Here is a 57,671-nt window from a genome sequence, read left to right on the forward strand (position 1 = left end):
TCGTGCAGTAATTATGGTTGAACGCGAAACCCAAAAAGGTATTATTATAGGTCATAAAGGATCAGCCATTAAACGTGTAGGTACTGAAGCTAGAAAAGATCTACAACAGTTTTTTGATAAAAAAGTATTTTTAGACTTGTATGTTAAAGTAAATAAAAACTGGCGTTCAAATGAAAGACAATTAAAACGATTTGGTTATAAAGATTAACCTTTTACTTCTTTTAATAGTTTCTTTGTAAAGTCTTTCAATTCGTCCATTTGCTTTTTACCTGTAGCTTTACCTATGGTTCCTACAAAATACAACAGTACCCAAACTATAGGTAAAACAACCAACATTACTATAGGCAATATTGACGATTTATTTAACGACCAATTACTGTAAGCAATAATTCCGAAAATTAGAAAAGCAGTAGCCACAAAAAAATGAAGAAACATAAAGAGTGTCCATACTTGAGGCTTCGGGCCAAACAATCCTTTTACTTTAGAAGTTAAATCAGTTACATCTTCAATTTCAATATGCAATTGTGGTGACCAAAAATGATTTTCTTTATCGGGAACATCAATTACTAAATGATTGTCCACGAGTTTGGTTCTGTACTTTGATACTTCAGATAAATTCTTTTTAATCTCACCCAATAAAACTTCTGAATTCATCTCAAATTCAATTTGGAATCTCGGTTTTAGAAAAACCTGATTATATAATTTATCATCCATATCTAATATATTATTTGCCTACAATTTAGTAAAAACATTATACTATATGAAATTCTTATAAAGTTCATACTGTAAATTGTATCTTTGCACAAATTTTTGCAAAATGAGTAGTATTGTTGCCATAGTTGGTAGACCCAATGTAGGAAAATCCACTTTATTTAATAGGTTAGTACAACGCCGTGAGGCTATTGTAGATTCTGTTAGTGGTGTTACAAGAGATCGTCATTACGGTAAATCTGAGTGGAACGGAAAGGAATTTTCTGTAATCGATACTGGAGGATATGTAGTAGGATCAGATGATATATTTGAAGGAGAAATACGTAAGCAAGTTCAATTAGCTATTGATGAAGCTGATATTATTGTTTTTGTAGTTGATGTGGAACAAGGAATTACTCCTATGGATGAAGCTGTTGCAAAAATATTACGCCAAGTAAAAAAGCCTCTTTTTATGGCTGTAAATAAGGTTGATAATGCGATGCGTGATGCAGATGCTGTTGAATTTTACAATCTTGGTTTAGGAGATTACCATACAATTTCTTCAATAAACGGAAGCGGTACAGGAGATTTATTAGATGCTGTAGCTGAAGCTCTTCCTGAAGAAGAAGAAACTTCTGAAGATGAATTGCCACGTTTTGCAGTAGTTGGAAGACCTAATGCAGGAAAATCTTCTTTTATCAATGCTTTAATCGGTGAAGACAGAAACATTGTTACAAACATAGCTGGAACTACACGTGATTCTATTGACACAAAATACAACCGTTATGGTTTTGAATTCAATTTAGTAGATACTGCAGGTATTAGAAAAAAATCGAAAGTAAAAGAAGACTTAGAGTTTTATTCTGTAATGCGTGCTGTACGTGCCATTGAACATTGTGATGTTGCCATTTTGGTTGTTGATGCTACTCGTGATTTTGAAGGTCAAGTTGAAAAAATATTTTGGTTGGCTGAAAAAAACAGAAAAGGTATTGTTATACTAGTTAACAAATGGGACTTAATCGAAAAGGAAACGAATACTATGCGTGATTTTGAAGCGCATATTAGAAAGAAAATTGCTCCTTTTACAGATGTTCCAATCGTATTTATATCTGTATTAAACAAACAACGTATCTTTAAAGCTATCGAAAGTGCTGTTGAAGTTTATGAAAATAGAAAACGTCGAATCAAAACAAGTAAATTAAACGAAACCATGCTGGAAATTATGGAGCACAACCCTCCACCAGCAACGAAAGGAAAGTTTATAAAAATTAAATATTGTATGCAGCTACCTACGCATACGCCACAGTTTGCATTTTTTGCCAATTTACCTCAATATATTAGAGATCCTTATAAACGTTATTTAGAAAATCAATTACGAGAACACTATAACTTTAATGGTGTGCCTATTAGTATCTATTTTAGACAAAAATAGGTTTAACATAAATTAACTTTTTTAAAAGTAGTTTTTTCATTCCTTTGTACATAGCTCATAACTTGCTACAAAAACTATGAAAAAACTACTTTTTATTTTGGGCTTATTTCTTATTAGAAATATTTCGGCTCAATCATATCAATTTAAGATTACTGGAAAAATCAATTCTTTTAAAGAAAAGAAACCAATAGAAGCAGCTACTATTCATTTAGAAAGAGTTAAAGATTCCTCTGTAATTTCATACACTATTTCTAATGAAAAGGGTAACTTCTCTTTAGAAGGAAAATCATTTCATAAAGATTTAAAACTCTTCATTTCCTTTGTAGGAATGGACAACTACACCAAACTAATATCTTTAGATAAAAAAACAGATTTCAATCTAGGAATTATCAATTTAAAAGAGAATAGGAATTTATTAAATGAAGTCGTTATTAAGTCTAGAGCACCTATTACGATAAAAAAAGATACCGTAGAATTCAATGTAAAATCTTTTAAAACAAAAAAAGACGCCAATGTTGAAGATTTATTAAAAAAATTACCCGGTGTTGAAATTGATGAAGAAGGGAAAATAACTGTTAACGGTAAATCTGTAAATAAAATACTAGTAAATGGTAAACCTTTCTTTGGAAACGATCCTAGCATTACAACCAAAAACCTAACAAAAGATATTATTGAAAAAGTTCAGATTACCGATACAAAATCAAAATCTGAAGCGTTTTCTGGAGAAAAAGGTGACTCAGAAAACAAAACAATTAATCTTACTATAAAAAAAGAAAACAACAAAGGTTGGTTTGGTAGAATTTCTGCAGGGGGAGGAACAGATAAACGCTATGAAGCAGCTACAATGGTTAATCGCTTTGATAACAATCAACGATTTAGTGTTCTTGCTAGTTCAAACAACATTAACTCACCAGGTTTTAGTTTTGGTGAGATTCAAAAAATGTTTGGAGGCGGTGGTAGTACGTGGATTAACGGAAATGGAAGCTTTAGCATCAACGGAAGAAATTTTGGTGGTGGAAGTGGAATTATAAAATCAAAAACTGCTGGAGCTACTTATGCAGATGAATACGGAAAGGGGCTAGACATTAATGCAAATTATTTTTACTCAAGTAGTACTTCTAATAATGAATCAAAAAACAATAGAGAATACACTTTACCCGATAGAAACTATTTTACAACATCTTCTTCAAATTCAAATGATGAAAATCATAACCATAGTATAGACACTGAGCTAGATATAGAAATAGACTCTACTTTTCTCATAAATATTAAACCTTCGTTTGTTTATAATAAAAGAGAGGGGAATAATAGTATACAAGAAGAATCTTTAGACGAAAATAAAATACTAACTAATAGTTTTACTAGTAACTCATACTCAAAATCTACAGCTAATAATTTTAGGAATAAAATAGATATCACCAAAAAGTTAGGAAAAAATGGTTCATTCATTAAAGCCTATATTATTAATCAGGTAGATAAATCTGACTCTGAAGGTTTTAATAAATCAACAATCAATATTTTAGGAACTAATCCTAGTATAGAAAATAGAGATCAAAAAAGTACAACAACTAACAACTTAAATAGTTTAAAATCAAAAATTACATACAGACTTCCTTTAATCGCTAAAAAGTTCTTTTTAGATACGAAATATACTTTTACACAAGATGAAAGAGATAATAAAAGAGGAACCTTTGATTTTAATAACACAACTCAACAATACTCAGATTTTAATCAAGATTTAAGTTCAGATTTCACTTACAACGACATAGTTAAAACTCCTGCTGTAGAATTTGTATACAATACGAAAAAATGGCGTTTTAATATTGAAACAGGATTAGTAAATAGAACCTTAGAAAATAAAGATAAACTTAGACCTAACTTAAACTTAAAAAAGGAATTTAATAACTTATCATTAAGATCTAATTTCCGATATAGATTTGATTCTAAAGCCTCTTTGTCTTTTAACTATCGTATAAGCAATAGAGTTCCAAATATTAATCAATTACAACCGTTTTCTAATGTAAATAATCCATCAAATATTATTACAGGAAACCCTGAATTAAAACCTACACAAAACCACAGAATGTATATTAATTTCAACAAATTTAACTGGCAGGCTGGAACAGGGCTTTGGTTTTATATAAGTGGTAGCATGTTTAAAAACCAAATCGTTTCTAACACAACAATAGATGCTGATTTACGTAGAAACACCACTTATGAAAATGTTGATGGAGGTTACGATATTTGGAGTGGTGGTAATTATACTAAAAAAATAAAACTAGATTCTATTACTAGCTTAAAACTTAGAGCTGGAGCTAACATAAGTGCATATAAAAACTTTAATATTTTAAATAATGTAAAAGAAGGAGCAAGAACAACAGCACTAAGACCAAATCTTGGAATTACCTTAAATTGGAATAAACTTGTTTCTATAGAAACTAGATACGACATCTCTTTTTCAAAAACAAAATACGATATCAACACTAATCAAAATCAAAACTTTACTAGACACTCATTAAGAATATTAACAAGAACAAACTTCCCTAAAAAACTTGAGTGGAGAAATGACGTTAGATACACTTATAACCCGAATGTAATTGGCTTTAACAAAGCTGCTTGGTTTTGGAATGCAACTTTGGCATACTCAATTTTAAATGACAAAGGTTCTATTAGCTTAAAAGCTTATGATTTATTAAATCAAAACACAAATGCACAACGAAGAGCCATATCTAATTATGTAGAAGACTCACAAAGTACCGTTTTACAACAATATTTTATGTTAGGTTTTAGTTGGAAATTTAATAGCCTAGGTAAAAAAGGAAAAGTTAGAGAATATGATTTTCATTTCTAAAAAATAACTATAATTACAAGAGCCATTATTATTGAAATAATGGCTTTTTAATGTTTTATATAGCATTTTCGAAAGCAAAATAACCAAAAAACGACAAACTGTATACAATTTCGTAAATTTGCACATAGAAAGAAAGGAAACAAATGAAAATAAGGCAACCAAAAGATTTAAAGAACGTAGAACTACCAATGCAACTTCAAGTTAGCTTTGAAAAAATCTACCAAATGATTAGTGGTTTTGCTAGTGAAGAACAGAAAGACCATCCTTATCATGCTTCGGCAAACATTATGGTAAAGGAAATTCAAAAGTATCCAGAACTTATTACTGGATTTTCTGACTTGTCTTTATTAAAAAAGTATGAAGATATTATAGATCTTTTATTAGAAAATTTATTTCCTATTATTTTAACTAATAATGAGATAAAAGCCGCTACAATGCCTTTTACTTTCACTTCTTTTAAATTCACTGAGAGATTTGAAAACATTATTCAAAATGCAGGAGAGGATTACGATTTAAGAATTAGAGATTTTGAAGAAGGCACCATGTATATTATGGCTTGCACCCTAATTTTAGGATTAGTGTACAACACCCACATTGATTTAAAAAGACCTTTTTTCTTTGATATACCTGATAAAACAGCTGGAATTACAAAACATTATCGTGTTGCTTTTAACGGCGATTTCATGGAAATAACTCCAACTGAAAAAGCACCAAAACTTACAGAAGAAGATATCAAAATATTATTAGACAATTTTGATAATCCAGATGTATGGAGAGAAAAATTCCCTCCGAATTCATATATATTCAAAGGTTTTGGCATCATGAATTTATTTGATGTAACGGCTGACGAAACGATCTCTTCTATCAGAAACACCTTGTTAGAAAAACATGATGATAGTATTAATGAAAAACTTCAAAAAGACTTACGTGAATTTTTCAACATTAAAGATTTAACCACTGGCTTTTCACTTTTTGACACATCTCATTCTAAATTAGAATCAACACATATAAAAAAATCTGAAAGTCTTATTTTAAATGATGAATGCGCTATTAATTGCAATCATTTTTTCTGTGATTATATTTTGGAAAAAGTTTTTCATCAGACTGAGACTATTGCCATTTCTGATATTGAAAAATATGGTAAACAATCTAATCAGAATTTCTTCTACAAACGTTTAAAAGAAAAAAACATTGGTAGTCTTTTATTAATTCCAATAAAAGCTTCTAATAGCGATGATCTTGCTTTAATAGAAATAGCTTCTCCTAGACCTTATGAATTAAATTCTTTAAACCAACAAAAGTTAAAAGATTTAATTCCAGTTTTCGAAGCTGCTATTGAGCGTTCTGCTGATGAATATCAAAATGTTTTAGAAGCAACCATTCAGGAACATTACACTTCTATTCATCCTTCAGTAAAATGGCGTTTTTATGAAGCAGCAGAAAATTATCAAACAGATATTTTCAACAAGGAAGAAGATATAAAACTTGATCAAATTGTTTTTGACAACGTTTATCCTCTATATGGACAATCTGATATTAAAGGATCATCTATAGCTAGAAACAATGCAATAAAAGAAGATTTAACAACACAGCTTGATTTAGGGATTTTAGTATTAAAAGAAGCTTGCAAATCTGAACAACTACCTATTTACAACGAATTAATGTTCCGCATTAAAGAATACTCGCATGAGGTAGAAATTGGATTAAAAGCTGGAGATGAAATTGGTATTTTAGATTTTTTAAAACGAGAAATATATCCTGTTTTTAATCATATCAAAGAAATAAACAGTGAGTTACATTCCTTAGTGAACACTTATATGGATCGTTTAGACCCTAATTTACAGGTAGTGTATGAAAAACGTAAAGCTTACGAACATAGTGTGACTTTGTTAAACAATAAACTAGCTAAGTTTATAGACTCTAAACAAGAAGAAGCACAAAAAATGTTTCCTCACTATTTTGAACGCTATAAAACAGATGGGGTTGAATACAATATGTATATAGGACAGTCTTTAACAAAGACAAAAAAGTACGACGATTTATATTTATATAACTTAAGATTATGGCAATTACAAGTTATGTGCGAAATGGAAAACGTTGCAAATACGGCACGCAAATCTATGGAACACGACTTACAAGTAGCTTCGTTAATCCTAGTACATAGCAATCCGTTAGCTATTAAATTTAGAATGGATGAAAAACAATTTGACGTTGACGGCGCTTACAATATTCGTTATGAGATTATAAAAAAGCGTATTGATAAAGCACATATAAAAAACACAAATGAACGTTTAACTGTTCCTGGTAAAATAGCCATTGTATACTCTCAAGATAAAGATGCTGATGAGTACTTAAAATACATTAAGTATTTACAGTCTAAAAATCAATTAGGAGAAATTGAAAAATTAGATTTGGAAGATTTACAAGGTGTATCTGGCTTAAAAGCTTTACGTGCTGAAGTTATTTATCAAAAAGAATTTGACAGTCAAAAAACAATCACAATAGATCAATTAATGGATGAGTTTAAAGCATAAACTCATCCATTTTATTTTATGAAGCAGCAGCTGCTACTTCTTGTATTTGAAATGCTATTGCAAATGCCATTACACTTACAATAATACCAATCATAAATACGGTATACGTAGTTCTTAACAATTTATACTTTCTGTTTAAAACCAATCCTAAAAAGTATAAGTCTTTGGTAAGTGAACCATATAAATAATCGCGATCTTTCATCATTTCATCCATGGCCCATTCAAATTCAGGTAATTTCATTTGATGAAAATTTCCAAAGAATAATAAATTCACCTTTTTATTCGCTACGTCTTCTTTTGTAAACTTACCTTCAGTTACATTAGGCCTTGTTGCCATGACCGATAAAATAATAGACGCCACTGTAAATGCAATAAATACTAATGAAGGTATTATTAAATAATGATTTGATGGATTATCTAACTTAGGAATCAACGTAGATAATGCCATAGAAATAATAATAGCATTAACCGATAATAAAATATTAGCTTTCGTATCGGCAATATCACTTAAAGTTATATGATTTCTTAAAGCAACACGGAACATTGTTTCAATACCTCTTTCTGGTAACTCAACTTTATTCTTTTTAAAATCTAGCTCGTCTTTTTTCTGTTTAAGCTTAGTATTCTCTTGCTTTATTTTTTTCTGAGTTTTTAATAATTGAGCTAGGTTTTTACTTTCAGTTTTACTCCAATTTTTTGCAGCAAAATCTGTGTAAAAACGATGCTTGGTCATAAACTTAATATTTTCTTCATTCCATTCTACATCAGAAACAACATGATCCTTAGTTAACTCCCACTCTTTCCTCAATAAAGAAGTGTAATCACTAAAATTCTTACTTCCTAAATGAGCACAGTCCGCATCGCGAATTATTTTTTCTCCTTCGGTTTTAGGCTTAGTTCCCATTTTGGTTGCCATTATTAAACCTGAAACCTCAGCAATAATAGCTTCAGAAATATTTTTCTCTTTAAGAAAACTTTCAGCTATTTTCACACTTTCTTCCTCATGATTATCCATAGATACAGTATATCCAGTATCATGAAACCATGCTGCTAAAATTAAATTATTAGCAGAAGCTTCTTCAACTTTTAATCCTTCAATCAATTCTTTAGTTTTTTCAACTACGCGTTGTGTATGAAAAAGGTTATGATATACAAATGAAGGTTTCAACTTTTCATTCAAAAAGTTTACTACAAAATTCTCTGCTTCAATTAATAAATTTTCCATCAAAAAGGTTTTTGCTAAATTAAAAATAATATTTAACTCTAGTTAAACGTAAGTTTATTGAGTTTAGTACGACTACCTTATTGTTTAATACCTTAAGATATAGTACAAAATCGAGATTATAATTGATTGTGTACTATATTTTTTGTCCAAAATTTTCATATTTTTAATTAAAACAGAAAGGACTATAATATGCTAACTTGGAACAACATTATTCATTTTGCTGTAAACGGAAATCCAACTCCAAATAAAAGAGTTGAAAAAACTGAAGCAGAATGGCAACAATTATTAACCCCAGAACAATTTAGAATTACACGTTTAAAAGGAACTGAACGTCCTTTTTCTGGTGAATTGTGTTCTGTTTATGATGAAGGACAATACAACTGTATTTGCTGCAACACGCCTTTATTTGATTCAACAATTAAATTTAACTCAAGCTCGGGATGGCCTAGTTTTACACAGCCTATTAAAGAAAACGCTATACAATATCATCGAGATACTACACTTGGAATGGTACGAGTAGAAGTTTTATGTAATACTTGTGATGCTCATTTGGGGCATGTTTTCCCAGATGGTCCTGAACCAAGTGGATTACGTTATTGTATTAACTCAGAATCTATGCAACTAGAAACGGAGGGCAACAATGGAGAATAAAAACATAGAAATTGCCACGTTAGGTGGTGGTTGCTTTTGGTGTACTGAAGCAGTATTTCAAGAAGTAAAAGGAGTTGTAAAAGTTGTATCTGGTTATTCAGGAGGAAATGTACCTGGGCATCCAACCTACAGAGAAATTTGCTCTGGTTTAACAGGACATGCAGAGGTTATACAAATAACTTTTGATGCTGATATTATTTCATATCAAGAAATATTAATCATTTTTATGACAACGCATGATCCTACAACACTAAATAGACAAGGTGCAGACAGAGGAACTCAATATCGGTCGGTGATATATTATCATAATAATGAGCAAAAAAAAATCGCTGAAGTAGTTTCAAAAGAGGTTGCTCCTTTTTATGAAAACCCGATTGTTACAGAGATAAGCCCTTTAGCTACTTTTTACGAAGCAGAAAAGGAACATCAAGATTATTACGCTAGGAATCAATCACAAGGGTATTGCAGTTTTGTTATTACACCAAAATTGGCAAAACTCAGAAAATTACATGCAGATAAACTGAAATAGTATGATTAAATTATACGGAGCACAACGTTGTCATAAGACACAATACTATCAAAATTATTTAAAAACGCGTAACATAAGTTACGCGTTTTTCGATGTTGAAAAGAACGAGTTATATGCTGAAGAATTACGCAATTTATACGAAAACAGAAGGCTAAACTTCCCTACAATTACCATTGGTAAGAAAAGACTTAGAAATCCGACAGATAAAGAGTTAAACAAATGGTTACAAAAACTAAAATAGCATTTGGAGGAGGTTGTCATTGGTGCACAGAAGCCGTGTTTCAATCTTTAGTAGGCGTAAATAAAGTAGAACAAGGTTTTATTGCTTCTACCAATGAAGACAGTACATTTTCAGAAGCAGTTATTGTACACTTTAATCCAGAAGAAATTTCCTTAGAAACATTAATTGAAATTCATCTTCATACACATAAGAGCACATCACAACATTCAATGAGAAAAAAATACAGATCGGCAATTTATGTATTTTCAAAAGAACAAAAGTTAGATGCTACTCAAATCATAAAAAGTCTACAAAAAAGCTTTCATCAAAAAATAATTACACAGGTATTAGATTTTGTAGAATTTAAAGCTTCAGATGAAAGGTTAATAAACTACTACTATTCAAATGCTAAAAAACCTTTTTGTGAAAAATTTATCAACCCAAAATTAAAAACACTTTTAGCTAATTTTTCCAAACATGTAAATAGAAATAAGCTAAATCATGTAAGTCCATCATTATGAGAATAACAAAACTTAATATTACCAATAAAAAAGGTTACAAGCTACAAGCTTATTTAGAACTACCAGTAAATCAAAAACCTAATTACTATGCTATTTTTGCACACTGTTTTACTTGTAGTAGTACTTTAGGAGCTGTTAAAAACATTAGTCGTTCTCTAACAAAACACGGTTTTGGAGTCATACGTTTTGATTTTACAGGTTTAGGACGAAGCGAAGGAAACTTTTCTGAAAGTTACTTTTCAGCAAACGTTGATGATCTTATTGCTGTAAACAACTATATAACCGAGCATTTTGAAGCTCCATGTTTATTAATAGGACATTCATTAGGTGGTGCAGCCGCTATTGTTTCTGCTTCTAAATTAGAGAATATAAAAGCGGTAGCTACTATTGGAGCTCCTGCAGATGTAGCACATGTAAAACATTTATTTTCTCACGGAATTGAAAATATAGAAAATGAAGATTCAGTTGAAGTAAATATTGGGGGAAGACCTTTTAAAATTAATCAAGAGTTTGTTTCTGATTTCGATAAAATAAACTTAGCAGAGGTTACCAAATCACTTCGCAAACCTATATTAATTTTACACTCTCCTGTAGATACAATTGTAGGGGTTAATAATGCTCAGGAACTTTATTTAAACGCTCATCACCCTAAAAGCTTTATTAGCTTAGATAATGCTGATCATTTATTATCTGACCCAAAAGACAGTATCTATGCAGGTAATGTTATAGGTACATGGGTAGCTCGTTATTTTCCTCAAAAAGAAAATACAATGCTAGAAACTAAAGGAGAACAACTAGTTGGTCATCTAAATTTGGTGGAAGATAATTTTACAACAACAATTCAATCTAAGAATCATACTTTAATTGCAGACGAGCCTGCTTCTGTAGGAGGTGATGATTTTGGCCCTTCTCCTTACGAATATTTAAACGCTGGACTAATTGCCTGTACAGCTATGACTTTGAAATTATATGCAGAACGTAAAAAATGGGATTTACAAGAAGTCTTTGTTTATGTTACTCATTCTAGAAAACATAGTGATGATTTAGGAATTGAAATAGAAAAACCTAAATACCTAGATCATATTAGTAAAAAATTAAAATTTGTTGGCAATTTAGATGAACAACAAAAAGAACGATTAAAAGAAATTGCTTCTAAATGTCCAGTACATAAAACTTTAGCTAGCCAAGTAATTTTTAACACAACAATCATAGAAAATTAACAAATTATGAACCTAATAAACAATTTAAAAAGCTATTTTAAAACAAGAACAGAAGGAAATAACACCTTAAATGCTCCTGAAGGAGTATGCCCTAACTGCTGGGGAAAACAGGAGTGGGAAGGAGAATTTTACAAGAAGATTAAAGTAAATAATATTACACCAGAGCATAATACATATGATAATTTCATTCATGAAGTAGCCTCTAAACTTGATAAAATTACCTTAAAAGAAGATATCTTAATATGCGAAACTTGTAATGTAAGTTATAAAAATTAACACCAATGGACTATTCTGATTTTAGAGAATCTCAACAATTTTTCAATACTAAAGATGGGAAAATAGCCTATATCGATCAAGGAACTGGACCTACCTTGCTTCTACTCCATGGAATTCCAACATCTGGTTGGTTATATAGAAAAATGATTCCATTATTAGTAAAAAAAGGATACAGAGTTATAGCTCCTGATATGCTAGGCTTTGGAACAAGTGATTCACCCAAAAGCTATGAGGCTTACATTGAAAAAAAGCAAGCAAAGCGAATTTTAGCGTTAATGGATTTTCTAAAAATTAAAGAATGGACACATATTTTTCATGATGCAAGTGGTTTATGGACATGGGAATTATGCAAACTGAGCCCTGAAAGAATAAAAAGACTTGTAATTTTAAACACAATAATATATACCGAAGGCTTCAAGCCTCCTATGCGATTTGGAAAAAATCTTTTTACTAAAATAGTAATGTCGTTATACACCTTTAAAATAACGAACAATCTTCTCATCAAAAACCTTTTTAAAATGGGACTTGTAGAGAACACACTATCCAAAACAGATTTAGAAGGATATCAAAAACCATTGTTAGAAGGTAAAAATAAAGCTATGTATTATTTTTTTTCTAGAACATGTCATAACCTTCCTAACTATAAAGAAGTATTAAACAAACTACAAATACCTACCATGGTTATTTGGGGAAAGGAAGATGAGTTTTTAAAATGGACTCCACAAGAAATGTTAGTTTCAAAAGATTTAAAAATTAATCGTAAGAATATTCATCAAATAGACGCTAAACATTTTATACAAGAAGAAAAACCAGAAGAAATTAGTAATTTTATCCATTCATTTATTCAAGATAATGAAGCTTAAAAACCACGATACTTTTAATACTGAATTGCCTGCTGATAAGATATTAGAAAATTCACGCAGACAAGTTCTAGATGCTTGTTTTTCTTATGTAGCACCTAAAAAAACGACAAAACCACAATTATTACATGTTTCCGAAGAAATGCTAGAAGCAATTGGTCTAACTTCAGAAGATGCTTCCTCTAACAAATTTCTAAATATATTTACTGGAAATGAAGTTATAGAAAACACACATCCATATGCAATGTGTTATGGCGGACATCAATTTGGTAATTGGGCTGGACAGTTGGGAGATGGACGTGCTATTAATTTAACTGAAGTTGTACACAATAATAAGCGTTGGGCAATTCAATTAAAAGGAGCTGGAGAAACTCCATATTCAAGAACTGCCGATGGATTAGCTGTATTACGCTCGTCAATTAGAGAATATTTATGTAGCGAAGCAATGTTTCATTTAGGAGTTCCAACTACTAGAGCTTTATCTCTAAGTTTATCTGGCGATCAAGTTTTACGTGATGTATTATACAATGGAAATCCTGCTTATGAAAAAGGAGCTATTGTTTCACGTTTAGCGCCAAGTTTTATTCGTTTTGGAAATTTTGAAATTCTAGCTGCACGCAAACAGCATTTAATACTTCAAGAGTTAGTTGATTACACTATAAAACATTTTTACCCAGAGATTACATCAACAGGAAAACAAAAATATCTTGACTTTTTAACGCAAATTCGCAATCGTACAATAGACATGATTGTACATTGGCAACGTGTTGGTTTTGTTCACGGTGTAATGAACACAGACAACATGTCAATACTAGGGTTAACTATAGATTATGGACCTTATGGCTGGTTAGAAGGTTATGATTTAGGATGGACTCCTAATACTACAGACAGGCAACATAAAAGATATCGTTACGGAAATCAATCACATATTGGACTGTGGAATTTATTCAAACTAGCCAATGCCTTATATCCTATTATTGAAGAAGTAGATCCTTTGCAAAAAATATTAGATGAGTATTCTGATATTTATAATGAAAAACATCTTCAAATGATGAAGTCTAAAATTGGAGTATTTTCTGAACATAAAGACGATAAAGAATTAATTGGTCGTTTAGAGGAAACATTACAACTAACAGAAACTGATATGACTATTTTCTTTAGAAAACTAGCCAATGTTTCTATTGAAGATAATGTTGATGTTGCTTTCAAAAAAGTTGAAAACGCTTTTTATACACCCAATGAAATTACTCAAGAAATAAAAAATTATTGGGAAAACTGGTTTAATAGATATTTTAAAAGATTACAACAAGAAAACAGTTCTGACACTGAAAGAAAACAAAAAATGAATTCAGTAAATCCAAAATATGTTTTTAGAAACTATATGGCTCAATTAGCAATAGATGACGCTGATAAAGGCGATTATAAATTAATTGATGAATTCTACACATTATTTAAAAACCCTTATTCAGAACAACCAGAATTCGAAAAATGGTTTGCAAAACGACCTGAATGGGCACGTCATAAAGTTGGTTGTTCTATGCTAAGCTGTAGTTCGTAAAACACTAAATTAATATTATTACAAAAACACCTCTTTGAATTATGAGGTGTTTTTTTATGCTCCAATTTTACATCTGTAATATATATACAAGCATCAGTAAAATGTATACATACACACTATCAAACCATTATAATTTTACACCATAAATAACTGAAAGTTAAAATCGTAAAATTTAAAACCAATGAAAAAACTAATAGCTTTTATATTCCTATTAACTACAATTAATGGAATTTCACAAAACAGAAACTGGAGCACAAAAACATCAAAAGATGGAAAAACTGTTGTTAAATATGACATTATAAAAAACAATGGCAAAACACATATTTATTATACAGTAGAAACCAAAGGAGATATTTCAATAGAAAAGATTGAAAACTATTTTTCCGTTTCAGAAAACCATAAACAATTTTTAGAAAACACTACAAAAAGCGAACAAATAAAGAAAACATCCGATACCGAATGGACTACTTATTATTATTTTGATGCTCCTTGGCCAATGCCTAATAGTGATGCTGTCCTAAATTTTAAAACAACTAAAACAAATACTACAGTTGCTTTTACAGGAACTTCAGCTCCTAAAAGTTATAAAACGACAGATGTAAAACGCATGGAAACATATAACATCAAATACAGTTTTGAAAAAATTAATGACAATTCCACTAAAGTTATCATCTCGGCAGATTTTGTTCCTATTGGCTCAGTACCAAAATGGTTATTAAAAGGTTGGTTTCCTAAAGGACCCGCTGCAATTGCAAGTAGATTACTAAAAGAAGCTTCTAAACAGTAAAATGTATACATCAATCTGTAATATATATACACCTAACCTACTCATGTACAATAATTTTGCATTGTAAACAACAATTAAATAAAACATAAAAACATATATCATGAAAAAAGTAGCATTAATCACTGGAGCTAGTAGTGGAATTGGTAAAGAATTAGCTATAATTCATGCTCAAAAAAAAGGAAATCTAATTCTGGTTGCTAGAAGATTAGATAAATTAGAAGAACTTAAAATTGAATTAGAAGTAAAATTCGGCATCACCGTTATAACCATAGCTAAAGATTTAAGCATACCAAATGCAGCTAAAGAACTATATAATGAAATTCAAGAAATGAATGTTCAGGTTGAATTCTTAATAAACAATGCAGGTTTTGGTTTACGTGGTAAATTCCATGAATTGCCTTGGGAACGTCAACAACAAATGATAAACTTAAATATGGTTGCTTTAACAGAGTTAATGTATTTATTTTTACCAGCAATGGTAGCTCGCAATAGAGGTAAAATCTTAAACACTTCATCAACAGCTTCTTTTATGCCTGGGCCTTTACAAGCTATTTACTTTGCTACTAAATCATATGTTACTTTTTTAAGTAATGCTATTGCAGAAGAATTGCACGATACCAACGTTACTGTAACCAACTTAATGCCTGGCGCTACTGAAACTGAATTTGCAAAAACTTCTGGCATGGATGAAACAGGATTATTTGAAAAAACTGTAACTGCAAAATCTGTAGCTGAAGATGGTTATAAAGCAATGGAACAAGGGAAATTAGACGTTGTTTCTGGATTAACTTTTAGCCAAAAGTTAATGATGAAATCAATTCCTTTTACACCTAAAAAGACCATCTTAAAACAAATACGCAAAATGCAAGAAGTCTAAATAGTGTATATTGTATTATAAATTAAAACTTGATTAGCGTTTAAAGAGACATGAAAGAAATAATTCATATAAAATCTATTACTGAAATTAATAAAACCTTTGGTTCACCAGCTCCGAAACACCCATTAATTGCCATTATGTGGGCTAAAGATTTCCCAGATTTTAGTCAATTTTATGGTATTAAATACAACTCTGATTTATTTACAGTATCTCTAAAAGATGGTATTGAAGGTGTAATGGGATATGGACGTAACAATTATGACTTTCAAGAAGGAACAATGGTTTTCTCTAAACCTAATCAAGTAGTTTCAATAGAAGAAAAAAAAGTAGCCAAAGATGCTAAAGGATGGACCCTAATATTCCACCCAGACTTAATTAGAAAATCTGAATTAGGTAAAACGATAAATCAATATTCATTTTTTGATTACGAAGTACACGAAGCACTACACTTATCTGAAGAGGAAAAAGATATATTAACCGACTTAGTACAAAAAATTGAATTAGAAATTAATCAGAATATCGATAAGCATAGTCAGAAGTTAATTATATCTACCCTTGAACTTATTTTAGATTATTGTAATCGTTATTACGACCGTCAATTTTATGTTCGTACCAATCTTCATCAAGACCATGTAACAGAACTCGCAACATTACTTCGTGAATATTTTTCATCAGACAAACCTTCAAAACTAGGACTTCCATCGGTAAAGTATTGTGGAGAGCAATTAAATATGTCTCCAAACTATTTAAGTGATTTATTAAAAAAAGAGACAGGAAAAAGTGCTAAAGATCATATTTATGCTTTTGTAGTAAACAAAGCAAAAAACAAACTATTAGGCACAACAGATTCTGTTAGTGAAATTGCTTACGATTTAGGTTTTGAATACCCACAACATTTCAGCAAACTTTTTAAAAAACAAACAGGAACAAGCCCTGCAAAATACAGATTTCAAAATTAAAAATCATGAAAAGAGTAATTATTACGGGATCTACCGGTATGGTAGGAAAAGGCGTATTATTGGAATGTTTAGATGATGTCAATATTGAAAAAGTATTGGTAATTAATCGTTCTACTTTAAATATCCAACACTCAAAGTTAGAAGAAGTTTTACTAAAAGACTTTTCACAACTATCATCTATCAAAGATAAGTTGATAGGCTATGATGCTTGTTTCTTTTGTATGGGGATTTCTTCCGTAGGAATGAGCGAAGAAAAATACATACAAATTACATTCAATATTGTCAAGGTCTTTTCTGATGTTTTGCATAAAATAAATCCAAATATGGTTTTCAATTACGTTTCTGGTGCTGGAACAGATAACTCAGAAAATGGAAGTAGCATGTGGGCTCGTGTAAAAGGGAAAACTGAAAATTATATTTTTAACAAAGGATTTAAAGATACTTATGCATTTCGTCCTGGAGCCATCATTCCAGAAAAAGGAATCAAATCGAGAACCAACTGGTATAATATTATTTATATACTTCTAACTCCTTTTTTTGGTTTAATGAAAAAATCAAAAAACATTACAACTACTACAAAAATCGGTTTAGCGATGATAAACTCTTTACATCATACACAAACCTTAAAACACTTAGAAAATAAAGACATAAATGTCTTAGCTGAAAAGCTTTCTTAACTCATGAAAAAACTTTTTAAAAAAATGACAATCGCAGTTATTTCAATAATTGCAATTTTTATAATTGCATACCTACTATTTGTTAATTTCAATCCAGTATTTGGAGGAAATATTTCAAAAGAATTACAAGCAGAATATGTAAAATCTAAAAACTATAAAAACGGTAAATTTCACAATATTGGAGGGATAGAGCAAAAAATGACATTTGACAAAACCATCGACATTTTAAAACAAATGTTGTTTGAAAAATTTCCGAATGCTAAACCTAAAAAAGAACTTCCAATATTAAAAGCTGATTCTACTAATATTGCTAATTATAAAGAAGCAACTAGACTTCTTTGGTTTGGACATTCAGCATTTTTATTACAAACCAATAATAAAAATATTCTAATAGATCCAATGCTTACAGAAATGCCTTCTCCTATTTCAAGAGATGCGCAGCGAAGATTTAATAAAGAAATTCCAATTGAAATTGAACAGCTTCCCAAAATAGACGTTATTCTAATTTCACACGATCATTACGATCATTTAGATTATGAATCTATTAAACGTTTAAAAAATAAAGTAGCACATTATATCGTTCCTTTAGGAGTTAGTACACATTTAAAAGCTTGGGGAATACCTGATAATAAAATTACAGAACTAGATTGGTGGCAAGAAATTGATTATAAAAACATAAAATTTATTTGTACTCCTTCCCAACATTTTTCGGGAAGAAGATTCGAAAATAACGGAAGTACATTATGGAGTTCTTGGGTTATTAAAACTGAAACAGATAATTTATTTTTCAGTGGAGATAGCGGTTATAACTCACATTTTAAAGAAATTGGAAACAAATATGGTCCTTTTGACTTAGCCTTAATGGAATGTGGACAATACAATAAAATGTGGCCTGAAATACATATGATGCCAGAAGAAACTGTACAGGCAGGAATAGATGTACAAGCAAAAAAAATGATGCCTATTCACTGGGGAGCATTTCGTTTAGCTATGCACGATTGGAACGATCCTATTATAAGGGTTTCAAAAAAAGCAGCAGAGCTCAACCTACCTTTAGTTGTTCCTAAAATAGGTGAACCAATCATTATTGAAGATAAAATTAAAGCGTATTCAACATGGTGGAATAACGAATAAAAATACTTTTTGTAAATTGATGGCTTATGACATATGAATTCAAAGAAATTATTCAACAAACTATACGAAATCAACAAAACAACATTCACAATGTTTTGGCTACTGTAGTTGATCTAGATGGATCTTCCTATAGAAAACCCGGTGTTAGGATGTTACTTTCTTCCGATGGAAATATGATAGGTGCAGTAAGTGGTGGTTGTGTAGAAAAAGAAGTACAAAGAAGAGCACAAACAGTTTTTGAAACTGGAGTATCTAAAATAATAACTTATGATGGTCGCTATCGATTAGGTTGTGAAGGTATTTTGTATATACTACTAGAGCCTTTCAAAATTTCTTCAGAATTTATAAATGTATTTACCAACAGTTTAGAAAATAGAGAATCATTTAATATTCAATCTTTTTATAAAAAAGAAGATGAAGCATATGGTAATTTTAGTTCTATAATTAAATTTCAAAACAATAAAAATTTTTCTTTTTTTGAAGGAAATGAACCTGCAAACTTTAAAGATTTACAAGTATTCTCTCAAACCTTATCTCCCTTATTTCGTTTATTAATTATTGGAGGAGAACACGATGCTGTAAAACTATGCAAACAAGCTGTACAACTAGGCTGGGAAGTTGATGTAGTTACATCAATTAAAGACCCAAAACAATTATCTGATTTTCCAGGAGCAAAATCGGTAATAGCACAAACTCCAGAAGTTATCGATTTGAAAAACATTAACCAAGATACAGCTGTGGTTATTATGAATCATAATTTTACATACGACCTACGTTGGTTAATAAAACTACAAGAACAAAACCCTGTTTATATAGGAATTTTAGGAGCAGCCAAACGACGAGAAAAACTATTCAATGAGCTGTTTGAATTTTCTCCTGAAGTATCCGACAATTTCCTTGAAAAAATCCATACCCCAGCCGGATTAAACATTGGCGCAGAAACACCCGAAGAAATAGCCTTGTCTATTTTAGCAGAAATATTATCAGTAATTCGTAAAAAAGAGGTATTCTCATTAAAAAAAGTAACAGGTCGAATTCATAGTTAACTATATGCAAAAAACCGCAATTATCTTATTAGCAGCAGGAAGTTCATCAAGAATGGGAACTATAAAACAAGCACTCCCATATAAAAAAACAACTCTTTTAGGTTGGTCTCTTAAAACCGCAATACAATCAAATGCTAATAGTGTTTTTTGTGTTTTGGGAGCTAATAAAAAAACTTTAGAGAAAATAGTACAGAAAAACGAAGTTCCTATTATTACAAATCCGAATTATAAAAAAGGGTTAAGCTCAAGTATAATTGCAGGCATACTTCAAGTTGAAGAAAATTATGACAATGTATTGATTATGTTGGCTGACCAACCAAGTATTACCAGTGAATATCTTAATGAGTTAATCAAAATATCCTCTGAAAATCCAGAAAAAATTATAGCTTCAAACTATAATGAAAAAGCAGGAGTTCCCGTAGTTTTCCCAAAAGCATATTTTAATGATTTAAAAACATTAAAAGGAGACAATGGTGCAAAGATGTTTTTGAAAGAAAATCTTTCCGCAATTATTAAAATGCCCTCTACTAATTTGGTTGATATTGACACACTTAAAGATTATAAAAACTTAATCGATTCTTAGCATTTAAAACAAGCTGCTAAAACCGTTTATTTTATAGCCACTTTGTAGCTCTAATGGTAAAAAAGAGGTAAATTTACACTACTAAACACCGAACCATGAATTCAGTAAAATCATTTCTATATTTTATAACAATTATGTTGCTGATTGGTTGTGCTTCTTACAATGCAAAGTATGCTGATAAGACTGCTCCAAAAACAGTAACTACCAATAAAAAAATAGCACATTCCTTTTATTTAATTGGAGATGCAGGTAATGCAGAAATGGGAAAAACAATCCCGTCTTTAACCTATTTTCAAGAAGCCTTAAACAAATCAGATAAAAATTCGACAGCTTTATTTTTGGGTGATAATGTATATCCTTATGGAGTACCTAAAAAAAGTAGTAAAGAAAGAGCCTTAGCTGAACATAGAATACAAACACAAATTGATGCTGTAAAAGACTTCAAAGGAAAACCAATTTTTATTCCTGGGAATCACGATTGGTACAACGGATTAAAAGGATTAAAGCGTCAAGAAAAAATAGTAGAAAAAGCCTTAGGTAAAAATTCTTTTTTACCAGAAGATGGTTGTGGTTTAAAAAAGATTGAAATAAACGACGATATAACATTAATTATTATTGATAGCCGTTGGTTTATTGCCGATTGGGACAAACACCCTACTATTAACGAAGACTGTGATATTAAAACTCGTGAACGTTTTATTGATGAAGTTTGGGGATTATTTAAAAAGAACCGTTACAAAAATGTTGTGGTAGCAATGCATCACCCAATGTTTAGTAATGGACCTCATGGAGGAAGTTATTCTTTTAAAGACCATATGAAACCATTTCCTATTTTAGGAACATTAAAAAACGGATTACGCACTCATGTAGGAATTCAAACCGATATTTTTAATAAAAACTACACTGATTTTGTAAAACAACTACAAACTATTGCTGGTGACTTTAGACAAAATATTGTTTTTGTATCTGGTCACGAACACAATTTACAATATATTGAAGACAACCCAGTAGACGAAAACATTCTTAATTACGGGAAATTCAAACAAATAATTAGCGGTTCAGGTTCAAAACAATCAGCTGCCTTAGCAAACTATGGAGCTCAATTTACTTATGGAAATCATGGATATGCTATTTTAAATTATTATACAGATGGTTCTGCTATTGTTGAATTTTATTCGGCAAATGAAAAAGATGGAAACAAATTATTATTTAGCAAAGAAATTATAAAGCCTAAAAAAACACAAGAGTATAATAGTTTCCCAGAATATGATGCTCACAAAGAATTCGTAGAAACATCTATTTACGATAAAGAAAGTACAGATGTAAGTGGCTTCCATAAATTTATGTGGGGCGATTTACATAGAGAAAAATATGGTAAAAAAGTAAAAGTTCCTGTTTTAGAACTTGACAAAGTTTACGGTGGTTTAAAACCAATTCGAAGAGGTGGAGGAAACCAAACCAACTCACTACGATTAGAAAATCCAGATGGTAAACAATACGTTTTACGATCTATTGTAAAAGATGGAAGTCGTATTATGGGAGGTATTTTAAAAGGTACATTTTTAGTAGATGTAGTTCAGGATATCTTTACCATGTCGCATCCTTATGCAGCATTTGTTATTCCAGATATGGCTAAATCGGTAAATATTTACCATACCAATCCTAAGTTATATTACATGCCTAAACAACCAATTTTAGGACAATACAATGATATTTTTGGAGGAAGTTTATATTTATTGGAAGAACGTCCTGCTGGAGATAGAAGCGAATTAGACAACTTTGGAAACTCAAAGAAAATAGTAAACACCTTTGATGTTTTAGAGAAAATAAGAAAGAATGGTAAACACTCAGTTGATCAAGATTGGGCAATACGTTCTCGTTTGTTTGACATGGTTATTGGTGACTGGGACAGGCACGAAGACCAATGGCGTTGGGCTTCTTTTAAAACTGATGATGGAAAAACTTTTTATCGCCCTATTCCAAGAGATAGAGATCAACCTTTTTCTAAATTTGATGGAGTTATGATTCCACTTTTTCAACAGTTTGCTCCTTTAGTAAAAAATATGCAAACTTTTGAAGATGATATTAAAGACATGAAATGGTACAACAATTACCCTCGATTCTTTGATGCTGAATTTTTAAATAAATTAACTCTAGATGATTGGTATAAACAAGCCGATTACATTCAAAAGAACTTAACCGATGAAGTAATTGAAAAAGCTATTAAACAATTACCTAAATCTATTTATGATATTGATGGTGAAGAAACTATTGCTAAAATAAAAGCACGTAGAAACAAGTTAAAAGATATAGCTAAACGTTATTACGAAAAACAAGCAAAAATTGTTTATGTAGTTGGAACTGATAAAAAAGATAAATTTATTATCAAACGTTTAAATGATGATGAAACCAATGTAACTGTATTTAGAAAAGATAACGAAATTTACAATCGTACATTTAAAACAAAAGAAACTAAAGAGGTACAGTTATATGGTTTAAATGGTGATGATGAATTTTTAATTTCAGGAGATGTAAATGATGGTATTTTATTAAGAATCATTGGAGGACAAGATCATGATGTTTATACAGATGATTCTAAAGTTTCTGGATGGAGCAAGAAAACAAAAATCTACGATTACAAATCGAAGAAAAACACGGTAAATCCAAGTTCTGAAACAGCCGATTTACGTTCTGATAATTACTTCAAAAACACGTACAATCACCGTGATATTAATAATAACACAACCGTAGTTTTTCCTAATATAGGAAGCAACCCTGATGATGGTTTCTTTTTCGGAGCTACGCTTACATATACCAAACAAGGATTTAAAAAACGCCCTTTTGGAAGTCAACATATAGTTTCTGCAAATTATTACTCATCAACAAGTGGTTATGATGTAGAATACAATGGAGAGTTTACTGAGTTTATTGGAAACTGGAGTTTACATTTAAAAGCAAAAGTTACTAGCGACAATTATTCTATCAACTTCTTTGGATGGGGGAATGACTCTTCATTCTTAATGCCTACTGGAGACATGGATGAAGATTTAGATTTTTATAGAGTAAAAAGAAGCGAATTAAGCTTTACTCCTTCGTTATTAAGAAGGCTTAGAGGCGGTAGTATTGTAAAACTATCAGCTTCTGTTGAAGGTTATGAAATTCAAAACACTCCAAATAGAAATATTACCAATTTTAATCAATCACCAATTAATATTTTCGACACAAATTATTTCTTAGGTGGTGAATTAAGCTTTACCCACAATCGAGTAGATAATGCTAGTTTCCCTACGAAAGGAATGAATTTTGAAGCATCTATTGGAGCTAAAACAAAGTCGGATGATTTTGATAGACGTTTTGGATACATTAAAAGTTCATTAGCTTTTTATCAAAACTTAGTACAAAACCGTTCTTTAGTTTTTGCTTCAGAAATTGGAACTCACATCAATATTGGAAATAGATTTGAATTTTACCAAGGAGCAACTTTAGGTGGAGATAAAAGCTTAAGAGGTTTTAATCGTCAACGTTTTACTGGTACAGAAAGCTTTTACCATTCAAATGATTTACGTTTACGTTTTGGACGCTTAAACACTGGTATTATGCCAATGAAAATAGGAATCACTGGAGGATTTGATTATGGACGTGTTTGGTCTCCATACTCTCCAAACTCTACTACTTGGCATACAAGTTATGGTGGATCTGTTTGGTTAAGTGGTATCGATTTATTCACCATGAATATCTCATATTTCCAAGGAAACTCTAACGAAGATAGATTTGCCTTCGGAATTGGATTCTCTTTTTAATTCGTAATTATTAACTTAAAATATAAAGACTTTACATTGCATTCGTAAAGTCTTTTTTCTTCTTATGATAACACAACAAACTATATTAATTTCTGGAGCTATTTTCGGAATGTTAGCTGTAATTTTTGGTGCTTTTGGAGCACATGCTTTAAAAAAGATATTATCAGACGATCAATTAAAATCGTTTGAAACTGGAGTAAAATATCAAATGTATCATGCAATTGTATTGCTTTTTGTAGGTACAAACTTTTCTACTCCAAATCAATTAATGGGTTGGTCTTTTATTTTAGGAATCATCCTTTTTTCTTTTAGCATTTACGGTTTGGTATTGTCTGATGCAAAAGGTAAAAAAATGAAGTTTTTAGGGCCAATTACTCCTTTAGGTGGCTTATTATTAATTGTTGGTTGGGCAATGATGTTATTGAGCTTTATTTAAGCTAAACTCATACAACATTCCTCCTTCTAAATGGTCTCTCTCATCAGCAATAAAGAGGGTATTGTTATCTTTAAAAGCAACACTCTCTTTTTGAGAAACATGTCCTAAAGGAAGTTCTTTTACATCTCCTGATATAAAATTATCACCTTTAAAATTTGTAAATAAATAAACCGATTGGTGATTTAATAAAACAACTTTTTTCCCATCTGGTGATATTGCTGCGGAAGTAATCCAACAATGAAAATCGCTACAAGCTTCAAAAGATGAAACATATTTTGCTGTGTAACGTCCTTTTACTGCTGGAATTTTATATAAACTAGTTTCTCCGTAGTTTCCTTTTACTCTGCTTTTAGTAAAAATGTATAACGAACCATCTTTATACAACAAGCTTTCAGCATCAAAAAAACGTTTCTTCTTTTTAGGTGGAAACTTTTCCTGATTAGGATATGAGAACTTTATTTTTTCAACATCAACCTCATCATTATTTAATAAATCTTCATTCTTAATTTTCAAGATTTTTAAATTCTTTCTCTTGTTACCATTGTTACCAAAATCAGCAATATACAAGTTCCCTTCATCATCAGAAGTAAGATCTTCCCAATCGTGGTTTTTAGCGTTTACAACTACTTCTCTTATAATATTTCCTTTGGTATCAACACCGTAAATAACAGGAGCATTCCCACTATCATTAAGCATCCATAATAAATCTGAATTCTTAATTTTTTGAACTCCAGAAACTTCTTCTAAAATATCGGGTAAACTGGCTAATACTTTTAACTGTCCAAAATTTTGACAACTAGCAATTAACAAAAATGATAGTAGAATTAGGCTTTTTTTTATCATTATAAAATGAGTTGAATTAACAATTTCTAAATTGTATGAGTTAGAAAAACACAACAATCTAATTACTTAAAGTAAGCAACTACATTTTCTATTTTTTATTATAATTGATTCTTGATTTTTTGCAATTCAGCTTTAACCGCTTCTAATCGACTAATAATTTCGTGGTTATTAACAACCTCTTTAGGATTTTTCTTTAGTTTTTGCCTCGCACCATCTAAAGTAAAACCTCTTTCTTTGACTAAATTGTATATTAATTTGAAGTTTTCAACATCTTCTTTGGTAAATAACCTATTCCCTTTTGCATTCTTTTTAGGTTTAATTACTTCAAATTCATTATCCCAAAAACGTATTAAAGAAACATTTACTCCAAAAGCTTTGGCTACTTCTCCAATCTTATAATATCTTTTATCAGGTAAATCAATATACATTATTCATAGCCAATTAATGATTAATCGTAAGATTGTCCTTTTTGTTGAGATGCTTTTTGCATTGCTACGAACTCTTCAGGAGTTAAATCGCCATAGTAATAATAAATAGGATTTACAGCTCTACCGTTTTTGTGTACTTCATAATGTAAGTGAGGAGCAGCAGAACGCCCAGTATTTCCAACATAACCAATTAAATCGCCACGTTTTACTTTCTGCCCTTTCTTAGCTACAATCTTACTCATGTGTGCATAAATAGTTTCGTAACCATATCCATGATCTATATAAACTACTTTTCCAAAAGTAGAACTACGATGTGCTTTTTTAATCTTACCATTTCCAGAAGCAAAAATTGGAGTACCAGTTGGAGCAGTAAAATCCATACCGTTGTGCATTCTCCAAGATTTTAATATTGGGTGCAAACGCATTCCATAACCAGAAGCCATTCTTTTTAAATCCTCGTTTTTCACAGGTTGAATAGCTGGTATTGAAGCCAACATTTTTTCTTTTTCTTTTGCTAAAGAAACAATTTCATCTAAGGACTTAGATTGTACCACCATTTGTTTAGCTAATACATCTAAATCTTTAGTCACATTTTTTACCATTTCAGAATTATCAAATCCTTCTAAATGTTTATATCTATTTACTCCACCAAACCCTGCTTTACGCTGTTCTTCGGGAATAGGACTTGCTTCAAAATAAGTTCTATAAATATTATTATCACGTTCTTGTAACTCTCTTAAAACATTAGAACTCTCTTCCATTTTCTTTGAAAGTAACTCATAATGTAATTTCAAATTATCTAACTCTCTCTTTTGAGCTCTTTCTTTAGGCGACATTAAGAATTGGCTAAACCCAATAAAACCGAAAAATGCAATTAATAAAGCACTTATAATTCCTAAAAAAGATTTCTTATAAGTTTCACTTTTCTTAGCTTCTATTTTTCGATATGATAAAGTCTCTGGGTCGTAATAATATTTTACTTTCGCCATAATGCTAAATGTACTATTTTTGTGCTCTTTAAACGAGCAACTTGTTTTAAGGGGTTATGTTTAGAAACTCACAAATTTACAAAATGTTTTAAAACTTCTTTTCTAAAGCGGTTTTTTAATGATAATTTAACAGAATTAAGATACTAGAGTTGTATGAAATCTCAGGATATTAGAGCTAAATTTTTAGAATTTTTTAAATCAAAACAACACGACATCGTTCCTTCGGCACCTATGGTGTTAAAGAACGATCCTACTTTAATGTTTACCAACTCTGGTATGGCGCCTTTTAAAGAGTTTTTTTTAGGGAATGCCACTCCAAAAAATAATCGAATCTCAGATTCTCAAAAATGTTTACGTGTTTCTGGTAAGCACAACGACTTGGAAGAGGTTGGTTATGACACTTATCACCACACCATGTTTGAAATGTTAGGAAACTGGAGTTTTGGTGATTACTTTAAAAAAGAAGCAATTGCTTGGGCTTGGGAATTATTAACCGAAGTTTATAAAATAGATAAAGACATTTTATATGTAACTGTTTTTGAAGGTGACGAAAAAGACGGTACTAAAATGGATCAAGAAGCATACGATTTATGGAAACAATACATTTCTGAAGATCGTATCTTAATGGGAAATAAAAAAGATAATTTCTGGGAAATGGGTGATCAAGGTCCTTGTGGTCCATGTTCAGAAATTCATGTTGATATTCGTTCGGCTGAAGAAAAAGCTAAAATTGATGGTAAAACATTAGTTAACGAAGACCATCCTCAAGTTGTTGAAATATGGAACTTAGTTTTCATGCAATTCAACCGTAAAGCTAATGGTTCATTAGAAGATTTACCTGCAAAGCATATTGATACAGGTATGGGATTTGAGCGTTTATGTATGGTTTTACAAAATGTTCAATCTAATTATGATACAGATGTATTTACACCGTTAATTAGAGAAGTTGAAACAATTACTGGAATTTCTTACGGTAAAGATGAAAAAATAGACATTGCAATTCGTGTAATTTCAGATCACGTTCGTGCCGTAGCCTTTGCTATTGCCGATGGTCAATTACCTAGCAATAATGGTGCTGGTTATGTAATTAGAAGAATTTTACGTAGAGCTATTCGTTATGGATTTACTTTCTTAAACAAAAAAGAACCATTTATATACAAGTTAGCGGAAACTTTATCTCACCAAATGGGAGATGCTTTTCCTGAAATTAGAAAACAATATTCATTAGTTCATAATGTAATAAAAGAAGAAGAAGCTTCTTTTTTAAGAACTTTAGATCAAGGTTTATTATTACTAGATAGAGTAATTGAAACTACTGAAGGTAAAACAGTTTCTGGTAAGAAAGCCTTTGAATTATATGATACTTATGGTTTCCCGTTAGACTTAACACAGCTTATTGCTCGTGAGAAAGGATACGAGATTAATGAAGAAGAGTTCAATGCAGGAATGAAAGCTCAGAAAGATCGTTCTCGTGCTGCATCGGCAAGTGAAACTGGTGATTGGATTGTATTAATTGAAGATGAAGTTGAAGAATTTGTTGGTTACGATACACTTAGTGTTGATGTAAAACTAACTCGTTATAGAAAAGTTACTACCAAAAAAGATGGAGACCAATACCAATTGGTATTCAACATGACTCCGTTTTACCCAGAAGGTGGTGGACAAGTTGGTGATAAAGGATATATTGAGTTTTCTAATGGTGATGTTATTTATGTAGTAGATACTAAAAAAGAAAACAACGTAATTATTCACTTTACTAAAAACCTTCCTAAAAACTTAAATGAAACGTTTAAGGCAGTTGTAAATGATGAATTTAGACGTTTATCTGCAAGCAATCATACTGCTACACATTTATTGCATCAAGCATTACGTTCTATTTTAGGAACACATGTAGAGCAAAAAGGATCGTTAGTTAGCCCAGATTATTTACGTTTTGACTTTTCTCACTTCTCAAAAGTAGACAAAGATCAACTACAAGAAATTGAAGAATTTGTAAATGCTCGTATTCGTGAAAACTTACCTTTAATAGAAAGAAGAAGTATTCCTATGCAACAAGCTATTGATGAAGGTGCAATAGCATTGTTCGGTGAAAAGTATGGAGATAGTGTTCGTGCTATTAAGTTTGGACAATCAATGGAATTATGTGGAGGTACTCACGTACAGCAAACAGGTGATATTTGGTATTTCAAAATAAAATCAGAAGGAGCTGTTGCTGCTGGTATTAGACGTATTGAAGCAATTACTAACGTAGCTGTTGGAGAATATTTTGAAGATGTTGAACGTAATTTTACTGCTGTAAAACAGTTACTAAAAAACCCTAAAGATGTTGCTAAGTCTGTAAACAACTTACAAACTGAAAATACTGCCTTAAAAAAGCAAATAGAGCAGCTTTTAAAGGACAAAGCTAAAAACATGAAAGGAGACATTAAAAATCAATTAGAGGAAGTTAATGGTGTTCAGTTCTTAGCTACTAAAGTAGATTTAGATCAAAATAGTATTAAAAACCTAATGTTTGAATTAGGTGGCGAACACAAAAACCTGTTCTTATTATTTGCTACTTCAGCTACTCCAGAAAAAGCAATGTTAACTTGTTATATATCTAAAGAGTTAGCTAACGAACGTGGTTATGATGCTGGTAAAGTAGTTCGTGAATTAGGAAAGTATATCCACGGTGGTGGTGGTGGACAAAATTTCTTTGCTACTGCTGGTGGTAAAAACCCAGGAGGTTTACCTAAAGTATTAGATAAAGCTAAAGAATATGTAGTATAACTACTAGTTTATAAAATCATTAAAAAAGGTTCAAAGTTTGTATTTCTTTGAACCTTTTTTATTTTTATGAAAAAAAATGGAAAAAGAATATAAAAATTTATTAGCCCCTATTGGTATCCCTATCATTCTCTATCTTCTTAAAGAAAAATTTGATTTTGATATAAACTTATACATAGATAAAATCCCTTCTAAATATTTTACAATTTTTCTTTCTTGCTTGTTAGTTTTTTTAATACTTAGCTTCTTTTTTAAAAAAACTAAAAAACATAGAGACGATAATATTATAATTTTTGCGAGTCAAAATGATTACTCAAGTAAAGATTCATCTATAGTGTTTCTAACTATTTTATCAATTGGATTATGCTTATATATAATGTTTACAAAATCTCCTAACATAAATATTATTCTACTATGGGCAATCTTATTTTTTCTAGGTATCTCTAATAGTTTTTTAATAAAAACTGCCAGTTTTGAAATAAAAGAAAAATCTGTTTACTACAAAAGTGGAAAAGAAAAACGAATATTTAACCTTTTTAATTTAAAAGAATTAAATATATCTCCTAATGAGATTAGAGTTCTATATCATGATAATGAAAAATTAATTTCCTTCCTTGAAATTAAAGAAGAAGACTATAAAGAAATCAAATCTTGGTTTCAAAGAAATCTACCTGAAATTATAGTTTCAAAAAGTAAAGCCTTATAAAACATTCGCTAAGGCTTCTTTATAAGTGCTAATTGCTCGTTCTCTTGCAAATTTGTGTTCTACCATTGGTTGTGGATAGGTAAGCTCTTCAAAATCTTTTACCCATTTCTTCACATACACTAAGTTTTTATCAAACTTTTTTAATTGTTCTGATGGATTAAAAACTCTAAAGTAAGGAGCTGCATCGCATCCTGTTCCTGCTGCCCACTGCCAATTCCCATTATTTGCAGACAAATCATAATCTAATAGTTTTTCTGCAAAATATGCTTCTCCCCAACGCCAATCGATAAGTAAATGCTTACATAAAAAACCAGCAGTTATCATACGTACTCTATTGTGCATATACCCAGTTTCATTCAGTTCTCGCATTCCTGCATCTACCATTGGATATCCTGTTTCTCCATTACACCATTTTTCAAAATCCTCTTTGTTATTTCTCCATGGAACTGCATCATATTTTTGCTTAAAATTATGAGTAACTACTTTTGGGAAATGATAGAGAATTTGCATAAAAAACTCACGCCAAATCAATTCATTTAAAAAGGTGCTATTTAACTGAAGTGCTTTTTTCACCATTTTTCTTACGCTTACTGTTCCAAAACGCAAGTGTGGAGAAGCATAAGAAGTCGTGTTTTTTGAAGGGAAATCTCTAGTTTCATCATAAGTCGCTATTTGGGTTAAATTATAAGGCTTTACCCTTATAACACTCTCTTTAAACCCAATAGTTTCTATAGCAGGAAACGCTTTTGAAATCTCTAGAAAATTAGAAAACTCAAGTTTATATTCTTGTGTATGTTCTTCTTCCTTAAAAGCTTTTAACCATTTATTTTTATAAGGAGTGTACACAGTATAAGGAGTTCCGTCTTCTTTAACAACCTCATCTTTTTCAAAAATTACTTGATCTTTAAACGAATTAAATTCTATTCCTTTCTCATTTAAAAAGGACTGTATTTGAGTATCTCGATGTATTGCATAAGGTTCGTAATCTTTATTTGCAAAAACCTTTGCTACCTCATACTCTTCAACTAATTTTTGCCAAACATCTATTGGTTTTCCTTTTAAAACCAATAATGATGATTGATGCTGTTTTAATGTTTCATCTATATTTTTTAACTCTTGATGAATAAAGTTTACACGAGCATCATCCTTAGGTAACTTATCAAGAATATCTTCATCAAAAATAAAAATAGGTAGTACTTTATAACCTGAACTAAGCGCTATACTTAACGCTTTATTATCATTCAATCGTAAATCTCTACGAAACCAAAAAACAACTATCTTATTTTCCATTAAACAACTTTTCTAAAGTACTGTATCTGTGTTCGAAAATATTTTTAAGCTGTTTTTTTATAAAAACACTTTGTGCTATGTGTCCTAAAAAACCAAATGGAATTTTATACGAAATTTTGTCTTTCATTAATGTTCTTCCTTCTGATAATTCTTCAAACCAATGCTCGTGATGCCACATTTTATAAGGTCCAAAACGCTGTTCGTCAATAAAAAACTGTTCATCTTTAACTTGTGTTATTTCAGTAATCCAACTAGACTTTACGCCTGGTAAAATTCCTACTTTATAAGTTATAATTTGCCCTGCATACGCTTTTTTATCTACATCAGATGTTATTTGAAACCCCATATGTGATGGTGTTATCTTTTCTAAATTTTGAGGAGCACTAAAAAAACTCCATGCTTTTTCAAGAGAAACACCTAAAACCTGTTCTGTAGTTAAAGTATATATTCCTGAGTGTTTTTTGATTTGAACCACTTTACAACAGTTTAGTTATTTTACTACTCATAGGTTTTGTTATAGAATAAAACACATCTATCAACCTTCCCTCTTCATCTACAAGGTATTTTTGAAAATTCCATTTTACAGAAGAATTCATTTTTCCGTTTTTAGACTTTTGTGTAAGCCATTGGTAAATTGGATGTTGATTTTCTCCTTTTACTTCTATTTTTTCTGTCATAAGAAAATCGACTCCATAGTTTAACCTACAAAATGATTGTATCTCTGTTTTTGTACCTGGTTCTTGAGCGCCAAATTGATTACATGGCAACCCTATAACCACTAATTTATCTTTATACTTTGTATACAACTCTTGTAATCCATCATATTGATTTGTAAACCCACATTTAGAAGCTACATTAACAAACAATATCTTTTTTCCTTTGTATTGATTTAAATTCAAATCATCTCCTGATATTCCTTCTATTTTTAGCGTATACAAAGATTCTTTAGGTTCTTTTGTTTGTGCATTTCCTAAAAAACTAAATAATGTCATAAGTATTGTTATTTTTAATAATTTCATTTACCTGATGGTTATTTTTTCTATTTCTAGATTGAATGATTCATTCTTTTTATTTCCTATTAGTATTGCTATTTCCTTTAACTGATTTCCTGAAAAATTCGCTAAATCTAATGTATACCCTCTAAATGACGGGTAAAAATCTGCTAAAGGTAATTCTATTTCTTGGTTTTCAGTAGTAGTTTGAAACTTATGCACATACCAAAAACGTTGACTTCTACTTGCTTTCAACCTTAACTGATATTCTTTACCATCACCTTTTAAATTTAGCACAATTTTTGATTTTTCACCATCTAAATTGATAGCTAATGGTAATCTAGTCATTGCAAATCCACCATTATTTTCTGTTGACACTTCTCCTGAAAAAACTGCTTTACCTTCTTTGTTTACCTCCATTGATGATTTCGATAATCCTCCCATAACCACATCGTTTGTGATATACCATTTTTGAGAATTTTGTGCTTTATCAAAAACCACAATTTCGTCACTAACAAAGAAAAAAACACTTATTAATATTAACCACTTCATTTTTTCTTATTTTAAATTTTTACACTTACTATTCCTGCATCTATCGGAATTATTTGTCCAGTTATTCCTGCTGTTTTATTCGATAGTAAAAAGCAAGCTAAATCTGCCACCTCCGTTGGTTCTAATATTTTCTTCAACGGATGCCTTTCTTTCATTATTTCTTGTTGCTTTTCATTCCTTAACAATCTTGCCGCTAAAGTTGTATCGGTTATTGTTGGTGCTATTCCATTAAAGCGAATCTTTGTAGCATATTCAGCCGCTAAGGACTTTGTTAATCCTTCTATTGCCGATTTACTACATGCAACACTAGCATGAAAAGGCATTCCTAATTTTGACGCTACTGTGCTAAAAAAAACTACACTACTGTTATTTTTAGACAATACGTCTTCATAAGCTTTTATGGTTTTTATTGCCCCTTTTACATTGATATTAAAATCATTTTGAAAATCATCAAGAGTTAAGCGTTTAAATGGTTTTAAATTGATGCTTCCAGGGCAATAAACTAAACCATGTATTTCTTCCAATACAGGTAACTCATCTGTTGTAATATCACATTCATAGTTTATGATGTTGGAATGTGTTTCTGTAGAAGTTCTACTTATATTAATAATTTTTGTAGTCTCTTTTAAACTATCTACTATTGCTTTTCCAATCCCCTTACTTCCTCCTACTACTACAATTGTTTTCATAACCTACCTTTTAATCTTTTTTCTACCTTTTGCTTAATTAATGTTAGGCGTTTCATGATATCCATCAAGCTTTTATCTTTCGTTTTTTTATAGATTTCATTTATTGATAAAATGATTTCTTTCGCTTTCCTTGATGCTAAAATTTTATCATTTCTAGTTCTTAACTTCTTATGATTTTTTTCAAAATCTAATGCTTCTTGAATTAAATTTACTGTACTCATTTTAAATAATTTTGAAGTTCAACAATTTTCTTTGATGTATTAAAACTACCTCCATAAAAACAGGTTACTGTTTCTGAAGAATCGTCTTTTACTCCTCTTGATGAGACACATAGATGTTTTGCTTCTATAATAACCGCTACATCTTCTGTTTCTAGTATTTCTTGTAAATCTCTTGCTATTTGGTTGGTAAGCCGTTCTTGTACTTGAGGTCTTTTAGCATAATATTGTACGATTCTATTTAGTTTAGAAAGCCCTATTACTTTCCCCGATGAAATATAAGCTACATGTGCTTTTCCCATTATGGGTACAAAATGATGCTCACAATTTGAATAAAAACTAATATTTTTCTCAACCAACATTTGGTTGTACTGATACTTGTTATCAAACAACGCTATCTTAGGTTTATTAGCTGGATTTAGTCCTGAAAAAATCTCTTCAATATACATTTTAGCAACTCTTTTTGGAGTCCCTTTTAGAGAATCGTCAGACAAATCTAATCCCATAGTTTCCATTATTTCCCTGAACAAACCTGCTATTTTTTCCTTCTTTTCTTCATTAGAAATCAAAAAAGCATCTGGCACCATAGGTGTTTCTATTCCTGTGTATAAATGATCATCACCTATTTCTTCAACACTCAATCCTGTAAAGTTGCTTTTAGTAGGGATATTCAACAAAGTTTCTTGGTGTTTCATAAAGTTTAATTTTAATTTCTAAATCGTTACGAAGTACGCTTCGCAACTTATTGTAAATTACTATTGCTATGTTTTCTACCGTAGGATTCAACTTTTTAAATTCTTCTACTTCTATGTTTAAATTCTTATGATCAAACGGCTCTAATATTTCTTCTTTTATATGTTTAGATAACTTTTTTGTATCTATCACATAACCTGTATCCTCATCAATTTCTCCAATTATTGTTACTTCCAATTCATAGTTATGCCCATGGAAATTCGGGTTATTACATTTTCCGAAAACTTCTTTATTTTTTTCCAAAGTCCAATTTGGGTTATGCAGTCTATGTGCCGCATTAAAATGTTCTTTTCTTGTAATTCCTAGTTTATGTTTTAACATAATTATCGTTTCGAAACCTTATTATTACTAATATTTCTTTGTCTACTACATTTAAACCTTCCTTTTATAAAGGTTCTTTTAAGTTCATGCTTTGTTTTCCTTCCTTGAACTCTCTTTCTCCATAATCTAAAACTTGATGGCTTAAGTTGTTGTCTCATTAAAACAATCACTTCTTGTTCTTTTAAACCAAATTGATATTGAATTGCATCAAATGTGGTTCTATCTTCCCAAGCCATCTCTATTATTCTATCTAACATTCTTTCATTCATAAAAAATGATTTTGTGTTTTTACTCCCTTCAAATTCATCATTTTATCTATAAACTTTTTATTTTCTTTAAATTTTATGTCCTTACGAAACCTTATAAAACTATTATCTGAGTGAATACTAAAAAATGTATCATTAAACACTACTAACTTATAGTAAGGCACTACCAAACAAAACCTTCTCATTTGCTTTGTTATATAAACTATTACTCCATTAGGTCTTAACTCTATGCTACCGTAGTCTAATTCATTCACTTTGGTTAATATTTTTTGGAGATTAGCACTTACTTCTTCCACAATCATTCTTCCCGAACCTACCCCTCTTAACTTTAGCGATTGGATAAAACTCATAGGTTTCCCTACTAATGAATTGATTTCTGCTAAATCATCTTTATCCGTGTATGTTATATTGAACAGCATATTATTTAATTATGTGTTTGTTTATAATTCTTAAGCTTTCTCTTATTACGTCTGGATCTTTTTTTAATCCCCAAATAATATCCGATGCTTTTTTTCTTGATGCCTCTACATCTACTATTGGCTTTGGATAATCTTTTCCTAAACTAAAACTGTAAAGTTTTTGTTCCAATTCGGTCATTTTAAAAGGTTGATGCTTGAACATTAATGGTAAACCTGCCAATTCGGGTACCCATTTACTTATAAATATGGCATCTGGATCATGCTCTAATCCGTTTTTTATTGGATTATAAATTCTAATAGTATTGATACCTGTTTCACCTGCCTGCATTTGCAGTTGAGGAAAATGAATTCCCGGTTCGAAGTCTAAAAATAACTTTGATAAATATTTAGATGCTTCTTGCCATGGCTGCCATAAATTATGTGTAAAAAAGGATACCAACATTGCTCGCATTCTAAAATTTAAATACCCAGTAGTTATTAAACAACGCATACAAGCATCTATAAAAGGGATTCCTGTTTTACCTTCTTTCCAACCCTTTACATATTTTTCTGTTACATCTTTTTTTAATTTTCGAAATCCTTTATTTATACTTTCTCTTTCCATGATACACTCCATTTCAAACTTTTGTATAAAATGTGCTTGCCATCGCAATCGAGAAGCAAATGCATCTAAAGCTCTCTTATTTTGCACTTTTGGTCTTATTGTTTTTACTTGTTGAAAAACTTCTCTTACTGAAAGATTTCCCCACGCTATATATGGCGATAATCGACTACAACTTTCTCTTGCTTCATTAGGCTTTGATATATGTCTTGCATAATTTTTATAACGATTATTGAAAAAGCTATGCATATATTTTATACCAGTACCTCTACCTCCTACTTGAAAATTGCTCTTTTCCGTGCTTAAGTCTACTTCTTTTAAGTTTTTTGTTAAAAGGTCAATTTCTTCACTTCTTATAAATTCTGCATTTGTAGGTGTAAAAGGAAAGGTTTCTTTTTCCATATATGATTCCCAATCTTCCTTCCAATGTTCTCTATTTTTTCTACCTCGAAATACTCCATTATGGACATTTTCTTTCCATTCTATCAAATTGTTTACACAAAATCTTTTAAATGATTTATCTCTATTATAGGTTTTTAAAATTCCTGTTTCTAAATGCGAATAAACTTCTGTAATATTTTTTTGTGATTTTAAATACCTGAAAAAAGGAATCACATCCGATTTCACTGATAGAACTCTTGTATTGTATTTCAACAATTCAGAGTTAAGATCTCTTATCGACTCTTTAATAAAGTTCCAATGCCTTTCTGAATAATGCTCATCACTCAAAAGACTATTTTCAAAAAGATAAACAAATAGTATTTTTTTATCAGAATTAAGAGCATTATAAACCGCTTCGTTATCTTGTAAACGAAGATCTCTCTTAAACCAAACTACTACTATTTTCTCTTTATTATCCAATATTTAAAACTCTTTAAATTTTATTTTGTTTAAGATAATCAAAAAATAATTAAACAAAAAATTAATACTCAAAAAAATATACCTATTTAGATAGATGATTTATTAAACCTCTAAAAATAAAACCATGAAAAGGCAGTACTAAAAACCAATACATTCTACCTAATATTCCTTTAGGTCTAAATACCGCTCTTTGATATAATTTATTTTTCACTATTTTATATTCTAACCAAGCTTCTCCAGGTAATTTCATTTCTGCAAAAAGCAACAATCTTTTATTCTTTTGATCCGCTAATAATACTCTCCAAAAATCAAGTGCATCGCCAGGTTCTAGTTCTGTAGGATGTCTGCGACCTCTTCTTAACCCCACTCCTCCAAAAACCTTGTCAATATAACCTCTAATCTTCCATAAGGTATTAAACCTATACCAGCCCGTTTTTCCTCCTATGCTCCAAATTTTATGTAATGTCTCTGGCTCATCTTTAACATACCTACTCCTAACATCTTTAAAGCATCCAAAATGAGGTAACTCGATATAATCGCTATACTCTTTTTTAAAAACACCACTTATTTTTGCATCTTTCCAACTAGAAATCATTGAGTTTTGGGCTATTTTCTTAAAAGCCCTATCAACTGCTTCTTTGTAAGTAATTGGTTTTACATTTATTATTTCATTTATATTACTTTGTCTTCCAATTACTTCTACTTTCATACTATCTACCAAAGTCTTAGCTAAATTAAACGAAGTTGAAGTAACAAAATATAACCAATATGATGATAATTTGGGAGTTAACACTGGTAAGGTTATAATGATACGCTTTAATTTTCTTACATCTGCAAACTGCAACAGCATTTCCTTATACGTTAACACTTCAGCCCCAAAAATATCATATGACTTATTATACACTTTTTCATTAAAAAGCGATTTTGTTAAATATGATAACACATCTCTTATTGCTATAGGTTGTGTTTTCGTATGCAACCATCTTGGAGCCACCATTATAGGAAGTTTCTCAACCAAATCTCTTATAATTTCAAAAGAAGCACTTCCACTTCCAACTACTATACCAGCTCTAAACGTAGTTAAACCATATTCTTTACTACTTAATATTTGTTCTACTTTATATCTTGACTGCAAATGCTTTGAAAGCGAATTATCATTTACTATTCCACTTAAATATATAACCTGCTTACATGTTGTTTTTTCTACCAACTCTTTAAAGTTTTTAGCACATTTTTCTTCCAAACTTTCAAAATCGTCACTACTGGTAGACATTGAATGTATTAAATAATATGCTGCATCTATATCTTTTGGTAATAGATTTTCTGGCTTTAGAAAATCTATTTCAACAAAACTTATCTCTTTTTTAGCTTTTAACTCTAAAGGAATTCTATTTAAATCTCTCACACAGCACACAAGAGTATGTCCTTCTTGAAGAAGGATTGGAATTATTCTCTTACCAACATACCCTGTTGTACCTGTGATTAATATTTTCATTTATTTTGGTCTTTGATACGACAATCTTTTAAATTCTTTTGCTACCATATAAGTATCCAACCCATTAATTGCTGCTACATTTTCTTTAGAAAGATTTAAAAAACCATCTTCCGATAACATAGTATCTTCGAAATATAAATCGGTTACCTCTCCCAATACTAGAACTGTATCATTAGCTTTTATGTGGTATTCCTCTAAATATTTCATTCCTAATTGTAAAGGAGATTCTGCCACAAAAGGTGCATCAAAATTATTTTTATACTCGGATGTTAAATTAGTTTTATCAAACTCTGATATTTCTGCCGAATATTTTGCTGATGTATGATGCGCTTCTTCTATCATACCTTCACTTATTGCATTAATTGTATAAACCCCTGTTTCTTTAATATTGTTATAGGTATTTCTGATTACTGTAGTAGGACGCAAGACAAATCCTAAAATAGGTGGATTTGAACCATAATGAACTACTGAACTAAATACCGCAACATTGGTTATTCCTTCTTTGGATTTAGTTCCTATTAAATTTGCCGATTTGTACCCTGAAATACTGTTCACTAAGTTTATCTTATACAAATGCGGAAACGCTTCTATTTCTTTTCTTGTAATATGCATTACAGGTTTTTATAATTATTTATTTTGATTTTTTTTGATTTTAAATCGTGCATCAAATTATACAATCCGAAAAAGGTTCGATTTATATAAATAAAATGCTTAGAACCTCTATTTCCATTCATCTTTTTTAACTCGGTACTTTTAGCATACTTTTGTCCTAAGTCTGCTATTCTTCCGAAAAACTCATCGTCTGAAAAATCAAATTCTTCTTTTTGAAAAGGCTGTGTAAATAAAGATAACATTTCATGAAAAAGTCCTTTAAAGAACTGTTTTTCTTCTCCTGTATCGTCTTTTCTTAAGATTTCAAGCTCATATAATTTACTCTCAAAAAAAGCTGGATTTTCTATATTTTCTTTTTTTGCTAACTCAAAATAAGGAACGTAAAAATCTTCAGGCACCGATTTCATACAACCAAAATCTATAACAATTAATTCGTTTTTTGGAGATACTAAGAAATTTCCTGGATGTGGGTCAGCGTGAACTTTCTTTAAAACATGCATTTGATACATGTAAAAATCCCATAAGGCTTGCCCTAATTTATTAGCTTTCTTCTCATCAAGATTTTGCTCTGTAAACTCTGATAAATGAATACCATCCATCCAATCCATTGTAAGAATCCTCTCTGACGAATATTCTTGATAATAGGCTGGAAACTTCAAATTAGGAATATTAGCGCAGGCATTCGCTACTTCATTACTTTGCTTTAACTCTAAGACATAATTTGTTTCCTCAAGTAACTTATTTTCTACTTCTTTAAAATATTCATCAGACCCCTCTCCTTTTATATTGAACATTTTCATAGCCATTGGCTTTACTAATGCTAAATCTGAAGAGATACTATTTGCTATACCAGGATATTGAATTTTTACTGCTAGCTTTTTATCTTTAACTGTCGCCTTATGAACCTGACCTATACTTGCTGCATTTACTGATTCGTTTGTAAACGTATCAAAAACCTCTTCTGGAGTTTTTTTAAAATATTTTTTAAATGTTTTTACAACTAAGGGACCAGATAATGGTGGTACTGAAAACTGAGATAATGAAAATTTTTCTACGTAAGCATTTGGGAGTAAATTTTTCTCCATACTTAACATTTGAGCTACTTTTAATGCAGAGCCTTTTAATTCCTTTAACCCGTCGTAAATATCTTCTGCATTGTCTTTATTTAATTGGTCTCTAGCTTCTTCCTCTGTTTGTGTTAACTTATTCCCATAATACTTGGCATAATTAACTCCAACTTTTAGCCCTGTTGTTACCAATTTTGTAGCTCTTTCTATTTTTGAAACGGGAATTTTATTTAGCGTTTTCATACCATGGGCATTTTTTCTTTCCACAAAAACTTAGCTAAATCTATCACACTTTTTACTGGTGCTATTTGCTGTATATCGAAACTTGCTTTTACTGATTTCTCTATAAAAACATCTGTTTTCTCAAAATTTGGCGATTCATCGTCTATCCAAAACTTGAGAATCATTAATAATTGAATCCAATAACTTTCTGCTATTGTTTTATCCTGAACCTTGTTAATTTTATCATTTTTAAAATCAATCTTTTCAAGAGATATTCCATCTATAAAATTGATAAATTCTTTTCTTAATTCCTTTAAGACTGAAAGCTTATTAAAATCTAACTTATTATTTTTTAATTGAAGTAAAACATAAGATCTATTTGCGGTTAACAACTCAAAAAAAGTAAAATAAAAACTTAATAGCTTTTCTTTTGAACCATAATCTTGATAGGCTTCTGTTTTATGAAGCATATGAATTGTTTCTTTGGCAAACGTTTTAAAAATTTGCTTCTCTAAACTTTCAAAACTCGAAAAAAACTTATAGAAATCTCCTTCTTCAAAATTATTATTCTTTGCAAACTCAAAAATAGAATGTGGTTTTCCAGATATTAGAACTGAGTTCATATACCATTCTATGATTATTTCTGGTGTTATTTTTTTCTTTCTACTCATAATTTCTAATTATTAAATACTACATAAGCGTTTAAACTTGTAGCGATTGTCATCCAAACTAAATATGGCAATATTAATAGTGTATAAAGTTTCATTTTTCTACAATACTCAACTGTAAAATATCCTATTAACAACCATAAACCGGTTATTATAATTAACCCTAAAACTGTATAATGCTGATTGAAGAAGAAGTAATTCCACATAACATTCAAAATCCATTGAACCATGTATAAGTATGCAATAAGAAACCCTCCTTTAGTTAGTTTAAATTTGAAGCTTAAGTTGGTCATGTAAAATGAAAAACAAAACATGATAAAAAACCAGGCTGCTCCAAAAACCCAGTTTGCTGGCGTCCAAGGCGCCTTGTTTAACGATTTGTACCAATCTGTTTGGGGGCCATTATTCATTAACCACACACCAACGATTAATGCCAAAAAGTTTAAACTTAAAAAAATTAAAAAACGGATAACTTTACTAATTCCCATAGACTTTTGTTTTAAAATGATTAAATATTAACTGTATTGAAAACAATAAGTTAAATGCATAAAACACATCTTCAAGGGGAATCGTAAATAATCGAACATTTATATTTTCTGAGTTATTATACCAAACAACTGGACTCTCTATAAAACTTCCTGTTAAAATTCCATTTACAATAAAAAAAGGAACTAAAATTATCAGAAAACTAGGAAAATATTCTTGTAACGCAATTAAATGCTTTTTTAAACTATAAAGCATTAACGATAAAAATAATAAAAAATTTACTACTGTGTAAGTTTTATCTAAATTAAATATCAATAACCAAAAAACAATTATTATGAAGATCACACTTATGATGATAGTCTGTGTTCTAGATAATTTTAATTTTGGTTGATAAATCCTTAACATCTCATGCGTAAATAAACACGCATAAGGTATGCAGATAAAGAACATCCATTCTTCTATTGGCATTTGCAGTATTTTTGCTCCTAAAAAATAGGTTTTGTTAAATCCCCAAACACCATAATTTGTAAAAATTGCATCCCAAACTAAAAAAGGAATCGCAACTATAACTATACTAAGAAAAACAATTTTTGCGTATTTAATAAAGTGTATCTCTTTTTCAAAAATACTATACAGTAAAGGTATACTTATACTTCCTAAATTTAATATTAAATACAGGTAATTACTCATTGTCTTTTCTTAAAATATTTAAATGGCACGAACAACATACCAAAGCACTCTCCTTCTTCTTTACCTAAGTGTTTGTGATGTATCTTGTGCGCTTTTCTTAATCCTCTTAAGTATCTATTCTTTGTATTTTTAAACCAATTAAACCTTCTATGAATTAATACATCATGTATTAAAAAATAAGCTATCCCATACAAAAGAATACCCAAACCAATGAAAAACAGGTAATTTAATTCAGGTCTAATCCCAAAGTAAAATAGTAACATGCTTGGTATTGCAAAAACCACAAAAAAGGCATCATTTTTCTCAAATACATGTGGATAACCTGGTTGATGATGATCCTCATGTAAAAACCATCCAAAACCGTGCATTACATATTTGTGAGTACACCATGTAACACCTTCCATTATTATAAAAGTTAGTATTGTGACAGTTGCAAATATCATTCTAGATTAGTTTTAATTTATATTTCACATAACTTCTAGCCAATAAATTAATTTTCATTGGGTTAGAAATCCTTATTCTTGTATCCATAATTTTAGACGATGGAGTTGCTTTCAATTTCTTCAAAAGCTTTTTGTAATATCTGTATGCTATAAAAACTCCAAACTTTGCCTCTACAGGTAGCTTTAAGATACCATTTTTAAAAGCGTAATCAAAATCTTCCTCTATTTCTTCAATTATCATTTCTTTTGAAGCATCATTTAGTTTTTCTAAATTAACATTTGGAAAATATGATCTATTCAATACTTCATAATCATCTTTTAAATCTCTTAAAAAATTAACTTTTTGAAATGCTGAACCTAAACGCATTGCTGCGTCTTTTAATTCATTATATCGTTTTTCATTTCCATTAACAAAAACTTTCAAACACATTAACCCTACAACATCTGCAGAACCATAAATGTATTCTTTATACTCTTCTTCCGTTGTGTATTCTGTCTTATACAAATCTGCCCTCATACTTTTCAAAAAAGCACCTACCAAATTATCTGGAATATTATAGGTATTAACTGTATGTATAAATGAATTCAAAATAGGATTTAGACTAATACCTTCCTTTTTTGACGAGTAATAATCTTTTTCAAATTTTGTTAAAAGCTCTTCCTTGTCGTACTCATGAAAAGAATCTACAATTTCATCTGCAAAGCGGACAAAACCATAAATATTATAAATAGCTACTCTCACTTTTGGCGCTAACATTCTAGTAGCTAGCGAAAATGACGTGCTATATTTTTGTGTAACTAATTTACTACACGAATACGAAACCTCATCAAATAGTTTTTTCATTTTGGTGGTTTTTAATGATTAAATCTGAAGCTATTTTTCCTGAAATTAATGAAGGGGGAACACCAGGTCCGGGAACCGTTAATTGTCCTGTAAAAAATAAGTTCTTAACTTTTTTACTTTTTATTTTAGGTCTTAAAAATGCTGTTTGGGTTAAAATATTTGCTAAACCATAGGCATTTCCTTTGTACGAATTATAATCTTCAATAAAGTCGTTAACACAATAACTTTCTTTAAAAATTACTGAATCCTTTAACGATTGTTTTGTTAACTTTTCTAATCTTTCAATTATAATGTTAAAGTATTTTTCTCTTAAAGCAGGCGTATCTTCTATCCCTGGTGCCAAGGGTATTAAAAAAGTAGCTGCCTCTTTATTAGCTGGAGCAAAAGAACCATCGGTTATTGAGGGAAAACTTGCATAAAACAATGGTTCTTTTGGCCAACTGGGGTGATCATAAATTGTTTTGGCATGTTCATCAAAATCTGTATCAAAAAACAATGTGTGATGACATACATTTTTCAGCTTTTCATTAAAGCCTACATAAAATAATAAAGATGATGGGGCAAAAACTTTCTTTTCCCAATACTTTTCAGAATACTGTCTGTATACCTTTGGTAAAAGTGTTTCTGTGTGATGGTAATCTGCACCGCTTAACACTACATCTGCGTCAATAAAATTACCATTTACTATCAATCCATTTGCATCTCCTAATGGATTTACACAAATTTCTTCAACAATAGCTTCAGTTTTGAAATGTACTCCTAACGAAACCGCCAAAGAAACCATTGCCTCTATAACTTTATACATTCCTTCAACAGGATGCCAAGTACCTAGGGAGAAATCGGCATAATTCATAAAGTTATAAAAGGCTGGTGTATTACTTGGTTTTGCACCCAAGAATAAGACTGGGAACTCTAATATTTGGATTAATTTTTTACTTTTTATTTTTTTTCTTACCTGTTTTCTAATTGTTGAAAAAAACTGTGTAATTTTTCCAATGGTTACCGGCGTTATTAGTTCTAATGGGGATATACCTGGCTTATAAACTAAATCATTTATAGACACGTTGTAATTATATTCTGCCGACTTTAAAAAACGTTTTAGATATTTTGAACTTCCCTTCTCTTCTTTTTCAAATACCTCATAAATTTCTTCTAAATTACCGGGTATTGTAATTGAATCAAGAACATCAAAATATACTTGATAAGCTGGTGTTAATTTGTTTAACTGATAATAATCAGAAGGTTTTTTATTAAAATCGGAAAAAAATTTCTCAAAAACGTCTGGCATCCAATACCATGTTGGCCCCATATCAAATGTAAAACCATCTCTTTTATACTGCCTAGCTCTTCCACCTACTGTTGAATTCTTTTCATAAACTTCAACCTCATACCCTGCTTTAGCAAGATAACAAGATGCTGCTAACGACGAAAAACCTGAACCTATTATTGATATTTTTTTTCCCAATTTTATATATATTATAAATATAACTTAAAAACGATTAACAAAAAAGCAAAACACACTCATATGCAATAAGTTAACAATTAAGGTAACAATACATTATCTATAGCATGAATAACTCCATTAGTACCTTGAACATCTGTTACAGATATCACAACCGATTGACCTGATGAAGTCTCTAACTTAGCTCCACTTGACAAGTCAACAGTAACTTTTCCTCCACTAAACATAGTTATCTCCTGATTGTCTGTTAACTGATCAGCTTGCACATTACCTCCTGCAAAAACATGGTATTTTAAAACTGCTTCTAAGGTTGCTATTGGGATGTCCGCTAATGAATTCCACGCAGCATTACTATCTAACAAAGCTTGAAAAGCACTATTTGTTGGTGCAAAAATGGTATATGGACCTGTCATTTTTAGCAGAGAAACAAAGTCAGTTGTATGTCTAGTATCTGTTAATGCCACTACCAAAGAAGTAAAACCACTATTATTTAAAGCCAATGTTACTACATCTGGCGGTAACATAACCTTATCAATAATATGCACTACACCATTTGTTGCTGAAATATCTGTTGTCACTGGTTTTGAATCTCCATTAAATTCAACAGCTCCAGTAACCTCAACCTGTAATGACAATGGCTCATCATTTGGTCCAGTTGCCAATGTATTTACATAAGTATCTGACAAATCATTTTTCATCACTTTACCACTTAACACATGGTAAAGTAAAACTGTTTTTAATGTCTCTAAAGGAATATCATCTAATGAATTCCATGAATTATTTGAATCTAATAAATCTTGAAAAGCCTTATTATTAGGAGCAAATACTGTAAAAGGACCGTCTGCTTGTAAAGCTGAAACTAAATTGGCTCTTTGTAAAGCTGCGACTAAACTGCTTAAATCAGATGTTTTTATTGCTTTTTGAACAATATCATCATTATCAGTAATTACTGAATCATCATCACTACAGGATGTAAACAAACAAATACTTAGAAATAAAACTAAGAAGAAGGGTATCCTCGATAAATTTTTTGTAAATAACATAATTGTATTGTTTAATTAGTGCTTACTCTCTTTATTTTACAGTCTGTTTTTTAGCCTCCTCAGACATTGTTTAATTTTTTTCTTAAAAACATAAACAAAATTAATTTTAATAAAAAAATAGTTCTGACTAGCAAAACACATTTCAAAACTACAAATAATGTTTAACAAAAACAAAAAAAGATTAAACAAAATTATTTTTAACAAAAAAATTTATAGCTCGCTAAGCAACTCTATTACTGATGGATATATAGAAATATTTGACTTAAAATCAATACCTGCAACATCCATTGCTTTTTTTCCTACAGCCATTAATTCATGTTCAGTACCTTTTAACACATCTTCTATTTCATAAAAATAATCTACCACCTTATCATCATAAGGACGCACAGTCATAGAAGTAACAAAGCAAACTTTAGATTTACTTTCAAAAAAGTAATTCAAATTATTCAATGGTAAGCTTTGCCCCAAATAAATTGTTTGATAACCTCTTAACACAAGTTCGTAATTCAAATACATCAACCCCAATTCATGGACTTCATTTTCTGGTAAAAAAAGCACATAAGCTTTATCAGAATTCACTATTGAATGTTCAAGATTCTCAATATTTATCTGTATTTTCTGAATAATTAAATTTGAAATAAAATGCTCATGAGCCGGCAGCAGAGTATCTGTTTGCCAAAGCAACCCTATATGATTTAAAAAAGGAACAAAGACATCCTTGAATATACTTCTAAAGGTTTTCTTGTGAAGTAATTTATTATAAGTATTGTTAAATAAAACTTTATCAAATTGAAACATCGCTATCTTAAAAGAGTTTATAGCTTCATCATTTACCGCATACTTAAATGCCAATTCCCTAGCGTTAACTTTTATTTGATCATTACTCATCTGAGCAATTTTAGAAATCTTAAAGTTGTGTTTATTCAACAACACTACATTTAACAACTTCATTAAACTCTCTGAAGAATAATACCTGATATTTGTATTAGTTCTGTTAGGCTCTAATAAATTATATCTTTTTTCCCATATCCTAATGGTATGTGCCTTCACCCCTGAGATGTTTTCAAGGTCTTTAATCGTAAATATGCTTTTTATATTGTTCAACTTATTTCAAATAATAATAAACAAATATAGTCAATTTTAAATAAAACAAGTAAATTGATTAATTTTTAAAATAACAATAATTATTTTTGACTTGTATAAATAGCTCTCTTTTATGATATTATCAACTCAGATACCTATTAAAAAAAACCTCCATAACCCAATCAGTTACAATTCTGAAATTACTTTAATTGGTTCTTGCTTTACAGAGAATATTGGTAAAAAACTTACTTATTACAAATTTAGAGCTATTCAAAATCCATTTGGTATTTTATTTCACCCAAAAGCTATTGAAAACTTAATTACAAACACTATCAATGAAAAGGAATATTCAGAAAAAGATATCTTTTTTCACAACGAAAGATGGCATTGTTTTGATGCCCATTCTAACTTAAGCTCCACCAACAAGGATAACTTATTAGATAGTTTAAATAACAACACCCTACTAACTCTTGAGCACTTAAAAAACTCATCGCACTTAATTATAACACTAGGTACGTCTTGGATATACAGACATATTTCTTCTGACAAAATTGTAGCAAACTGCCATAAAGTTCCTCAGAAAAAGTTTTTAAAAGAAATCCTTTCTATTGATGAAATTTATGAAAGTTTAGACGCCATAAATACTCTTATTAAATCTGTAAATAAAGACATCTCCATAACCTATACCGTTTCGCCAGTTCGCCACTTAAAAGATGGATTTATTGAAAACCAACGTAGCAAAGCTCATTTAATTTCTGCTATTCATCAAATAACTGAAAACAGAAAAAATATTGATTACTTTCCTTCTTATGAAATTATGATGGATGAATTACGTGACTATAGATTTTATAAACAAGATATGATACACCCCAATGAAACAGCTATAAATTATATATGGGAAAAATTTAGTAGTGTATTTTTTAATGAAGAAACTCAAAAAACAATGCTACAAATTGATGGCATTCAAAAAGGTATAGCTCACAAACCATTTAACCCTAAATCTGAAGCTCATCTTAAATTCTTAAATAATTTGGAACAAAAAAAGGAAACACTTCAAAAAGCATTTCCCTTTATAAAATTTTAAATTCAATATTTACTTAACTAAATACTGATCAACATTTTGCCAAGGACCTCCATTAATTACATCAATTCCATGACCTTGTAAAAACTGTGTAGCCTGCCCACTTCTTCCTCCACTTTTACACACAGCTATTACTGGTTTATTCCAAGATTTAATTTCTTCAACATTTAAAGGCACTACTGTTAAAACTATATGCTTCGCTCCTTCAGAGTGTCCTTCATTCCATTCTGCTAAAGTTCTAACATCTAAAACTACTGCCCCTTTATTTAAATATTCTTGTATTTCGTTTGTCATATCTTTCTTCCTAAAAAAATTTAATAACCCCATTTGTTTTTTAATTCTTACGACAACAAATGTAGTCCGTTTTCTATTAAAGTACTGTAACTCTTGTTACTTTTTAATTTTTCTAAATAATCTCTCAACTCTTCCTTTACCAAATATCCCTTATCTAAAGCTAATTCATATAACTCTAAAACCAACAACCAATCTTGAGAAAACTCAGTCTTTAAAACGTTAAAAATTGAAATTATTTTATCTTCAGTTACTTTATTTTTTTCTCTAACACCTCTTACTTCTTCATACAAACTATAAAGCTTCTTTTGCAAATCACTATAGATTATTTTATCCGTTTTGGTTTCAGAAACTTTTCCTATATCTCCAAAAGAATCAACATCGGCAGGTCCAGAATAAGCCGAAACCAACTCCTTACCAATTGCCATATCGTAAATTCCCCACTCTGGTCTGAATAAAACCTGATCTTGATAAGTTACCGTACAATCTTTTAAGGATATTATTAATATTTTCCCTCTTAAATCGCGAGTTCCTGTAATTGCTCTTCCTTTTACAACCACACCACTCTCGAATTCTAAAGTCATTTCTTCACCTTCATATATTCCATACGCTTTTAAATCACGTGGACTCATATCTTCAATAGGCAAATTAATTCCTTTTAACTTCCCTACTGGACTTCCAAAACCTTCTGCATGGTAACTAATTCCATGCCCAATCAATTCCTTATCTCTGTTTGCTAAAACTGTTGGACCAGTTGTTTGGATATAAGCTACTTTTCCTTTTTTATCCTCTATAACATTTGTGAATATTCCAGAAATTTGAACCCCTGTACTTAACTCAACTGTACCTAAGTTTTTAGAATCTATTAATTTTTCAACTCCTTTCAACCCGCCAGTTCTTAAGGCCATTGTATTTGCAAATTCATTTAACACTAAACTTAAATAAGCAAAATCTGGTGTAACAAATAATTGTGGTTGTGGTTTTGTTATATCAAAACTAACATTTGCAGCTTCTATAGAATAGGGCACTTTTTTTACCTCATCTTTCATACACCATTTACTCTCCCCTATTGACGAAAGTAAACCAGCTCCATAAATTTTAGGGTCATTTAATTCACCTATCAAACCATATTCTACAGTCCACCAATGTAAATTTCTTATCTGTGCCATTTCCGACATCTCTCCCATATTATCTTGTAACCATTCTACTTTTTCTTGTGCTTCATCAATCTCTTTTTGTGTAGAATTAGGATTTTCTTTCAATATGGATAACAACCTAATTGCCTCATACATTTCATAGTCTTTAGCAGAAGAAATTGCTTTCGAACCAATTTCTCCAAATCTACGTAGGTACTCAGAGTACTCTGGATTTGCTATAATTGGAGCATGCCCTGCTGCTTCGTGAATAATATCTGGTGCAGGAGTGTAAGCAATATGATCTATGGTTCGCATATCTGAAGCTATTACCAATACATTATAAGCTTGAAACTCCATAAAAGCATTAGGAGGAATAAATCCATCTACCGAAACAGCTGCCCAACCAATCTCTTTTAAAATCCGATTCATTCCTTCCATTTCAGGAATATTCTCAACTGAAATACCTGTTTTTTCTAATCCATTTACATATGAAGAATGAGCTACCTTACCTAAATAATCTACGTTCATTCTCATTACATAGCGCCAAACTGCTTGGTTTTGTGCCGTGTATTCTTCATAAGGCTGTCTTACTACAAATTTATGTAAATGCTTAGGTAATTTTTTTGTGATTTCGTTTAACTCAAAATGAGACTCCATATAGTTGTTTGTTTTGCTGGGTAAATTTAAGTTTTTTCTTGTTTACAAAAAATCGACAATTGTTAAATTATATATTTTGTACCTTTACTTTTATCACAAAAAATCAAAAGAACATGAGAAATCGGGGGAGTTTAAGAATTAGACTTTTAATTGGGGCTGGTATTGCTTTATTTGCCTTAGTAAAATATTGTTCAAGTGCTGAAATTAATCCTTATACTGGAAAAAAACAACATATATCTATTTCTCCTAAACAAGAAATAGCTATTGGATTAAGTAGTGCTCCACAAATGGCACAACAACATGGAGGTTTATATCCTAGTCAACAATATCAAGATTTAGTAGATAAAATAGGTAAAAAACTTGTTGACAACAGCATCGCGAAACAATCAGGTTATCCTTTTGATTTTCATCTATTAAAAGATGAAAGAACCATCAATGCTTTTGCTTTACCTGGCGGACAAATTTTTATCACTTTTGCTTTATTTTCTAAATTAAAAAATGAAGACCAACTAGCTGGAGTTTTAGGACATGAAATAGGTCATGTTATTGGACGTCATTCTGCTGCACGTATGGCTAAACAAGATTTAACTCAAGGTATATTATCAGGAGCCGCTGTTGGTTTTGACCCTAGTACAGCACAAGGAATGGCTGCTATTGCCAATGTTATTAACATGAAATATGGTAGAAGTGATGAATTAGAAAGTGATGAATTAGGTGTTAAATTAATGGTAGATGCTGGCTATAATCCAGAAAGTTTAATTGGTGTTATGGAAATTTTAAAAGCTGCTGCTGGCCCTAATAGAACCCCTGAGTTTCAGAGTACCCACCCTGACCCAGAAAACAGAATTGAAAAAATTAAAGAAGCTATTCGTAAATACAAGAAATAACTTCTCAAAATGCTTTTAGATTTACTAAAAGCATTTTTTTTGTAACATTTTTATCAAAAACATTACCAATAATATATAACCAAAAAATAATAGCTATGAGTTTTAGAGGTGCTGTATCGGCAATGATAACTAGTTTAAAAAACAACAAAAGAAATCGTGTATCTGCTTTTGAGAAAATTGAAGGCTATGAAACAGATACTAATACAAAACTTCATTTTGATAAATCAGCCTCTCAACAACAACTTAACGAGATAAAGAATAAGATTCAAAAAGAAAACCAACGAACCCTAATTAAAAGAATTATATTTTTTATACTCTTCCTAGCTACTTTAGCCTACCTCATATATTTTTAAACAAGAGTTAAGCCAATAATTCTATTTAATATACATAATACATTTTCTCCCTTCTTAAAGGGAATTTTTATCTACTTCTAAAAAATTGTCTTTACCAATTTTTATTAACATATGTTAATTTTTTACAAAATCATTATGATTTCTGTTAAAATAATATCAAAACAAGTTTAAATACATCAAAAACAAAGAGTTAACAGAAGATAACTTTGTTTACTAATCAAATTATTAATTAGAAATCATGAAACATTTCAACCCCCACTTATGCTTTCATTTACTATTAATTTTAAGCATTTTCCCCCTTAAAGAACTACACTCTCAAAACGTAAAAAGTTCTTGCGGAACAGACAAAGTAATGAAAGAATTATTCAAAAAAAACAAAAATGCTAAAAACGAACTAAATTCTTTACGATTAAAAATCTCCCCCGAAAATCAAGCAAAAAAAACTAGCCCCCCATCCTATGTGATACCTGTTGTTTTTCACGTTTTTGGTAAAAATTACAATTCAGGAACTGTAGTTACTCAAGAAATCATTGAAGATGCCTTAAAAAAAACGAATGAAGATTTTCAAGGCCTAAATAGTGATTACAACACCATTGACGCTCCTTTTGATGTCATCAAAAAACCTTTAGACATTACTTTTAAATTAGCAAAAATTGACCCTAACGGAAACCCAACTTCTGGTGTTGTTTTTTACGATAAAGCTTCCGGCATGGGAAATTACAATTCTCCTGAAGTAAAGAATGTTGCTTGGGACAACTACAAGTATTGTAACATCTATATTACTAGAGACCTTTATGGCAATGGTGATTTTTACAATTCTGGAGTTGCATGGTACCCTAATAAAACCATGTCTGACCTAAATATTGCAAGAATTGTTTATAACGGAAGTTATTTAGGAAATAACACTAACGAAAACTTTCGATCAGTTCTTACACACGAATTTGGTCATTACTTAGATTTACCTCATACTTTTTATGGTGCCGTTTGCTCTACTGACCCAAAAGCTGGTGATGGAATTGCTGACACCCCTTCTCATAAAAAAAACTCATCAGGAACAGGGTGTCAGGTTATTAAAAACTGTTTAAACCAAGAAATTAACAATGAAAATTTTATGGATTATACAGATTGTTATAAAATGTTTACTCAAGGACAAGTAAATAGGATGGTTAATGCTTTAGAAAATTCCCCCACAAGAAACACTTTGTGGACTGAAAAAAATCTAATTGCAACTGGTGTAAATACTAACTTAGGACCAAGATTAATAACTTCAACATCTCAAGTTAAAGAACGATATTTAAACGATGGTGTTTTAGAAACCTCTATTGAAGTTTCTTGTGAAGAATGCACATTTACCAAAAGTTCTGGAACCATGAATCTTTCTACAGACTACACCGTTCAAAATCTTCCAGAAGGAATAACTACCAAAGTTGATATTATTAACAATACAAAAGCTATTATCAATTTTAATGGTACTGCTACAAACCACTCAGCTTCGAACTCAATAAATAATTTAGCATTTAAATTCAATTCTTCAATTATTACAGGTGGAAGCTCAATTTTATACAAGGATTCTATCGAGAACATTTCCGTAAAGTTTAACGACCCTTACACAGAGTTTTGTAACATTAATATTCGGTACAAAACTTACACTCACATTACCAATGTTTCTTTTAACGAAAACAGTAATACTACAGGATACGATGGCATAAGCAACTATGCACCAACAGTAAAATTTAAAGTTAAAAAGAACAAAACATACCCACTAAGCATTACAACCAACAAAGGAGCGGGTGGTGCAAATGATAATTTAAGAATTCAAGTTTGGGCAGATTGGAATTCAAATTTTGTGTATGAAGACAACGAACTTATAGTTAGTCATCCTTATAAAAATACTCAAACTGATAATAACGGGAATTATACCTACAATACAAGTGTTCAAATTCCTAACTCAGTTAAAATGGGCAACACTGCCTTTAGAGTATTAGCACACTATGTACAAAGTAACGAAGGTGACTCAGCTTGTTCTACAATAGATAGTGGAGAATCTGAAGATTATGGCCTTTCAATTGTTCCTGAAAACACTCCTTTTGAAGTTGATTTCTTTGGACAACCTACAACTGTTAACCTATCTGAAGAAGTTCAGTTTAACGATTTTTCTATAGCTGCTAATGGAGATAGTTTAAAAAGCTGGAAATGGACTTTTGAAGGTGGATCGCCTGCTAATTCTACAGAAAAAAATCCAACAAATATTTTATTCCCTATTGAAGGTACTTATGATGTAACTTTAGAAGTAACTTCTACAAACGGTTTAAAAAAGACCATTAAAAAAAGTGATTACATAACTTCAAGATTAAAATACTGTAAATCATACCCAAACTACGGCACTTACTTTAGTGTGAACAAAGTCAATTTTAATACCATAAACCACGAACCAGGGAAAAGCAACTATTATAATTATTACAACACCATTTCAACTGATTTAAAAACTGGAAAAACCTATCCTATAACCATTAAATCAGAAAAAGGAAATGGAGGTGATTCTGACGTTAATAAAGTAAAAGTTTGGGCCGACTGGAATTATGATGGTCAGTTTACACAAGATGAATTATTAGTTAACAAAGAAGTGAAATCTAATAACTATGATCAAAACGGAGAATATTCATTTACATCAAATATAACCGTTCCTAACAATGCAGCAATAGGCAAAAAAATTGGACTTCGAATTACTGGTCATTTTGTTGATGGTAAAGGAGAAACTTCTTGTGGTGCTTACGATAGTGGAAACACTGTTGACTACAGTATTTTAATAAAAAAAGGAAACGGGAACACCACATCTTCAATAGTTTCAATTTCTGATGACACCAAAGAAGAAGGAGCTGAATTACAACATTTAGTTACCTTAGACAACACAACTGTTGAAGAAACAAAAATAGCTTTATCTATAAATAATGCCACTGCCATTAATGGAATTGATTTCAACAACCCAACTTTTACAAATGGAGTTACTTACAATCAAGGAGAAGTTACAATTCCTTCTGGAGTAAAAACATTTACAATTAAAGTTCCAACTATTGACGATTCTAAAGTTGAACCTAGCGAAAATTACAATATTACCGCTAACTCAATTACTGCTACTGGAACCATAACCGACAATGACTCCTCTTCTTCTAATTATTGTAGCGCTTCAAACCTTAGAAACGATTCTTACATCACAAATGTGACCTTCGGATCAATTAATAATAGTAGTGGATACAACTCATATTCAAATTATTCAAGTATCTCAAATACATTCGCTTCTGGTCAAACATTCAATTTAAAAATTACAACCAAAAACGATCATTGGACATACAATGCTATTGGTGCCTGGATTGACTGGAATAATGATGGTGAATTTTCAGATAGCGAAAGAGTATACAAAGCATTTAAAGCAGGACCATATGCAACAGACATAACAGTTCCTGACAACGCTGTAAAAAACACTTCTCTTCGAATGAGAATACGATACGCTTACGGTTCTGAAAGTAAGATCACTCCATGTGGTGAAGACACTTACTTTGGTGAAGTTGAAGATTATTCTATCAAAATATCAGCACATTGTTATGCAAGTACACTTAGAAATGATTCATTTATAACCAATGTATCATTTGGAGCAATTAACAATACAACAGCATTTAATTCATATTCAAATTATGAAAATCTATCACATACTATTTCACCTCAAGAATCTTTTAATTTAAAAATCACAACTAAAAACGATTATTGGATATACAATGCTATTGGTGTTTGGGTTGATTGGAATAATGATGGTAATTTTTCAAATAGTGAAAGAGTATATAAAGCATTTAAAGCAGGACCATATTCAGTTAACATATCAGCACCTAATAATACTGTAAAAAACACTCCTCTTAAAATGAGAGTTCGATACGCATATGGAGCTGAATACAAAATAACACCCTGTGGCGAAGACACTTATTTTGGTGAAGTTGAAGACTATACAATCTTAGTTAAAAATAATTCTGTTGCACGAACTGATACAACCAATTTAATTGAAAATATAAAGCTTTATCCAAATCCTTCTGACAGTTTTATATTCCTTAAATTCGAAACTAACAAAAACGTACAATACGAATTAACGAACATACAAGGTAAAATTATTATGAAAGCTGGTAAAACCCCTAATCAGAATCAAATTAAAATATCAGTAAAAGATCTTCCTGTAGGTATTTATTTCATAAAAGGCCAACAAGAAAACAAGATATTCCAAAAGAAATTCTTTGTAAAATAAACTTCTCTAAAAGCATTTTAAAAGACTACTTCGGTAGTCTTTTTTTATTAGGAAACAACACTCATTTTCATCTTATGCAATCGGTTTCGTTAATTTTTAAAAAAGCACTTAAAATCTTTCTTACTTTTGTTTTGTAAAATACACCAAATGAACAAAAAAGTAATCTTAATGATACTTGACGGTTGGGGAATTACTCAAGACCCAAAAGTATCAGCTATATATAATGCAAAAACACCATTTATAAATTCATTATACGACAAATTTCCGCATGCCGAATTACGTACAGACGGGGAACATGTAGGGCTACCAGAAGGTCAAATGGGGAATTCTGAAGTTGGACACATGAATTTAGGAGCTGGAAGAATTGTTTATCAAAACTTAGCTAAAATAAACAAAGCTGTAAAAGAAAACACTTTAGCTCAAGAAACAGAATTATTAAAAGCATTTGATTACGCTAAAAAAAATCAAAAGAATATTCATTTTTTAGGATTGGTTTCTAATGGAGGAATTCATTCACACATTAATCATCTAAAAGGTCTCCTTGATGCTGCTAATAAACATGAGCTTAAAAATGTATACTTACACGCTTTTACTGATGGTAGAGACTGTGATCCAAAGTCAGGTAAGTATTTCATAAACGACATACAAGAACACATGCAAAAAACTACTGGGGAATTGGCTTCAATTACAGGTAGATATTATGCAATGGACAGAGATAACAGATGGGAAAGAATACACCTAGCCTACGATGCATTAGTTAATGCTAAAGGAACTTTATCTTCTAATGCCACTGAAAGCATACAACAAAGCTATGACAGTGATATTACTGATGAATTTATAAAACCAATTGTAATGGTTGATAACAACAATCAACCAAAAACTACTATCAAAGAAGATGATGTTGTTATTTTCTTTAACTTTAGAACTGATAGAGGTCGTCAATTAACAGAAGCTTTAAACGAAAAAGGCTTTTCAGAGTTCAACATGAAAAAGTTACCTTTATACTTTGTTACCATGACAAATTATGACGAAACTTTTAAAAACATTAAAGTAATCTACAACAGTAACAACATAGAAAATACGCTTGGAGAAGTTTTAGAGTCTGCTAATAAGAAACAAATTAGAATAGCAGAAACAGAAAAATACCCCCATGTTACATTTTTCTTTTCAGGCGGTAGAGAAGAAGAATTTAAAGGCGAAAAACGTTTATTATGCCCATCTCCAAAAGTTGCTACTTACGATTTAAAACCAGAAATGAGTGCTTATGAAATTAGAGATGCTATTGTTCCTGAGTTAGAAAACGGAG

Annotated in this window: 57 protein-coding genes (2 of these 57 cut by a window edge); 28 read left to right on the forward strand and 29 right to left on the reverse strand. The window is 30.5% G+C overall.

Going from position 1 to position 57,671, the window contains the following annotated elements; all coding sequences use genetic code 11:
* On the forward strand, positions 1–208 hold the end of the coding sequence (gene era / locus Q0958_RS00255) for a GTPase Era (RefSeq protein ID WP_299118286.1). 674 nt of this gene lie to the left of the window's left edge; the window shows 208 of its 882 coding nt (coding positions 675–882); the start codon falls outside the window, past its left edge; it ends in the stop codon at positions 206–208.
* Here era and Q0958_RS00260 read toward each other — a convergent pair.
* The gene (locus tag Q0958_RS00260) at positions 205–654 is read right to left on the reverse strand and encodes a GTP-binding protein (protein ID WP_299118287.1); all 450 of its coding nucleotides are present in this window, start codon (positions 652–654) and stop codon (positions 205–207) included. The two genes, era and Q0958_RS00260, sit on opposite strands and share 4 nt — an antisense overlap.
* Positions 655–817: 163 nt before the next feature.
* On the opposite strand from Q0958_RS00260, the gene der reads away from it, so the two are divergent.
* From der to Q0958_RS00275, 3 genes are all read left to right on the forward strand, one after another.
* A complete protein-coding gene (gene der, locus Q0958_RS00265) occupies positions 818–2,122 on the forward strand; it encodes a ribosome biogenesis GTPase Der (protein WP_299118288.1) in 1,305 nt (434 codons plus the stop codon).
* Between the two features lie 76 nt (positions 2,123–2,198).
* The gene (locus Q0958_RS00270; RefSeq protein ID WP_299118289.1) at positions 2,199–4,973 is read left to right on the forward strand and encodes an outer membrane beta-barrel protein; all 2,775 of its coding nucleotides are present in this window, start codon (positions 2,199–2,201) and stop codon (positions 4,971–4,973) included.
* A 143-nt stretch (positions 4,974–5,116) separates the two neighbouring features.
* Positions 5,117–7,507, forward strand: coding sequence for a GAF domain-containing protein (locus tag Q0958_RS00275; RefSeq protein ID WP_299118290.1), 2,391 nt, complete (start codon positions 5,117–5,119; stop codon positions 7,505–7,507).
* 16 nt (positions 7,508–7,523) lie between these two features.
* Here the strand turns inward: Q0958_RS00275 and Q0958_RS00280 are convergent, their stop codons facing one another.
* Positions 7,524–8,732 (reverse strand): Pycsar system effector family protein, encoded by a 1,209-nt coding sequence (locus tag Q0958_RS00280; RefSeq protein WP_299118291.1) that lies wholly within the window; start codon positions 8,730–8,732, stop codon positions 7,524–7,526.
* A 189-nt stretch (positions 8,733–8,921) separates the two neighbouring features.
* Between Q0958_RS00280 and msrB the strand changes: the two genes are divergently transcribed.
* From msrB to Q0958_RS00365, 17 genes are all read left to right on the forward strand, one after another.
* Complete coding sequence (gene msrB, locus Q0958_RS00285; RefSeq protein WP_299118292.1) at positions 8,922–9,383, forward strand: peptide-methionine (R)-S-oxide reductase MsrB; 462 nt, start codon at positions 8,922–8,924, stop codon at positions 9,381–9,383.
* A complete protein-coding gene (gene msrA, locus Q0958_RS00290) occupies positions 9,373–9,912 on the forward strand; it encodes a peptide-methionine (S)-S-oxide reductase MsrA (protein WP_299118293.1) in 540 nt (179 codons plus the stop codon). Before msrB ends, msrA begins: the two co-directional genes overlap by 11 nt.
* Before the next feature lies 1 nt (position 9,913).
* Positions 9,914–10,153: a glutaredoxin family protein gene (locus Q0958_RS00295; RefSeq protein ID WP_235273546.1), complete on the forward strand. Its 240-nt coding sequence runs from the start codon at positions 9,914–9,916 to the stop codon at positions 10,151–10,153.
* A complete protein-coding gene (locus tag Q0958_RS00300; RefSeq protein ID WP_299118294.1) occupies positions 10,132–10,653 on the forward strand; it encodes a peptide-methionine (S)-S-oxide reductase in 522 nt (173 codons plus the stop codon). The genes Q0958_RS00295 and Q0958_RS00300 overlap by 22 nt, the downstream gene beginning before the upstream one ends.
* Complete coding sequence (locus tag Q0958_RS00305; protein ID WP_299118295.1) at positions 10,650–11,873, forward strand: bifunctional alpha/beta hydrolase/OsmC family protein; 1,224 nt, start codon at positions 10,650–10,652, stop codon at positions 11,871–11,873. The genes Q0958_RS00300 and Q0958_RS00305 overlap by 4 nt, the downstream gene beginning before the upstream one ends.
* Positions 11,874–11,879: 6 nt before the next feature.
* The gene (locus tag Q0958_RS00310) at positions 11,880–12,149 is read left to right on the forward strand and encodes a hypothetical protein (RefSeq protein WP_150899947.1); all 270 of its coding nucleotides are present in this window, start codon (positions 11,880–11,882) and stop codon (positions 12,147–12,149) included.
* Positions 12,150–12,154: 5 nt separating this feature from the next.
* Positions 12,155–13,012 (forward strand): alpha/beta fold hydrolase, encoded by an 858-nt coding sequence (locus tag Q0958_RS00315; RefSeq protein ID WP_299118299.1) that lies wholly within the window; start codon positions 12,155–12,157, stop codon positions 13,010–13,012.
* Positions 13,002–14,567: a protein adenylyltransferase SelO gene (locus Q0958_RS00320; protein WP_299118300.1), complete on the forward strand. Its 1,566-nt coding sequence runs from the start codon at positions 13,002–13,004 to the stop codon at positions 14,565–14,567. The genes Q0958_RS00315 and Q0958_RS00320 overlap by 11 nt, the downstream gene beginning before the upstream one ends.
* A gap of 181 nt (positions 14,568–14,748) precedes the next feature.
* Positions 14,749–15,354 (forward strand): hypothetical protein, encoded by a 606-nt coding sequence (locus tag Q0958_RS00325; protein WP_299118301.1) that lies wholly within the window; start codon positions 14,749–14,751, stop codon positions 15,352–15,354.
* A gap of 100 nt (positions 15,355–15,454) precedes the next feature.
* Complete coding sequence (locus tag Q0958_RS00330; protein ID WP_299118302.1) at positions 15,455–16,231, forward strand: SDR family oxidoreductase; 777 nt, start codon at positions 15,455–15,457, stop codon at positions 16,229–16,231.
* 50 nt (positions 16,232–16,281) lie between these two features.
* The gene (locus Q0958_RS00335; protein ID WP_299118304.1) at positions 16,282–17,190 is read left to right on the forward strand and encodes a helix-turn-helix domain-containing protein; all 909 of its coding nucleotides are present in this window, start codon (positions 16,282–16,284) and stop codon (positions 17,188–17,190) included.
* 5 nt (positions 17,191–17,195) lie between these two features.
* The gene (locus Q0958_RS00340; protein WP_299118305.1) at positions 17,196–17,867 is read left to right on the forward strand and encodes an NAD-dependent epimerase/dehydratase family protein; all 672 of its coding nucleotides are present in this window, start codon (positions 17,196–17,198) and stop codon (positions 17,865–17,867) included.
* Positions 17,868–17,870: 3 nt separating this feature from the next.
* Positions 17,871–19,001 carry an MBL fold metallo-hydrolase gene (locus Q0958_RS00345; RefSeq protein ID WP_299118306.1) on the forward strand — a complete coding sequence of 377 codons (1,131 nt, stop codon included), beginning with the start codon at positions 17,871–17,873 and terminating at the stop codon, positions 18,999–19,001.
* Positions 19,002–19,027: 26 nt separating this feature from the next.
* Positions 19,028–20,047, forward strand: coding sequence for an XdhC/CoxI family protein (locus tag Q0958_RS00350; protein WP_150899940.1), 1,020 nt, complete (start codon positions 19,028–19,030; stop codon positions 20,045–20,047).
* 4 nt (positions 20,048–20,051) lie between these two features.
* Positions 20,052–20,630, forward strand: a complete 579-nt coding sequence (locus Q0958_RS00355; RefSeq protein WP_299118307.1) for a nucleotidyltransferase family protein — start codon at positions 20,052–20,054, stop codon at positions 20,628–20,630.
* A gap of 95 nt (positions 20,631–20,725) precedes the next feature.
* Positions 20,726–24,430, forward strand: coding sequence for a ShlB/FhaC/HecB family hemolysin secretion/activation protein (locus Q0958_RS00360; RefSeq protein ID WP_299118308.1), 3,705 nt, complete (start codon positions 20,726–20,728; stop codon positions 24,428–24,430).
* Positions 24,431–24,494: 64 nt separating this feature from the next.
* Positions 24,495–24,866 (forward strand): DUF423 domain-containing protein, encoded by a 372-nt coding sequence (locus tag Q0958_RS00365; RefSeq protein WP_150899937.1) that lies wholly within the window; start codon positions 24,495–24,497, stop codon positions 24,864–24,866.
* Here Q0958_RS00365 and Q0958_RS00370 read toward each other — a convergent pair.
* The 3 genes from Q0958_RS00370 to Q0958_RS00380 form a co-directional block, all read right to left on the reverse strand.
* Positions 24,849–25,709 (reverse strand): hypothetical protein, encoded by an 861-nt coding sequence (locus Q0958_RS00370; protein WP_299118309.1) that lies wholly within the window; start codon positions 25,707–25,709, stop codon positions 24,849–24,851. The two genes, Q0958_RS00365 and Q0958_RS00370, sit on opposite strands and share 18 nt — an antisense overlap.
* A gap of 98 nt (positions 25,710–25,807) precedes the next feature.
* The gene (locus Q0958_RS00375) at positions 25,808–26,137 is read right to left on the reverse strand and encodes a MerR family transcriptional regulator (RefSeq protein WP_150899935.1); all 330 of its coding nucleotides are present in this window, start codon (positions 26,135–26,137) and stop codon (positions 25,808–25,810) included.
* 20 nt (positions 26,138–26,157) lie between these two features.
* Positions 26,158–27,126: a M23 family metallopeptidase gene (locus Q0958_RS00380; protein WP_150899934.1), complete on the reverse strand. Its 969-nt coding sequence runs from the start codon at positions 27,124–27,126 to the stop codon at positions 26,158–26,160.
* 153 nt (positions 27,127–27,279) lie between these two features.
* Between Q0958_RS00380 and alaS the strand changes: the two genes are divergently transcribed.
* Positions 27,280–29,895 (forward strand): alanine--tRNA ligase, encoded by a 2,616-nt coding sequence (gene alaS / locus Q0958_RS00385; RefSeq protein WP_299118310.1) that lies wholly within the window; start codon positions 27,280–27,282, stop codon positions 29,893–29,895.
* 76 nt (positions 29,896–29,971) lie between these two features.
* Positions 29,972–30,598: a hypothetical protein gene (locus Q0958_RS00390; protein WP_299118311.1), complete on the forward strand. Its 627-nt coding sequence runs from the start codon at positions 29,972–29,974 to the stop codon at positions 30,596–30,598.
* Here the strand turns inward: Q0958_RS00390 and Q0958_RS00395 are convergent.
* The 22 genes from Q0958_RS00395 to Q0958_RS00500 all read right to left on the reverse strand — a co-directional run bounded on the left by Q0958_RS00395 (position 30,593) and on the right by Q0958_RS00500 (position 47,696).
* Complete coding sequence (locus Q0958_RS00395) at positions 30,593–31,888, reverse strand: deoxyribodipyrimidine photo-lyase (protein ID WP_299118312.1); 1,296 nt, start codon at positions 31,886–31,888, stop codon at positions 30,593–30,595. The genes Q0958_RS00390 and Q0958_RS00395 overlap by 6 nt on opposite strands.
* A complete protein-coding gene (locus Q0958_RS00400) occupies positions 31,878–32,363 on the reverse strand; it encodes an SRPBCC family protein (RefSeq protein WP_299118313.1) in 486 nt (161 codons plus the stop codon). The genes Q0958_RS00395 and Q0958_RS00400 overlap by 11 nt, the downstream gene beginning before the upstream one ends.
* A gap of 1 nt (position 32,364) precedes the next feature.
* Positions 32,365–32,880 carry a glutathione peroxidase gene (locus Q0958_RS00405; protein ID WP_299119961.1) on the reverse strand — a complete coding sequence of 172 codons (516 nt, stop codon included), beginning with the start codon at positions 32,878–32,880 and terminating at the stop codon, positions 32,365–32,367.
* A 27-nt stretch (positions 32,881–32,907) separates the two neighbouring features.
* Complete coding sequence (locus Q0958_RS00410) at positions 32,908–33,432, reverse strand: CIA30 family protein (protein ID WP_299118315.1); 525 nt, start codon at positions 33,430–33,432, stop codon at positions 32,908–32,910.
* Between the two features lie 11 nt (positions 33,433–33,443).
* Positions 33,444–34,121 (reverse strand): SDR family oxidoreductase, encoded by a 678-nt coding sequence (locus Q0958_RS00415; RefSeq protein WP_299118316.1) that lies wholly within the window; start codon positions 34,119–34,121, stop codon positions 33,444–33,446.
* Entirely contained in the window at positions 34,118–34,342 is a 225-nt protein-coding gene (locus tag Q0958_RS00420) for a hypothetical protein (protein WP_150899926.1), read from the reverse strand. Before Q0958_RS00420 ends, Q0958_RS00415 begins: the two co-directional genes overlap by 4 nt.
* Positions 34,339–35,034: a GTP cyclohydrolase I FolE gene (gene folE, locus Q0958_RS00425; RefSeq protein WP_299118319.1), complete on the reverse strand. Its 696-nt coding sequence runs from the start codon at positions 35,032–35,034 to the stop codon at positions 34,339–34,341. Before folE ends, Q0958_RS00420 begins: the two co-directional genes overlap by 4 nt.
* Positions 34,997–35,413: a 6-carboxytetrahydropterin synthase gene (locus Q0958_RS00430; protein WP_150899924.1), complete on the reverse strand. Its 417-nt coding sequence runs from the start codon at positions 35,411–35,413 to the stop codon at positions 34,997–34,999. Before Q0958_RS00430 ends, folE begins: the two co-directional genes overlap by 38 nt.
* 2 nt (positions 35,414–35,415) lie before the next feature.
* The gene (locus Q0958_RS00435) at positions 35,416–35,682 is read right to left on the reverse strand and encodes a TIGR03643 family protein (protein ID WP_150899923.1); all 267 of its coding nucleotides are present in this window, start codon (positions 35,680–35,682) and stop codon (positions 35,416–35,418) included.
* A complete protein-coding gene (locus tag Q0958_RS00440) occupies positions 35,679–36,098 on the reverse strand; it encodes a hypothetical protein (RefSeq protein WP_299118325.1) in 420 nt (139 codons plus the stop codon). The genes Q0958_RS00435 and Q0958_RS00440 overlap by 4 nt, the downstream gene beginning before the upstream one ends.
* A 1-nt stretch (position 36,099) precedes the next feature.
* Positions 36,100–37,560: an FAD-binding domain-containing protein gene (locus Q0958_RS00445; RefSeq protein ID WP_299118327.1), complete on the reverse strand. Its 1,461-nt coding sequence runs from the start codon at positions 37,558–37,560 to the stop codon at positions 36,100–36,102.
* 82 nt (positions 37,561–37,642) lie between these two features.
* Complete coding sequence (locus Q0958_RS00450) at positions 37,643–39,055, reverse strand: SDR family oxidoreductase (protein ID WP_299118328.1); 1,413 nt, start codon at positions 39,053–39,055, stop codon at positions 37,643–37,645.
* Positions 39,056–39,667 (reverse strand): flavin reductase family protein, encoded by a 612-nt coding sequence (locus tag Q0958_RS00455; protein ID WP_299118329.1) that lies wholly within the window; start codon positions 39,665–39,667, stop codon positions 39,056–39,058. It abuts the gene before it with no gap.
* Positions 39,667–40,977, reverse strand: a complete 1,311-nt coding sequence (locus tag Q0958_RS00460) for a lipopolysaccharide core heptose(II) kinase RfaY (RefSeq protein WP_299118330.1) — start codon at positions 40,975–40,977, stop codon at positions 39,667–39,669. The genes Q0958_RS00455 and Q0958_RS00460 overlap by 1 nt, the downstream gene beginning before the upstream one ends.
* A complete protein-coding gene (locus Q0958_RS00465; protein WP_272151583.1) occupies positions 40,974–41,627 on the reverse strand; it encodes a TetR family transcriptional regulator C-terminal domain-containing protein in 654 nt (217 codons plus the stop codon). Before Q0958_RS00465 ends, Q0958_RS00460 begins: the two co-directional genes overlap by 4 nt.
* A gap of 5 nt (positions 41,628–41,632) precedes the next feature.
* Complete coding sequence (locus tag Q0958_RS00470; protein ID WP_299118332.1) at positions 41,633–42,112, reverse strand: TspO/MBR family protein; 480 nt, start codon at positions 42,110–42,112, stop codon at positions 41,633–41,635.
* On the reverse strand, positions 42,102–42,800 hold the full coding sequence (locus tag Q0958_RS00475; RefSeq protein ID WP_299118334.1) for a lycopene cyclase domain-containing protein: 699 nt from the start codon (positions 42,798–42,800) through the stop codon (positions 42,102–42,104). Before Q0958_RS00475 ends, Q0958_RS00470 begins: the two co-directional genes overlap by 11 nt.
* A complete protein-coding gene (locus tag Q0958_RS00480; RefSeq protein WP_299118336.1) occupies positions 42,797–43,243 on the reverse strand; it encodes a sterol desaturase family protein in 447 nt (148 codons plus the stop codon). Before Q0958_RS00480 ends, Q0958_RS00475 begins: the two co-directional genes overlap by 4 nt.
* Before the next feature lies 1 nt (position 43,244).
* The gene (locus Q0958_RS00485; protein ID WP_299118338.1) at positions 43,245–44,087 is read right to left on the reverse strand and encodes a squalene/phytoene synthase family protein; all 843 of its coding nucleotides are present in this window, start codon (positions 44,085–44,087) and stop codon (positions 43,245–43,247) included.
* Positions 44,071–45,552 (reverse strand): phytoene desaturase family protein, encoded by a 1,482-nt coding sequence (gene crtI, locus Q0958_RS00490; RefSeq protein ID WP_299118339.1) that lies wholly within the window; start codon positions 45,550–45,552, stop codon positions 44,071–44,073. The genes Q0958_RS00485 and crtI overlap by 17 nt, the downstream gene beginning before the upstream one ends.
* A gap of 77 nt (positions 45,553–45,629) precedes the next feature.
* Positions 45,630–46,592 (reverse strand): fasciclin domain-containing protein, encoded by a 963-nt coding sequence (locus Q0958_RS00495; protein WP_299118340.1) that lies wholly within the window; start codon positions 46,590–46,592, stop codon positions 45,630–45,632.
* Positions 46,593–46,802: 210 nt separating this feature from the next.
* On the reverse strand, positions 46,803–47,696 hold the full coding sequence (locus tag Q0958_RS00500; protein ID WP_299118341.1) for a MerR family transcriptional regulator: 894 nt from the start codon (positions 47,694–47,696) through the stop codon (positions 46,803–46,805).
* 112 nt (positions 47,697–47,808) lie between these two features.
* Between Q0958_RS00500 and Q0958_RS00505 the strand changes: the two genes are divergently transcribed.
* Positions 47,809–48,759 carry a GSCFA domain-containing protein gene (locus Q0958_RS00505; protein WP_299118344.1) on the forward strand — a complete coding sequence of 317 codons (951 nt, stop codon included), beginning with the start codon at positions 47,809–47,811 and terminating at the stop codon, positions 48,757–48,759.
* 9 nt (positions 48,760–48,768) lie between these two features.
* Here Q0958_RS00505 and Q0958_RS00510 read toward each other — a convergent pair whose 3' ends face one another.
* Complete coding sequence (locus Q0958_RS00510) at positions 48,769–49,050, reverse strand: rhodanese-like domain-containing protein (RefSeq protein ID WP_235273588.1); 282 nt, start codon at positions 49,048–49,050, stop codon at positions 48,769–48,771.
* 47 nt (positions 49,051–49,097) lie between these two features.
* Positions 49,098–50,840, reverse strand: a complete 1,743-nt coding sequence (locus tag Q0958_RS00515; RefSeq protein ID WP_299118347.1) for an aromatic amino acid hydroxylase — start codon at positions 50,838–50,840, stop codon at positions 49,098–49,100.
* Between the two features lie 113 nt (positions 50,841–50,953).
* Here Q0958_RS00515 and Q0958_RS00520 point away from each other — a divergent pair, with 113 nt between their 5' ends.
* The 4 genes from Q0958_RS00520 to gpmI all read left to right on the forward strand — a co-directional run.
* Positions 50,954–51,727 carry a M48 family metalloprotease gene (locus tag Q0958_RS00520; protein ID WP_299118349.1) on the forward strand — a complete coding sequence of 258 codons (774 nt, stop codon included), beginning with the start codon at positions 50,954–50,956 and terminating at the stop codon, positions 51,725–51,727.
* Between the two features lie 95 nt (positions 51,728–51,822).
* A complete protein-coding gene (locus Q0958_RS00525; protein ID WP_299118350.1) occupies positions 51,823–52,080 on the forward strand; it encodes a hypothetical protein in 258 nt (85 codons plus the stop codon).
* A gap of 352 nt (positions 52,081–52,432) precedes the next feature.
* A complete protein-coding gene (locus tag Q0958_RS00530) occupies positions 52,433–56,365 on the forward strand; it encodes a GEVED domain-containing protein (protein WP_299118351.1) in 3,933 nt (1,310 codons plus the stop codon).
* A 147-nt stretch (positions 56,366–56,512) separates the two neighbouring features.
* A protein-coding gene (gene gpmI, locus Q0958_RS00535; protein ID WP_299118352.1) for a 2,3-bisphosphoglycerate-independent phosphoglycerate mutase crosses the window boundary here: on the forward strand, positions 56,513–57,671 show its 5' portion. 359 nt of this gene lie beyond the right edge of the window; 1,159 of the gene's 1,518 nt are visible here — the first part of the coding sequence; the start codon lies at positions 56,513–56,515; its stop codon lies off the right edge, out of view.

The sequence above is a fragment of the uncultured Tenacibaculum sp. genome, from assembly GCF_947499065.1.
Lineage (GTDB): Bacteria > Bacteroidota > Bacteroidia > Flavobacteriales > Flavobacteriaceae > Polaribacter.

What these genes read in the sequence shown, in the direction of transcription:
- Q0958_RS00305 (WP_299118295.1), top strand. Translation starts at nt 10,650, where the DNA reads ATGAGAATAACAAAACTTAATATTACCAATAAAAAAGGTTACAAGCTA.
- der (WP_299118288.1), top strand. Translation starts at nt 818, where the DNA reads ATGAGTAGTATTGTTGCCATAGTTGGTAGACCCAATGTAGGAAAATCC.
- Q0958_RS00520 (WP_299118349.1), top strand. Translation starts at nt 50,954, where the DNA reads ATGAGAAATCGGGGGAGTTTAAGAATTAGACTTTTAATTGGGGCTGGT.
- Q0958_RS00505 (WP_299118344.1), top strand. Translation starts at nt 47,809, where the DNA reads ATGATATTATCAACTCAGATACCTATTAAAAAAAACCTCCATAACCCA.
- Q0958_RS00315 (WP_299118299.1), top strand. Translation starts at nt 12,155, where the DNA reads ATGGACTATTCTGATTTTAGAGAATCTCAACAATTTTTCAATACTAAA.
- Q0958_RS00480 (WP_299118336.1), bottom strand. Translation starts at nt 43,243, where the DNA reads ATGATATTTGCAACTGTCACAATACTAACTTTTATAATAATGGAAGGT.
- Q0958_RS00330 (WP_299118302.1), top strand. Translation starts at nt 15,455, where the DNA reads ATGAAAAAAGTAGCATTAATCACTGGAGCTAGTAGTGGAATTGGTAAA.
- Q0958_RS00280 (WP_299118291.1), bottom strand. Translation starts at nt 8,732, where the DNA reads ATGGAAAATTTATTAATTGAAGCAGAGAATTTTGTAGTAAACTTTTTG.
- Q0958_RS00350 (WP_150899940.1), top strand. Translation starts at nt 19,028, where the DNA reads ATGACATATGAATTCAAAGAAATTATTCAACAAACTATACGAAATCAA.
- Q0958_RS00510 (WP_235273588.1), bottom strand. Translation starts at nt 49,050, where the DNA reads ATGACAAACGAAATACAAGAATATTTAAATAAAGGGGCAGTAGTTTTA.
- Q0958_RS00360 (WP_299118308.1), top strand. Translation starts at nt 20,726, where the DNA reads ATGAATTCAGTAAAATCATTTCTATATTTTATAACAATTATGTTGCTG.
- Q0958_RS00340 (WP_299118305.1), top strand. Translation starts at nt 17,196, where the DNA reads ATGAAAAGAGTAATTATTACGGGATCTACCGGTATGGTAGGAAAAGGC.
- alaS (WP_299118310.1), top strand. Translation starts at nt 27,280, where the DNA reads ATGAAATCTCAGGATATTAGAGCTAAATTTTTAGAATTTTTTAAATCA.
- Q0958_RS00495 (WP_299118340.1), bottom strand. Translation starts at nt 46,592, where the DNA reads ATGTTATTTACAAAAAATTTATCGAGGATACCCTTCTTCTTAGTTTTA.
- msrA (WP_299118293.1), top strand. Translation starts at nt 9,373, where the DNA reads ATGGAGAATAAAAACATAGAAATTGCCACGTTAGGTGGTGGTTGCTTT.
- Q0958_RS00395 (WP_299118312.1), bottom strand. Translation starts at nt 31,888, where the DNA reads ATGGAAAATAAGATAGTTGTTTTTTGGTTTCGTAGAGATTTACGATTG.
- Q0958_RS00295 (WP_235273546.1), top strand. Translation starts at nt 9,914, where the DNA reads ATGATTAAATTATACGGAGCACAACGTTGTCATAAGACACAATACTAT.
- Q0958_RS00405 (WP_299119961.1), bottom strand. Translation starts at nt 32,880, where the DNA reads ATGACATTATTTAGTTTTTTAGGAAATGCACAAACAAAAGAACCTAAA.
- Q0958_RS00485 (WP_299118338.1), bottom strand. Translation starts at nt 44,087, where the DNA reads ATGAAAAAACTATTTGATGAGGTTTCGTATTCGTGTAGTAAATTAGTT.
- Q0958_RS00325 (WP_299118301.1), top strand. Translation starts at nt 14,749, where the DNA reads ATGAAAAAACTAATAGCTTTTATATTCCTATTAACTACAATTAATGGA.
- Q0958_RS00345 (WP_299118306.1), top strand. Translation starts at nt 17,871, where the DNA reads ATGAAAAAACTTTTTAAAAAAATGACAATCGCAGTTATTTCAATAATT.
- msrB (WP_299118292.1), top strand. Translation starts at nt 8,922, where the DNA reads ATGCTAACTTGGAACAACATTATTCATTTTGCTGTAAACGGAAATCCA.
- Q0958_RS00460 (WP_299118330.1), bottom strand. Translation starts at nt 40,977, where the DNA reads ATGAAAACGCTAAATAAAATTCCCGTTTCAAAAATAGAAAGAGCTACA.
- Q0958_RS00440 (WP_299118325.1), bottom strand. Translation starts at nt 36,098, where the DNA reads ATGCTGTTCAATATAACATACACGGATAAAGATGATTTAGCAGAAATC.
- Q0958_RS00515 (WP_299118347.1), bottom strand. Translation starts at nt 50,840, where the DNA reads ATGGAGTCTCATTTTGAGTTAAACGAAATCACAAAAAAATTACCTAAG.
- Q0958_RS00455 (WP_299118329.1), bottom strand. Translation starts at nt 39,667, where the DNA reads ATGCATATTACAAGAAAAGAAATAGAAGCGTTTCCGCATTTGTATAAG.
- Q0958_RS00530 (WP_299118351.1), top strand. Translation starts at nt 52,433, where the DNA reads ATGAAAGAATTATTCAAAAAAAACAAAAATGCTAAAAACGAACTAAAT.
- Q0958_RS00300 (WP_299118294.1), top strand. Translation starts at nt 10,132, where the DNA reads ATGGTTACAAAAACTAAAATAGCATTTGGAGGAGGTTGTCATTGGTGC.
- Q0958_RS00355 (WP_299118307.1), top strand. Translation starts at nt 20,052, where the DNA reads ATGCAAAAAACCGCAATTATCTTATTAGCAGCAGGAAGTTCATCAAGA.
- Q0958_RS00275 (WP_299118290.1), top strand. Translation starts at nt 5,117, where the DNA reads ATGAAAATAAGGCAACCAAAAGATTTAAAGAACGTAGAACTACCAATG.
- Q0958_RS00370 (WP_299118309.1), bottom strand. Translation starts at nt 25,709, where the DNA reads ATGATAAAAAAAAGCCTAATTCTACTATCATTTTTGTTAATTGCTAGT.
- Q0958_RS00320 (WP_299118300.1), top strand. Translation starts at nt 13,002, where the DNA reads ATGAAGCTTAAAAACCACGATACTTTTAATACTGAATTGCCTGCTGAT.
- Q0958_RS00375 (WP_150899935.1), bottom strand. Translation starts at nt 26,137, where the DNA reads ATGTATATTGATTTACCTGATAAAAGATATTATAAGATTGGAGAAGTA.
- Q0958_RS00525 (WP_299118350.1), top strand. Translation starts at nt 51,823, where the DNA reads ATGAGTTTTAGAGGTGCTGTATCGGCAATGATAACTAGTTTAAAAAAC.
- Q0958_RS00390 (WP_299118311.1), top strand. Translation starts at nt 29,972, where the DNA reads ATGGAAAAAGAATATAAAAATTTATTAGCCCCTATTGGTATCCCTATC.
- Q0958_RS00380 (WP_150899934.1), bottom strand. Translation starts at nt 27,126, where the DNA reads ATGGCGAAAGTAAAATATTATTACGACCCAGAGACTTTATCATATCGA.
- Q0958_RS00310 (WP_150899947.1), top strand. Translation starts at nt 11,880, where the DNA reads ATGAACCTAATAAACAATTTAAAAAGCTATTTTAAAACAAGAACAGAA.
- Q0958_RS00450 (WP_299118328.1), bottom strand. Translation starts at nt 39,055, where the DNA reads ATGAAAATATTAATCACAGGTACAACAGGGTATGTTGGTAAGAGAATA.
- Q0958_RS00415 (WP_299118316.1), bottom strand. Translation starts at nt 34,121, where the DNA reads ATGAAAACAATTGTAGTAGTAGGAGGAAGTAAGGGGATTGGAAAAGCA.
- Q0958_RS00260 (WP_299118287.1), bottom strand. Translation starts at nt 654, where the DNA reads ATGAATTCAGAAGTTTTATTGGGTGAGATTAAAAAGAATTTATCTGAA.
- Q0958_RS00430 (WP_150899924.1), bottom strand. Translation starts at nt 35,413, where the DNA reads ATGTTAAAACATAAACTAGGAATTACAAGAAAAGAACATTTTAATGCG.
- Q0958_RS00335 (WP_299118304.1), top strand. Translation starts at nt 16,282, where the DNA reads ATGAAAGAAATAATTCATATAAAATCTATTACTGAAATTAATAAAACC.
- Q0958_RS00270 (WP_299118289.1), top strand. Translation starts at nt 2,199, where the DNA reads ATGAAAAAACTACTTTTTATTTTGGGCTTATTTCTTATTAGAAATATT.
- Q0958_RS00470 (WP_299118332.1), bottom strand. Translation starts at nt 42,112, where the DNA reads ATGGGAATTAGTAAAGTTATCCGTTTTTTAATTTTTTTAAGTTTAAAC.
- Q0958_RS00365 (WP_150899937.1), top strand. Translation starts at nt 24,495, where the DNA reads ATGATAACACAACAAACTATATTAATTTCTGGAGCTATTTTCGGAATG.
- folE (WP_299118319.1), bottom strand. Translation starts at nt 35,034, where the DNA reads ATGAAACACCAAGAAACTTTGTTGAATATCCCTACTAAAAGCAACTTT.
- Q0958_RS00435 (WP_150899923.1), bottom strand. Translation starts at nt 35,682, where the DNA reads ATGAATGAAAGAATGTTAGATAGAATAATAGAGATGGCTTGGGAAGAT.
- Q0958_RS00420 (WP_150899926.1), bottom strand. Translation starts at nt 34,342, where the DNA reads ATGAGTACAGTAAATTTAATTCAAGAAGCATTAGATTTTGAAAAAAAT.
- Q0958_RS00465 (WP_272151583.1), bottom strand. Translation starts at nt 41,627, where the DNA reads ATGAGTAGAAAGAAAAAAATAACACCAGAAATAATCATAGAATGGTAT.
- Q0958_RS00475 (WP_299118334.1), bottom strand. Translation starts at nt 42,800, where the DNA reads ATGAGTAATTACCTGTATTTAATATTAAATTTAGGAAGTATAAGTATA.
- Q0958_RS00410 (WP_299118315.1), bottom strand. Translation starts at nt 33,432, where the DNA reads ATGAAGTGGTTAATATTAATAAGTGTTTTTTTCTTTGTTAGTGACGAA.